The 50,403-nt window shown below is 71.1% G+C and carries 44 protein-coding genes and 1 pseudogene (1 of these 45 only partly in view); 17 read left to right on the forward strand and 28 right to left on the reverse strand.

Annotated features, from left to right (window positions below; all coding sequences use genetic code 11):
• Positions 1–505, forward strand: the end of a protein-coding gene (locus tag ABD817_RS16575) for an ROK family transcriptional regulator (protein WP_344918827.1). The gene continues 698 nt to the left of window position 1, outside the view; the window shows 505 of its 1,203 coding nt (coding positions 699–1,203); the start codon falls outside the window, past its left edge; it ends in the stop codon at positions 503–505.
• 112 nt (positions 506–617) lie between these two features.
• Here ABD817_RS16575 and ABD817_RS16580 read toward each other — a convergent pair whose 3' ends face one another.
• The 6 genes from ABD817_RS16580 to ABD817_RS16605 all read right to left on the reverse strand — a co-directional run bounded on the left by ABD817_RS16580 (position 618) and on the right by ABD817_RS16605 (position 8,436).
• A complete protein-coding gene (locus ABD817_RS16580; RefSeq protein WP_344918828.1) occupies positions 618–1,859 on the reverse strand; it encodes an MFS transporter in 1,242 nt (413 codons plus the stop codon).
• A gap of 88 nt (positions 1,860–1,947) precedes the next feature.
• A complete protein-coding gene (locus ABD817_RS16585; protein WP_344918829.1) occupies positions 1,948–2,817 on the reverse strand; it encodes a phytanoyl-CoA dioxygenase family protein in 870 nt (289 codons plus the stop codon).
• The gene (locus tag ABD817_RS16590; protein ID WP_344918830.1) at positions 2,817–3,890 is read right to left on the reverse strand and encodes an acyl-CoA synthetase family protein; all 1,074 of its coding nucleotides are present in this window, start codon (positions 3,888–3,890) and stop codon (positions 2,817–2,819) included. The genes ABD817_RS16585 and ABD817_RS16590 overlap by 1 nt, the downstream gene beginning before the upstream one ends.
• Positions 3,891–3,934: 44 nt before the next feature.
• Entirely contained in the window at positions 3,935–5,149 is a 1,215-nt protein-coding gene (locus tag ABD817_RS16595) for a hypothetical protein (protein ID WP_344918831.1), read from the reverse strand.
• Positions 5,146–7,227: a DegT/DnrJ/EryC1/StrS family aminotransferase gene (locus tag ABD817_RS16600; protein ID WP_344918832.1), complete on the reverse strand. Its 2,082-nt coding sequence runs from the start codon at positions 7,225–7,227 to the stop codon at positions 5,146–5,148. The genes ABD817_RS16595 and ABD817_RS16600 overlap by 4 nt, the downstream gene beginning before the upstream one ends.
• Positions 7,228–7,242: 15 nt before the next feature.
• Positions 7,243–8,436 (reverse strand): radical SAM protein, encoded by a 1,194-nt coding sequence (locus ABD817_RS16605; RefSeq protein WP_344918833.1) that lies wholly within the window; start codon positions 8,434–8,436, stop codon positions 7,243–7,245.
• Positions 8,437–8,747: 311 nt separating this feature from the next.
• Between ABD817_RS16605 and ABD817_RS16610 the strand changes: the two genes are divergently transcribed.
• The 7 genes from ABD817_RS16610 to ABD817_RS16640 all read left to right on the forward strand — a co-directional run bounded on the left by ABD817_RS16610 (position 8,748) and on the right by ABD817_RS16640 (position 18,190).
• Positions 8,748–9,932, forward strand: a complete 1,185-nt coding sequence (locus tag ABD817_RS16610; protein WP_344918834.1) for a galactosyltransferase-related protein — start codon at positions 8,748–8,750, stop codon at positions 9,930–9,932.
• On the forward strand, positions 9,929–11,932 hold the full coding sequence (locus ABD817_RS16615) for a N,N-dimethylformamidase beta subunit family domain-containing protein (protein WP_344918835.1): 2,004 nt from the start codon (positions 9,929–9,931) through the stop codon (positions 11,930–11,932). Before ABD817_RS16610 ends, ABD817_RS16615 begins: the two co-directional genes overlap by 4 nt.
• A gap of 1 nt (position 11,933) precedes the next feature.
• The gene (locus ABD817_RS16620) at positions 11,934–12,944 is read left to right on the forward strand and encodes a zinc-dependent alcohol dehydrogenase (RefSeq protein WP_344918836.1); all 1,011 of its coding nucleotides are present in this window, start codon (positions 11,934–11,936) and stop codon (positions 12,942–12,944) included.
• Positions 12,941–13,930 (forward strand): Gfo/Idh/MocA family protein, encoded by a 990-nt coding sequence (locus ABD817_RS16625; RefSeq protein ID WP_344918837.1) that lies wholly within the window; start codon positions 12,941–12,943, stop codon positions 13,928–13,930. Before ABD817_RS16620 ends, ABD817_RS16625 begins: the two co-directional genes overlap by 4 nt.
• Positions 13,927–14,523, forward strand: coding sequence for a DUF1349 domain-containing protein (locus ABD817_RS16630; RefSeq protein ID WP_344918838.1), 597 nt, complete (start codon positions 13,927–13,929; stop codon positions 14,521–14,523). The genes ABD817_RS16625 and ABD817_RS16630 overlap by 4 nt, the downstream gene beginning before the upstream one ends.
• Before the next feature lie 199 nt (positions 14,524–14,722).
• A complete protein-coding gene (locus tag ABD817_RS16635; protein WP_344918839.1) occupies positions 14,723–16,222 on the forward strand; it encodes an ROK family transcriptional regulator in 1,500 nt (499 codons plus the stop codon).
• A 165-nt stretch (positions 16,223–16,387) separates the two neighbouring features.
• Positions 16,388–18,190, forward strand: a complete 1,803-nt coding sequence (locus ABD817_RS16640) for a glycoside hydrolase family 99 protein (protein ID WP_344918840.1) — start codon at positions 16,388–16,390, stop codon at positions 18,188–18,190.
• 137 nt (positions 18,191–18,327) lie between these two features.
• On the opposite strand, the gene ABD817_RS16645 is transcribed toward ABD817_RS16640, so the two are convergent.
• Together ABD817_RS16645 and ABD817_RS16650 are read right to left on the reverse strand one after the other, a co-directional pair.
• Positions 18,328–19,833: a S1 family peptidase gene (locus ABD817_RS16645; RefSeq protein WP_344918841.1), complete on the reverse strand. Its 1,506-nt coding sequence runs from the start codon at positions 19,831–19,833 to the stop codon at positions 18,328–18,330.
• Between the two features lie 110 nt (positions 19,834–19,943).
• Complete coding sequence (locus tag ABD817_RS16650) at positions 19,944–21,569, reverse strand: alpha-lytic protease prodomain-containing protein (RefSeq protein WP_344918842.1); 1,626 nt, start codon at positions 21,567–21,569, stop codon at positions 19,944–19,946.
• 430 nt (positions 21,570–21,999) lie between these two features.
• On the opposite strand from ABD817_RS16650, the gene ABD817_RS16655 reads away from it, so the two are divergent.
• Entirely contained in the window at positions 22,000–23,511 is a 1,512-nt protein-coding gene (locus ABD817_RS16655; protein WP_344918843.1) for a S1 family peptidase, read from the forward strand.
• Positions 23,512–23,570: 59 nt separating this feature from the next.
• On the opposite strand, the gene ABD817_RS16660 is transcribed toward ABD817_RS16655, so the two are convergent.
• Together ABD817_RS16660 and ABD817_RS16665 are read right to left on the reverse strand one after the other, a co-directional pair.
• Positions 23,571–24,713, reverse strand: coding sequence for an AI-2E family transporter (locus ABD817_RS16660; RefSeq protein ID WP_344918844.1), 1,143 nt, complete (start codon positions 24,711–24,713; stop codon positions 23,571–23,573).
• Positions 24,714–24,858: 145 nt separating this feature from the next.
• On the reverse strand, positions 24,859–26,190 hold the full coding sequence (locus ABD817_RS16665; RefSeq protein ID WP_344918845.1) for a glycosyltransferase family 4 protein: 1,332 nt from the start codon (positions 26,188–26,190) through the stop codon (positions 24,859–24,861).
• A 320-nt stretch (positions 26,191–26,510) separates the two neighbouring features.
• On the opposite strand from ABD817_RS16665, the gene ABD817_RS16670 reads away from it, so the two are divergent.
• Entirely contained in the window at positions 26,511–26,942 is a 432-nt protein-coding gene (locus tag ABD817_RS16670; RefSeq protein WP_344918846.1) for an Rrf2 family transcriptional regulator, read from the forward strand.
• Positions 26,943–27,019: 77 nt separating this feature from the next.
• On the forward strand, positions 27,020–27,751 hold the full coding sequence (locus ABD817_RS16675) for an NIPSNAP family protein (RefSeq protein WP_344918847.1): 732 nt from the start codon (positions 27,020–27,022) through the stop codon (positions 27,749–27,751).
• Positions 27,752–27,935: 184 nt separating this feature from the next.
• On the opposite strand, the gene egtD is transcribed toward ABD817_RS16675, so the two are convergent.
• From egtD to ABD817_RS16725, 10 genes are all read right to left on the reverse strand, one after another.
• Complete coding sequence (gene egtD, locus ABD817_RS16680) at positions 27,936–28,916, reverse strand: L-histidine N(alpha)-methyltransferase (RefSeq protein ID WP_344918848.1); 981 nt, start codon at positions 28,914–28,916, stop codon at positions 27,936–27,938.
• Positions 28,917–29,002: 86 nt separating this feature from the next.
• Complete coding sequence (gene egtC / locus ABD817_RS16685; RefSeq protein ID WP_344918849.1) at positions 29,003–29,719, reverse strand: ergothioneine biosynthesis protein EgtC; 717 nt, start codon at positions 29,717–29,719, stop codon at positions 29,003–29,005.
• Positions 29,720–31,105: an ergothioneine biosynthesis protein EgtB gene (egtB, locus tag ABD817_RS16690; protein ID WP_344918850.1), complete on the reverse strand. Its 1,386-nt coding sequence runs from the start codon at positions 31,103–31,105 to the stop codon at positions 29,720–29,722. It abuts the gene before it with no gap.
• A 106-nt stretch (positions 31,106–31,211) separates the two neighbouring features.
• A complete protein-coding gene (locus ABD817_RS16695) occupies positions 31,212–32,459 on the reverse strand; it encodes a glutamate-cysteine ligase family protein (RefSeq protein WP_344918851.1) in 1,248 nt (415 codons plus the stop codon).
• Between the two features lie 298 nt (positions 32,460–32,757).
• On the reverse strand, positions 32,758–33,102 hold the full coding sequence (locus ABD817_RS16700; RefSeq protein ID WP_344918852.1) for a zf-HC2 domain-containing protein: 345 nt from the start codon (positions 33,100–33,102) through the stop codon (positions 32,758–32,760).
• Between the two features lie 60 nt (positions 33,103–33,162).
• Entirely contained in the window at positions 33,163–33,813 is a 651-nt protein-coding gene (locus tag ABD817_RS16705) for an RNA polymerase sigma factor (RefSeq protein WP_344918853.1), read from the reverse strand.
• Positions 33,814–34,090: 277 nt separating this feature from the next.
• The gene (locus tag ABD817_RS16710) at positions 34,091–35,986 is read right to left on the reverse strand and encodes a DUF2264 domain-containing protein (RefSeq protein ID WP_344918854.1); all 1,896 of its coding nucleotides are present in this window, start codon (positions 35,984–35,986) and stop codon (positions 34,091–34,093) included.
• A 44-nt stretch (positions 35,987–36,030) separates the two neighbouring features.
• Positions 36,031–36,879, reverse strand: coding sequence for a carbohydrate ABC transporter permease (locus ABD817_RS16715; RefSeq protein WP_344918855.1), 849 nt, complete (start codon positions 36,877–36,879; stop codon positions 36,031–36,033).
• Positions 36,876–37,844 (reverse strand): carbohydrate ABC transporter permease, encoded by a 969-nt coding sequence (locus ABD817_RS16720; RefSeq protein WP_344918856.1) that lies wholly within the window; start codon positions 37,842–37,844, stop codon positions 36,876–36,878. The genes ABD817_RS16715 and ABD817_RS16720 overlap by 4 nt, the downstream gene beginning before the upstream one ends.
• An 18-nt stretch (positions 37,845–37,862) precedes the next feature.
• Positions 37,863–39,080, reverse strand: a complete 1,218-nt coding sequence (locus ABD817_RS16725; RefSeq protein ID WP_344918857.1) for an ABC transporter substrate-binding protein — start codon at positions 39,078–39,080, stop codon at positions 37,863–37,865.
• Positions 39,081–39,282: 202 nt separating this feature from the next.
• Here ABD817_RS16725 and ABD817_RS16730 point away from each other — a divergent pair, with 202 nt between their 5' ends.
• The 3 genes from ABD817_RS16730 to ABD817_RS16740 all read left to right on the forward strand — a co-directional run bounded on the left by ABD817_RS16730 (position 39,283) and on the right by ABD817_RS16740 (position 41,868).
• A complete protein-coding gene (locus ABD817_RS16730; RefSeq protein ID WP_344918858.1) occupies positions 39,283–40,584 on the forward strand; it encodes an ROK family protein in 1,302 nt (433 codons plus the stop codon).
• Positions 40,585–40,827: 243 nt separating this feature from the next.
• Positions 40,828–41,298 (forward strand): winged helix-turn-helix domain-containing protein, encoded by a 471-nt coding sequence (locus ABD817_RS16735; RefSeq protein ID WP_344918859.1) that lies wholly within the window; start codon positions 40,828–40,830, stop codon positions 41,296–41,298.
• Between the two features lie 318 nt (positions 41,299–41,616).
• Positions 41,617–41,868: a hypothetical protein gene (locus ABD817_RS16740; RefSeq protein ID WP_344918861.1), complete on the forward strand. Its 252-nt coding sequence runs from the start codon at positions 41,617–41,619 to the stop codon at positions 41,866–41,868.
• Between the two features lie 215 nt (positions 41,869–42,083).
• Here the strand turns inward: ABD817_RS16740 and ABD817_RS16745 are convergent, their stop codons facing one another.
• Genes ABD817_RS16745 through ABD817_RS16755 form a run of 3 tightly spaced genes read right to left on the reverse strand, consistent with a single transcriptional unit; the run spans position 42,084 to position 43,170 of the window.
• Entirely contained in the window at positions 42,084–42,350 is a 267-nt protein-coding gene (locus tag ABD817_RS16745; protein WP_344918862.1) for a hypothetical protein, read from the reverse strand.
• 60 nt (positions 42,351–42,410) lie between these two features.
• Positions 42,411–42,800: a hypothetical protein gene (locus ABD817_RS16750; RefSeq protein ID WP_344918863.1), complete on the reverse strand. Its 390-nt coding sequence runs from the start codon at positions 42,798–42,800 to the stop codon at positions 42,411–42,413.
• Positions 42,801–42,804: 4 nt separating this feature from the next.
• The gene (locus ABD817_RS16755) at positions 42,805–43,170 is read right to left on the reverse strand and encodes a hypothetical protein (protein WP_344918864.1); all 366 of its coding nucleotides are present in this window, start codon (positions 43,168–43,170) and stop codon (positions 42,805–42,807) included.
• A 114-nt stretch (positions 43,171–43,284) separates the two neighbouring features.
• Here ABD817_RS16755 and ABD817_RS16760 point away from each other — a divergent pair, with 114 nt between their 5' ends.
• A complete protein-coding gene (locus tag ABD817_RS16760) occupies positions 43,285–43,632 on the forward strand; it encodes a hypothetical protein (RefSeq protein ID WP_344918865.1) in 348 nt (115 codons plus the stop codon).
• A 254-nt stretch (positions 43,633–43,886) separates the two neighbouring features.
• Here the strand turns inward: ABD817_RS16760 and ABD817_RS16765 are convergent, their stop codons facing one another.
• Together ABD817_RS16765 and ABD817_RS16770 are read right to left on the reverse strand one after the other, a co-directional pair.
• Positions 43,887–44,081, reverse strand: a complete 195-nt coding sequence (locus ABD817_RS16765; RefSeq protein WP_329083190.1) for a CsbD family protein — start codon at positions 44,079–44,081, stop codon at positions 43,887–43,889.
• A gap of 85 nt (positions 44,082–44,166) precedes the next feature.
• Positions 44,167–44,892 carry a DUF2470 domain-containing protein gene (locus tag ABD817_RS16770; RefSeq protein ID WP_344918866.1) on the reverse strand — a complete coding sequence of 242 codons (726 nt, stop codon included), beginning with the start codon at positions 44,890–44,892 and terminating at the stop codon, positions 44,167–44,169.
• A gap of 87 nt (positions 44,893–44,979) precedes the next feature.
• Here ABD817_RS16770 and rpsD point away from each other — a divergent pair, with 87 nt between their 5' ends.
• Entirely contained in the window at positions 44,980–45,594 is a 615-nt protein-coding gene (rpsD, locus tag ABD817_RS16775; protein WP_344918867.1) for a 30S ribosomal protein S4, read from the forward strand.
• 8 nt (positions 45,595–45,602) lie between these two features.
• On the opposite strand, the gene ABD817_RS16780 is transcribed toward rpsD, so the two are convergent.
• Entirely contained in the window at positions 45,603–46,472 is an 870-nt protein-coding gene (locus ABD817_RS16780) for an ion transporter (RefSeq protein ID WP_344918868.1), read from the reverse strand.
• An 821-nt stretch (positions 46,473–47,293) separates the two neighbouring features.
• On the opposite strand from ABD817_RS16780, the gene ABD817_RS16785 reads away from it, so the two are divergent.
• Positions 47,294–49,090, forward strand: a complete 1,797-nt coding sequence (locus ABD817_RS16785) for a carboxylesterase/lipase family protein (RefSeq protein WP_344918869.1) — start codon at positions 47,294–47,296, stop codon at positions 49,088–49,090.
• A gap of 234 nt (positions 49,091–49,324) precedes the next feature.
• Here ABD817_RS16785 and ABD817_RS16790 read toward each other — a convergent pair.
• Both ABD817_RS16790 and ABD817_RS16795 read right to left on the reverse strand, forming a co-directional pair.
• A pseudogene (locus ABD817_RS16790) lies at positions 49,325–49,528 on the reverse strand (transposase); the annotation flags it as partial.
• Between the two features lie 604 nt (positions 49,529–50,132).
• The coding region (locus ABD817_RS16795; protein ID WP_344918870.1) for a hypothetical protein at positions 50,133–50,403 on the reverse strand (271 nt) is incomplete at its 5' end.

Below are 50,403 nucleotides of genomic sequence, written 5' to 3' on the forward strand. Positions count from 1 at the left end.
CGCGGGGGAGATCGGGCACATCCCGGTCCGCGACGGCGGGGGAGTCCTCTGCCGCTGCGGCAACATCGACTGCGTCGACTCCATCGCGAGCGGCACCGCGATCCTGCGCCAGCTCCGCGCCAGGGGGTACGAGGTCAAGACCCTCGCCGACGTGGTGAGCCTGGTCAGGGCGGGGGACGCGGAGACCATGACCGTGGTCCGCAACGCCGCCCGGATGCTCGGCGAGGTCGTCGCCAGCGCGGTCAACCTGCTCAACCCCTCGGTGGTCGTCCTCGGTGGCGACGTCGCGGAGACCTTCCAGCCGATGGTCTCCGGGGTCCGCGAGGTCATCCACCGTCGCTCGACGGCCCTGGCCACCCGCAACCTGCGGATAGAGCGCAGCCGGCTCGGCCCGAGCGCCGGGATCATCGGCTGCGCCCACATGGTCCTGGACAACATCCTGTCGCCCGAGGCCGTCGACTCCGCGGGCTGGCAGTCGCTGCGCTCCGTCCGCTCCCTCGTCTGAGCCGCTCCCCGCTCTGAGTCACTCTCGCGTCCGAGCGTCCGAGTCTGTTCCGCGCCTGAGCCGGGTCCCCGGTACGTCGCGGAGCGGGCCTGCCTCCCGCCCTCCCGCGCCGCTACGCCTCCCGCGGGGTCTCCTTCCGGTCGGCGGTGCCCGTGGCCCTGGCGTTGAGGACCACCAGCGCCAGCAGGACGAGCAGCCCGGCGAACGTCACGGCCAGGCCCACGAGTTCGGCGAACCAGCCGACCAGGACGGGGCCGAGCAGCAGCCCCGAGTAGGTCAGCGTGGTGAACCTGGCCAGCGCCGCGGCCGCGCCGAGGCCCTCGGCGCCGCCGTGTCCCACCGCGCTGAAGATGAGGGGGAGCAGCACCGAGAGGCCGACTCCCACCACCGCGAAGCCCGCGACCGCGACGACGATACCCGGGCTGAGCACGACCATCGCCAGGCCGCACAGGGCGATGCCGCCGCTCACCCTGACCAGGGCGGGGGCGCCGTACCGCTCGTGCAGGCGGTCCCCGACGAGGCGGCCGGCGGTCTGGCACAGGTTGAAGAACGTGTAGCCCAGCGAGGCCACGGCGAGGGTGGCGCCACGGTCCTCCAGGAGGAAGACACCGCTCCAGTTGCCGACCGCGCCCTCGACGATCAGGATGACCGCGCCCATCGCGCCGAACATCAGCACCCGGGGGGTCCAGCCGTCCCGCCACTTCACCCGGACCTTCTTCTCGCCCTCCCGGCTCGCGTGCCGGTCGGCCGAGGCCGGCAGCATCCACAGCCCGGTGACCAGCGCGAGGAGGGCCACGGCCACGCCCAGCCACAGGAAGTGCGTCATGGGGGAGAGACCGGCCTGGATGGCGAGGCCGCCCAGCACGGAGGCGGCCATCGCGCCGATGCTCCAGGCGGCGTGGCAGCGGTTCATCACGGACCGCCCGTGGGCGCGCTCGACCGCGATGGCGTGGGCGTTCATGGAGACGTCGAGAAGCCCGTCGATCGCACCGAAGATCATCAGCGCGACGGCGAGCTGGATCGGATCACCGGCCAGCGCGAGGCCGACCAGGGACAGCGGCAGCGCCACCCCGGACACCCGGGCGATCGGCGCGCTGCCGTACCGGGCCACCAGGCCACCGGCGAGCTGCATGGCGACCAGCGCCGAGACGGAGGGGACGACGAGCAGGAGACCGAGCTGCCCGACGGAGAGCTCGTGCTCCACCTTCAGCGAGGGGACCCTGATCAGGAAGCTGGCGTACGAGAGCCCCACGATCAGGAACGCGGACATCGCGGCCAGGCGGGTCCGGGTCGCGGCCCGTGACATCACCGCCCCGGGCGGCGTCCCGGGCGGCTCGTCCGAGGGGGAGTCCACGCCGGGCGTATCCCCCGGAGGCCCTGGAGCTCCCGGATCTCCCGCTGCTCCGGGAGGCCGTCCCCCCGACGCGGGCTCGGTGGTGTTCTCAGGCGCCGTCATCGCCGGCCCACTCCCTCGTCCATCGGGGGTCCATCCTGTCCTCCGCGCGGATGAACCGCACGTCGGCGGAGACGCGCATGACGTCGGTCACGGTGTCGAGGGAGGCGTGCACCACGTGCGGGCTGTGCACGGTCAGGTCCCCCGCCTCGTAGTCGCTCCACAGCCAGCGCCGGCCGACGACGCGGGCCGTCAGCTGGAGGTCGTGGCTGATCGGCCGGGAGTCGTGGGCCCGGTCGGTCGCGAGCCGCGCCGCGTCGAACCGTTCGGGGGACTCCCGGTGCGAGCCCTCCAGATAGACCAGGCCCCCGGTCTCCAACGGGCAGTCGCCGACCGGTATCCACATCGTCAGGACGCGGTCGCTGCCCTGGGACATGTACGCGTGGTCGGTGTGGGCGCGGGAGGCCCGCAGCGAGCCCGCGTAGAAGTGGCGCAGGATGCCCCGGGGCAGGATCCGGACGGGACCGCCGAGCAGGGTCGCGGCCAGCTCCGTCAGGGCCGGTTGCCGGGCGAAGGAGGTGAACCGTTCCGTACGCACGAAGTCGTAGGCCGGGTGGTCCTTCACCCCGTGCGAGGGCAGCCCCTCCGGCGGGCGGCCGGAGAAGACACCCTCCTCGGGGGTGGTCCCCGGCTTGAGCAGGCCCTCGGGAAACGCCGACAGGTAGGCCCCGCGCAGCGAGAGGACCGCCTCGCGGTCGAGGAACCCGCGCAGCAGTACCAGCCCGTCGTCCTGGAACCGCCGTCTGAGCGCCTCGGGGTCGCCGAGCAGCGCGCCGCTGTCGGGAAGCGGGGCGAACAAGTCGTCGGTGAACGGGATGGGCACGCCGTTGGAGGAGACGGCTCGCCGGTCTCCGGGCATCAGTAGACCCCCTCGGTGATCTGGTCGGCGTCCTCCGCCTCGTAGGGCCCCACCCGCGCCACCCCGGGCCACGGGAACCAGGGGTGCGGCGGGGCGGAGATCGCGCTGTCCCGTTCCAGGAGGTTGGGCAGGAAGAGGTCCTCCAGGAGGGTCACCACCCTGATCCGGCCCCGCTCGCCCTCGGCGACCTCCCGCCACACGTCGTCGGGCCGGACGACGTGCATGACCGCGAAGGGCGGCGGCAGGTGGTAGCTGTGCGGCTCGCCGGGGGAGGGGGCGTCACCCTGGAGGGCGTGCCCGGCGAGGGTGTTGCCGTAGGTGTCGATCCACTGGACCCCGTCCAGATACTCCTCGCGCAGATAGCGCGCCTCCTCGGGGGAGCAGGAGATGCCGCCGGTGCACACGGCGCGGACGCCGTACTCCGCGAGGGGTTTGTCCAGCGCCGGGGCGAGCGACAGGAGCAGCTTGGCGGTCGTGAAGAGCAGGCTGATCCGCTCGTCCCGCAGGATGTCCGCCGTCTGCGCGACGAGGTGGCCGACGTAGGCGTCGGCACCCCCGGCGGCGTCGCCGGACGCGCGCACCAGGTGCTTGACCCAGCGCGGGTCGAAGTCCACGGAGAAGACGGCCGCCCCCCAGCTGTCGCCGAGCAGCTTCACGAAGTGCCCGTAGGCGTGCGGGCCGCTGGGCGTCATGGCCAGGATGTCGCCGCCGAGCAGGCCGCGGGCCTCCAGCATCACGCGGTACATCCGCACGTCGTAGATGGCGCGGGTCACGTCGACGACCCGGTACGGCGGCCCGGACGTCCCGCCGGTCTCCACGACGCGGAACGGCCGCCCGGCGAAGCCCCGGGGCACGAGGTCGCGGGCGCTCACCCCCCGCAGGTCGGTCTTGTCGAACAGGCCGAACAGGCGCAGGGAGGCGTAGTCGGTGACGTCGCGGATCGGGTCGAAGGGCAGGCGGCTCCTGCGCGCCAGCCAGAACGGTGAGCCGCTCTCCTCGCCGAAGTGCCAGCTCATCATGCGTACCGTCCACTCGTCGAGGGACTCGCGCATGGGGGGGATCTGCTCTCGCATGGCGTCCAGCAGGGAGCCGGTGGGCGGGAGGTGAGTGCTCGGGTTCAGGACGAGGCTCCTTCGGGGACTTCGGGAACTTCGGGGACGGTCGCGAAGCGGGCCGGGTGCACGAAGCGGGACCCGGCGGCGACGCCGCGCGCTCCGGCCTCGTCGGTGGAGACGACGACGGCGAGGGGGAAGGGCAGCTCGCAGCCGACGAGGGGGTGGCCGACGTCGTCGACGTGGACGAGGGTGGGCGCGAGGAACGTCATCCCGCCCGACCTGACCAGGAGGGGCCGCCGGGTGAGGACGCGCCCGCCGGGAGCGAGCCGCTCGGAGACGAACGCGGCCATCCGCGCGGCGTCGGCCTCGGCCCACGACGCCTGCGGCCGGCGCGGGTCCGGCGGGTCGAGGGAGATGCCGTCGAGCACGGCCGCGACCTTCAGGGCGTCGGCCTCGGCCGCCCGCAGGCAGACCACCGTGGACGCGCTGGTGCAGAAGCGGCCCGCGTCCCGCGCGATCCTGTCGGCGAGGTCCTCGGGGTCCACCGGCTCCCGCGCGCCCACGATCACGCAGGCCCGGCCTGGCCCGCGCAGGTCGAGGGACGGCGTGGCCAGGGCCGGTTCGGCGGCGAGGCCGTCGCCGCCGTAGACGATCTGCCGGTCGGTCGCCCGGATCATCGCGGGCAGGGTCCGGGGCGCGCTCGGGTAGTAGCCCAGCGTCTCGGGCGGCCAGCCCACGCTCAGCAGGGCCCCCACCAGGCGGGCCGACGACAGCGGCTCGCGCCTGCTGGGGCGGATCCAGACCGCCGCGCCGGACAGCGCCGCCTCCAGCACCCCCTCCAGGCAGGTGAAGGTGTTGGCGGGCAGGGAGACCAGGGTGAGCCCGCCGGACTCGTCCGCGGCCTCCTTCGCGAGCTCCTCCAGCCGCTCGCCGAGCATCGCCGACCAGCGTCGCACGAGGGCGGGAGGAAGGCCCGCCGTGGCGCGCATCGCCTCCTCGAAGTCCCCGGCGTCCTGGACACCCAGGGCCTCGACGGGCACGCGGCCGTGCCGGAACAGCGCGACGGCCTCGCGGAGCAGCTCCAGGCGCCGGTCACGCGGCGGCACGGTCGTCGCGGCACGGCGTGCCCGCAGGCGCGCGCCGTCGTCGCGGACGAGGATCTCCGGGGCCAGGGAGAGCAGCGGGCCCCCGGGGACGGGCACGGTGTCCAGCGACCGGTACCACCGTCCCGCGCGCAGCAGCGGCAGGACCGTCTCGCCGGTCACGAGACCGGTCACGACAGCGCGTCCCGCAGCGCGCGGACGACCCGTTCCTGCTGGGCGCGCGTCATGCCGGGGAAGAGCGGCAGGCAGATGTGGCGGGAGGTGAACGCCTCGGCATGCGGGAAGGACCGCTCCGCGAAGCGCCGGGCGAAGTAGGGCTGGCGGTGGAGCGGGACGTCGTACACCTCGCCCGCCAGCCGTACCCCCTCGGCGCGGAGCCGCTGTTTGAGCGCCGCGCGGTCGACGCCCTCCGGGAGGAGGGCGAGATACTTGTAGTGGTTCGACGCGCACCCGGCCGGCACGGCGGGGCGGGTCAGGGCGGGCACACCGGCGAGGCTCTCGTCGTACCATTCGGCCAGTGCCGTACGCTCGGCCAGCACCTCCGCCAGCCGGGCCAGATGGGTCAGGCCCACCGCCGCGTGCAGCTCGCTCATCCGCCAGTTGCTGCCGAGGTCGTCGTGGAGGTTCTCCTCGAAGGACCGCTTACCGTGGTCGCGCAGGTGCGCGGCCCGCCTCAGGTCGGCCCCGTCGGCGCTGAGCAGGCCGCCCTCGCCACTGGTGATGATCTTGGTGGGGTAGAGGGAGAAGGCGGCGAGCCGGCCGAAGGTGCCCGCCTGGCGCCCGTGCAGCGAGGAGCCGAGGGCGTGGGCGGCGTCCTCGACGACGGCGACGCCCCGCCGGTCGCACTCGGCCAGCACCTCGGCCAGCGAGCCGGATACGACCCCGGCGATGTGCACGGGCACGACCGCGGCCACATCCTCGTGGGCGGCCAGGGCGGCGCGCAGCCCCTCGGGGTCCATGCCGAGACCGTCCGGCTCCATGTCGACGAAGTCGACCCGGGCACCGGCGCGGACGGCGCTGGCCGCGGTCGCGAAGAAGGTGTTGGCCGGGACCAGGACGGTGCGCCCCTCGACCCCGACGATCCGCAGGGCGATCTCCAGGGCCGAGGAGCCCGAGCTCACCGCCGCGGTGCCGCGCCCGATCTCCCGGCTCGCGAGCGCCTCCAGCCGGGTGCCGCGCGGTCCGAGCGTCAGCGCCCCGGAGGCGAGGGCGTCGTCGACCAGGTCCAGGATGTCCAGGCGGGCCCGGACGTCGAAACCCACCCTGGCGGCGGGCACATCCGGCGTAGCGGCGGCGGGCTCGGCCAGGGAGCGGGTGAAGAAGTCCGCCGCCTCGGCCAGGCCGGTGCTGTGGCCCATGGGCAGCGGCAGGATCTCGGCCGTGTCGTGGCCGCTCACGATCCGCTCACCGGCGGTCTTGGCGTCGCCGGGATCGAGGCGGCCGTCGGCCGTGCCGTACTGGATCTGCAGGGGAGCCGGGGCGAGCGCCGCGTACAGGTCGGGCAGGTCGGCGTGGCGCAGGATGGACGGCAGGGCGACGTACTGGTTCCAGGCCAGCGACCGGCCGATCATCGTCTCGTACGTGCCCAGGTGGCTCGCGGCGCACAGCGGGAGCGGCTCCTCCCGCAGCAGCGCGGCGTGCAGGGCCACCGCCGCGCCCATGCTGTGCCCGAACAGGCCGACCCTCCCGGGGGCCACGTCCGGATGCGCGCGGAGCCAGTCGAGCGCGGCTCCCGCGTCCTCCGCCAGCGCGCCGAGGAGACTGCCGCCGCGCAGCCGCAGCGTGCCGTCCAGTACGTCGCCCGGGTCGCGTCCGCCCAGCGTGGCGGGCTCGGCCCACCGGTCGAGGCCGTGGTCGAGGGTGAGGGTGAGGAAGCCTGCCCCGGTCAGGTGGGCGGCGACGTCGCGGCCGGGGTGGTCGGGGGGCAGGAGCCCGGTGACCCGTTCCAGGGTCGCGTTGCGTCCCGCGCAGACCAGTACGGCGGGCCACGGCCCCGGGCCCGGCGGGGTCAGCATGACCGCGCGCAGCTCGCGACGCCCCTCGTGCTCGAAGAGGTAGTGGTCCACCCTCGGCTCCGCGCCCTCCTGCCCGCGGGTGGAGCGCACGCGAAGGGACACCCGCCGGACTGCGGCCAGTCTGGCCACCGCTCTGCGCACCTGGACGTTGCGGACGGCCTGGTCCGGCGCGGGAGAGCCGGGGACGGGATCGACCGGGGAGTGGCCGAGGTGGTGGAACCGGTCGATCGACGTCAACGCGAGCCTCGGATCTCAGACGAAGTCGGCGTGGAGCGCGTGCGGGACCTCGACGCGGTAGGTGTTGAGCGCGTCGTCCAGCTTGATCCGCCCCTTGCGCAGCCATTCGAGCAGCTCGTTCTGCGGCCGGTAGAAGCAGGATTTGCACAGGTCGGTCCTGAGCGGGTTGCTCGACTCCCACTCGGCCCTGGCGCCACCCTCCAGGACTTTCAGGTAGCCGTCCTCGAGCACGTTGCCGATACGGTAGCGGCTGTTCAGGTGCACCTGGGGGCAGGGGTAGAGATGACCGTCCGCGCCGACGGCCGTGACGAAACGGCTGTAGTGGCAGTGGTCGAAGTCGCCCTCGACGGACTCCACCTGGTCCATCGGCCCCCGGTCGAGCTTGGGCACCGAGACCTCGAACTCCTCCGACGACAGCGTGGAGACGTCGTCGAGCGAGGCGGAGACCTCCGCCATGACCTGCTCGATCGTCTCGTGGCCCATCGAGCTGTAGAACTCCGGCTCGAACCGGACGTAATGGGCCCCCGAGTCGCGCGCTATCCGGGCGGCCTGCGAGATCTCCCGGTAGTTCTGCATGGTGATCACGAAGTTGAACCCGATGCGGAAATCCGGGTCGACGGCGTTGTCGCGCAATCTGCGGACGGAGCCGAGGAAGGACGTGAACGTCCGCTCGCGGTCCCGGGTGATGTCGTTGAAGGTCGCCTCGGTGCCCGCGTTGAGGCCGATGCGCACCCAGGTGTGGGTGTTGACCACGCAGTCGGCGATGTCGTCCCGGTGCAGGCGGGAACCGTTGGTGATCAGGCCGATGCGCAGCCCGGCCGCGTGCCCGGAATTGCAGATCTCCGTGTAGCCGCGGTGAATCGTGCATTCCCCGCTGCCACAGAACGTGACGGCCCGGCCGCCGGATTCGGCGAACTCCCGCATGAGCCTGACGCTCTTGTCGGTGGGAATGGCGTCCTTGAAGGAGAAGAGATCGTAGAAATTCTCCTCGTTCGGCGAGTGGAAGTTGCAGAAATTGCAGCGCATATTGCAGGCGCCCATGATGCCGACCCGCATATGGACGGGCCGGAAGCTCTCCCCGTTGACGAACTTCCTGAGAAGGTCCTCGTGGGCGAGGACCTTGTCGGGGGCGTGTGCCTGGTCAAGGGTGACCTCCGCCAGACCGTCCCCGTTGGTGGGCCTCGCCGACCTGTAGCTCTCGTCCGACATTTTTTCATCCCTCGTTCGCGACCAGGTGAGGATTCGATGAAACCGGCTCTTGTATGCCAAAGCCGGCGCGCTGGTGGACGTCGTTTCGATGCGTGTTCGGGTAAGCCGGACTCAGGCCGAAGGGTGTGGCATTCCGGCCCGTGGGAGCGTTCTCCGGGGAGATTAAAACACATCCTAAAGCGGGTCAAGTCCCCTTGTGAGGCATTTTTGGGCACGGTACGGTACATCGGGTTCGGCATTCGCGCGGCCGGAGGGAATTCGTGCAGGTGGAGGGAAACGGCATGACAGAAACCCCATTAGCGTCGCCCCAAATGCCGGGCTCCTTGCCGGACACACGGACGCTCGGGTCCAGGCTGGCCGCCTACGCCTTCCTCGCCAACGATCCGTCGGTCCCCCTGGTGGCCGCCGACTGGTGGGAGATCAGCGGCCCGCACTACAGCGCGGTGGCCGACGCCCTCGCCCACTTCGTGGCCGGGGAGCCCGCCGCGGAGGACCTGCGCCGTTTCGCCGCCTCCCCCGGGGACCGAGGGCTGGAGACCGCCCTGGCCGACGCGCTCGTCCCCCTCCTGGAGCGCTCACCCGCCGACCGCGCGCGCCTCGTGGAACTGATCGCCGCGGCCGACGCGCACGTGCTGGTGGACTACCACAACGGCACGCTGGCCGACCGCTCCGCCGCCGAGGTGTCGGTGGCCGACGTCTCGGCCTGGACGCGGCCGGGCGCGCCGGGAACGCGGGGCACGCGGGCCGTGATCGTGATCCCCTTCCGGGACCGCGTCGGCGGCGCCCGTACCCGCAACCTGCTGGCCTGCCTGGCCGCCCTGCGCGACCAGGACGGTCACGGCGGCGAGGTGAGCGTCACCGTGGTCGAGTCCGACTCGGCGCCCACCTGGCGCGACACCGTCGAACCGCTGGCGGACCACTACGTGTTCGCGCGGCACGACGGGCGTTTCAACAAGTCCTGGGCGGTCAACGTCGGGGTTCGCGAGACCCCGGGCGAGCCCGAGCTGGTCTGCGTGCTGGACACCGACATCCTGGTGGACCGCCGGTTCCTGAGCCGGAACCTGGACCGGATGGCGGGCGAGCCCGAGCTCTCGGCCTTCCTGCCCTACCGCCGCATGTTCTGCCTCGACCCCGAGTCCTCCGCCGCCGCCATCCGGCACCGCTGCGAGCGCGGCGAGGCCGACGTGCCGCTCGACGCCGTACGCTCCCTGGTGCTGAAGGAGCCGCCCGGGGCCTGCCTCTGGACCAGAAGCACGATCTTCGACGCGATCGGCGGGTTCGACGAGCGCTACCAGGGCTGGGGCGGCGAGGACGACGACGTGGTGGCGCGGCTGGAGCTGGCCGGGCGGTTCACCCGGTTCGACGACCCGCTGCTGCACCTGGCCCACCCGCGTCCGGAGATGACCCTGGACGGGGTGCCGTTCAACGCGCACATCGACCCGCTGAGCTGGACCGTCGCCGGCGGGTACGGCGACCTGCGAGGTCCCAGGGGATGACCTCGGCCGTTCGCGCCTACGCGGCGCGCACGTCGGTGCCGCAGGGCGGATCGTTGCGCTTCCGCCTGGCGACCGACGACCCGATGACCGATATTCCTGATGTGACCGATACGACCGGCGGCCCGGTGTCCGACGGTGAGCGTGGCGCGGCCGGCTGCCGGGCCCGGGTGCGCGACGCGGTGACCGGCGAGGTCAGGGCCGAACTGGACGCCTCCGGGCCCTGGTGGACCCTGGAGGTCCCCGGCGACTGGCCCAGCTCGCTCTACGCCGTGGCGTTCACCCCCGGCACCCCCGGAACCCCTGACACCCCCGCCACCCCCGACGCCACCGGCACCCCCGACGAGGAGACCTACTTCGTCGTCAGGCCCCGCGAACCTCGGACCGGCGGGGCGATCCTGGTGTCGGTGCCCTTCCTCACCTGGCAGGCGTACAACAGGGCCGGAGTGCCCGGGGAGGGCCTGTATCCCACCGAGAGCCCCGAACGGGCCGGCCGGGTCACCTTCGACCGCCCCGGCGGCGGACCGGCGGGCAACTGGGAGGACCCCTTCTACCGCTGGCTGAGCCGCAGCGGCCTCCGGGCCGACTACTGCTCCAACCTGGACCTGCACGAGGATCCGGACACGCTGCTGCGCGACCGCCGCCTGCTCGTGATCCCCGGGCACGACGAGTACTGGACCCGGGAGATGCGTGACGCCGCGGAGTCCTTCGTGACGGCCGGGGGGAACATCGCCTTCTTCGGCGGCAACACGTGCTGGTGGCAGGTCCGGCTGGAGGACGACGGCCGGACCATGGTGTGCCACCGCGACGCCCTGCTCGACCCGATGTCCGCGACCGACCCGAGCCTGGTCACCGTGGAGTGGTCGGGGTCCCCCGTCCGCCGGCCGGAGAACAGCCTGACCGGCGTGAGCTTCCGGCGCGGCGCGGGCTGCTGGGAGGACATGGACGCCATGAAGTCCGAGGCGTACACGGTGCGCTTCGCCGGGCACTGGGTGTTCGAGGGCACGGGGCTGCGCGACGGCGACACCTTCGGCAGGGGCGCGGTCGGCTACGAGACCGACGCCGCGGAGTACGCGGAGATCGACGGCGTCCCCCTGGCGACCGGCGCCGACGGCACCCCCGCCGACTTCGCCATCCTCGCCACCGCCGACCTGCGCCACTGGCGGGCCCTGGGACAAGGCGGCCACGCCACCATGGGCATCATGCGCCGGGGGGCGGGCACCGTCTTCAACGCGGCCACGATCGGCTGGGGCGACGCCCTCGACGACCCGGTCGTCGACCGCGTCACCCGCAACGTGCTCGCCCGGCTCGCCGGCGCCCCCGGCTGGTGGGAGCCGATGGGCGGCGGAACGCCCGCGCTCGCGCTCGCCGCCTGCGAGCGGCGGCTCTTCGCCGTCGGCGAGGACGGCGACCTCTGGACGCGGCCGTACCGCACCCAGAACCTGAGGTGGCGGCGGATCGAGCCCGCGCCCGGCCTGGTGGCGCTGGCCGCGCCGCGCGAGGCGACGCCCGGCTCGCCCGTCCTCCTGTACGGCCTGCGCGCCGACGGGCGCGTCGTCGCCCGCGAGCCGGTGACCGGGCCCGCGCCCTGGACGGACCTGTACGACGCCCCGCCGGGGGCGGTCGGGATCGCCCCCGTCGACCAGACCATGTTCGCCGCCGGTGCCGGAGGCGAGCTGTGGTGGCGCCCGCTCGCCGCCGGGCGGTCCGGGCCGTGGACCCGCGCGGGCGACGACGGGCCGAGGTTCGCCGCCCTCGCCCACGTGGGGGGACGACTGATCGGGCTGACCCGCGATGGGGAACTGCGGGTCAGGACGCCGGGCGGCGACGGATGGGCCCCCTGGGGCGCCACCCCCGGGCTGGCCACGCTGACCGGCACCGAGGGCAGGCTCGTCGGTGCCACGCCGGGCGGCGACCTGTTCTGGCGCGAACTGGTCCACGGCGGGACAGCGGGACTTTACGGCGGGACCACGGGACATCCGCAGACCGGAAACGAGGAGTGACGTGCGCCGGATCGAACTCGTCGGCCGACACCGCATCCGCCTGGACGGCGACGCGCCGGTCCCGCACATCGGACCGGGCGACGTGCTCGTCCGGGTGGGGGCCTGCACCGTCTGCAACCGCAGTGACCTGGCCTACTATCACTACTACGGCCTGCGCGACCACTGCGCGACCGGCTGTTTCGGCCACGAGGTCGCCGGCACCGTCGAGGCCGTGGGAGAGCGGGTGACCCGCGTCGAGCCGGGGCGGCGGGTGTTCGTCCGCACCCCGCTCACCTCGGGGTTCGCCGAGTACGCGGCGGCGAGGGAGGTCAGCGTGGGCGTCCTTCCCGACGACGTGCCCTTCGAGCAGGGCGCGATCCTGCAGCTGCTGCCCCTCGCCGTGCACGCGACCCGGGGGGTGCGGCTCGGCGACCGGGTGGCCATCCTGGGGCAGGGGCCGGTCGGGCTGATGGCGCTGCAGGTCGCACGGCTGCGCGGCGCGGCCGAGATCGCCGTCGCCGACCTGGACCCCTGGCGCCTGGAGCGCTCGACGCTCCTCGGCGCGGACCGGACCTCGCTGGTGAAGTCGCCGCAGGCCGTGCCGGAGGAGCTGGGGACGGAGTTCGACGTCGCCATCGAGGCGGTCGGCACCCCGCACACCGCCAACGCCTGCGTCGACCTGGTCCGGCAGAACGGTCTCGTCGTCTTCCTCGGCACCCACCACATCGACACCCACGTCACCTTCGACATGGTCAAGTGGGAGAAGAAGGGGCTGCGGGTGCACAGCTCCGCCGAACCGACCGACACCGCGAGGGCCGAGGCGATGCGGGTGGCCGAGCGGCTGGCCGCCACCTTCACCGGGCGCCTGCGCCTCGACGCGATCCTCACCGCCGTCTACCCGCTGGAACGGCTCCAGGACGCCCTCGACCGGCTCTCCGAGAGCCCCACCCTGCACCCGGCCGGAAGCACCGCGCCGTTCCAGACCCCGCCCCCGGAAACCCTGAAGATCGCTATATCTCCGGACCGGGAGTGAAATGGGGGATCGCCGGATACGGCGACATCGTCCGCAGGAAGGCCCTGCCCGCCCTGCTCTCCCTGGGGGAGAGCGTCACCTGCGTGTGGGGCAGGGACGCCGCGCGGGCTCGGGCGACCTGCGAGGAGTTCGGGGGCTTCCCCGGCGCCTTCGGCACGTCCGACTACACCGAGCTGCTCGACGTGGCCGAGGTCGTCTACGTCGCCACCCCGGTCGCGGCCCATCTGCCCCTCGCGGTCGCGGCGGCGCGGGCGGGCCTGCCGGTCCTCGTGGAGAAGCCGCTCGGCGGGGCGGCGCCCGAGCCGGCCGCCCACGCGGGGGACACCCGCCCCCGCGAGACGGTCTCCGAGCTGGCCACCGCCCACGCGGGCGTCGCCTACTACCGCAGGCTCGCGCCCGCGCTCGGGCGGGTGCGCGAGATCCTGTACGGGCGTGTCGTGCACCGCGCGGTCGTGGAGTTCCGGAGCCACTTCGACCCGGGGCCGGACGACCCCAGGCTCTGGCGTACCGACCCCGCGATCTCCGGCGGGGGAGTGCTCGCCGACGTGGGCAGTCACCGCCTCGACCTGCTCTGCTGGCTGCTGGGAGAGCCGATCGTCACCGGCGCGCGGACGGGCCTGCCCTTCGACCTGGGCGGGGAGCGTGTCGCCCGGGTGGGGCTGGCCTGGCCGTCGGGAAGCGTGGCCGACCTGGAGGCGGCGTGGGTGCCCGGCGCCCGCCACGACCGGTTCCACCTGTCCTTCGACGGCGGCCACCTGGAGCTCGACCCCCTCGACTCGGGGACCGTGCGCGGGATCGTCGACGGGGTCGCCGTCGAGGAGTTCCTTCCCCCGCCGGAGAACCCGCACCTCCCCCTCATGGCCGACTTCGCCCGTAGCGTCAGGGACGGGACCGATCCGGTCTGCACCGTCCGCGACGCCGCCGCCGTCGACCGTCTCATCGCGACCGCCTACGCGCTCGCAACGCCTCTGGAGGAACACCCGTGAACGAGCCCGTCTCCCTGCCCGCCTTCCCCGCGCCGCTGCGCTGGCTGAACCGGCCCGAGGAGTGGAGCGCCGACGGCGACGCGCTCTCCATCGGCGCGGGAGCGGGCACCGACCTCTTCTCCGACCCCGGGGAGCCGAACCGCTACGCCAACGCCCCCGCTCTCATCGGCCGCCTGGACGGCGACTTCACCCTCAGCGCGCGGGTCAGGATCGACCTGCTGTCCACCTACGACGCGGCCGTCCTGCTGCTGTACGCCGACGACGACCGGTGGGCCAAGTTCTGCCTGGAGCTCTCCCCGCAGGGCAGGCCCACGATCGTCTCGGTGGTCACCCGAGGGGTGTCCGACGACTGCAACTCCGTGACCATGGACGGCCGGGACATCCGGCTGCGGATCTCCCGCATCGGCTCCGCCTTCGCCTTCCACGTCGCCGACGAGTCCGGTTTCTGGAACCTCATCAGGTACTTCGCGCTCGACGGTGACCCGGAGGTCGGCTTCCTCGCCCAGAGCCCCACCGGCGACGGCTGCACCGTGCGCTTCGAGGACATCGAGTACTCGCCCAAGCGCCTGTCCGAACTGCGCGGCGGCGAGTAACACGCCCCTTCCGGACGGCCCGGCGAATGAGGCCCGGTCCGGCTGAGAGCGCTCGGAGGCGGGCCGCCTCATCGCCGCCCGCCGGGCCGCCCACGGTGACACGGCGGCCGGCGCGGTAGCCGCCGCCGTGCGCGCCGGGCCGCGACCCTCGGCGGAACCGGCGCTTTTCGTCGGCGCGGGGAGGGTGTTGGATGAGTGCATGGGTGAAGTGGGCGGGGAAGGCGAGCCGGTGCGGGCGGCGGATTCGGAGAGCCCGTCCACCTCACCGTGGAGCGCGCCGTCGCGCCCGCCCCTCGCCCGCGACCCGGGATGGCGTCCCGGTCGTGGCGCGCCGGGCGGAGCGCCCGCTCCCGGCCTGAGCGGTCCGGGTGCGCGGCAGAGCCCCGGAGGCGGTTCCGAGCGCCGCTCGCGCGCAGGGCGCCCGGCGCAGGCCGAGCCGCTGCTGGGCAGGCTCCGGCCGCAGGCCGGGGCGCGCCCGGCGCTTCGTGCCTTCAACCAGCTCGCCCTCGGCTCCTACAACGAGAAGCTGGTGATCGAGAGCATCCGGCGGGCCGTGTCCACGAGCAGGGTGGAGATCGCCGAGCGCACCGGCCTCACGCCGCAGGCGGTGTCGCGGATCACCCGTAACCTGCTGACCTCGGGTCTGCTGACCGAGGACGCCCGCCGGCTGGGAGGCGCGGGCAAGCCGAGGGTGCCGCTGCGGCTGCGTCCCGACGCGGGTTCGGCCATCGGCGTCCACCTCGACCCGAAGATGATCACCGTGGTCGCCGTCGACCTGTGCGGCGACCTGCTCGACCAGCGGCACCTGCTCCTGCCCGAGGAGCCCGACCCGCAATGGTGCCTGGCGCAGATGACCCGGCTCGCCCTGGAGTCGGCCGAGGCCGCCCGCCCCGCCTCCGAGGCCCTGCTGGGGGTGGGGGTCGCCGTGCCGGGCCCGCTCGACACCCGCGCCGGACTGCTGCTCGACCCGCCGCTGTTCCGGGACTGGAAGCACGTGGAGCTCAAGGCCGAGCTGGCCGCCCGGCTGGACGTCACCGTCGTCGTCGAGAAGGACTCCACGGCGGCGGCGATCGGTGAGCGCTGGCTGGGCGCGGCCGACCGCGCCGACGACTTCGTCTACCTCTACCTGGGCGCCGGTGTCGGCAGCGGCGCCTTCCTCAACGGCGACGTCTACCGGGGACGCACGGGCAACGCGGGCGAGGTCGGCCAGCTGTGCGCGATCGCGACCGGCTGGCTCACCCCGGAGGGTGGCCCCACACTCGTCCCCGAGTGCGCCCCCACCTCCACGGTGGTGGGTCGTGCCAGGGCCGCGGGCATGGTGATCCCGCCGGGTGACGCCGCTTATGAGTGGGTCTGCGCGGCCGCGGCGGACGGCGACCGGCGGGCGGTCACGGTGATCGAGGAGGTGGCCCGCGTGATCGGCCTGGGCGCCGCCGGGCTCATCGACCTGCTGGACGTCGAGCTGCTCATCATCGGCGGTCCCGCCGTCCTGCCCACCGTGGCCGACATCTACCACCGGCAGATCGCCGCCGCCGTGAACGGGTTCCCGATGGCCAGGCACCTGCGCGAGGTGGAGGTCGCCCAGTCGCACCTCAACCGGGCCGCGGCGGCGGTGGGGGCAGCCTCCAGCGTGTTCCACGAGGTGTTCACGCCCAGCCTGGGCTCACGGACGCGAACGGCGCATCCGGACGCCGTGTGACCGATCCGGATGTCGTGTGACCACTCCGGACGTCGTGTGACCGCGCCCGCCGACGGCGGGGGAACTTTACAGGGACGGTGACGGGGTTTCGCCATGGATTGACATAGTCAATCCAATGGATTTACATATCCGTAACCTTCCTCACCCCCCATCAAAGGCGAATTTGTGAACAACCGTCACAAACCCCTACTGAGGGCGGCGCTCGCCGTCTCCCTCCTCGCGACCGCCCTGGGCTGGTCGGCCACCACCCCGGCCCTCGGCGCCCAGGCCGCCCCGCCCACCGTGAAGAACAAGGTCTACGCGGGCTACCAGGGCTGGTTCAACGCCGCGGGCGACGGCTCGCCGCTCAACAACTGGCGGCACTGGTCCCGAGGGACACAGCCGTCACCGGGCAACCAGACCTTCGAGCTCTACCCGGACATGAGCAAGTACCCCGCCTCGGCCAGGTACCAGACCGGGTACGCGGCGCTCGGCAACGGCCAGCCCGCGACGCTCTTCTCCTCCTACCCGACGGCCGTGGTCGACCAGCACTTCCAGTGGATGAGCCAGCACGGCATCGACGGCGCCGCGATCCAGCGCTTCGGCAGCGACGTCTCCACCCCCGGCTCGGCCAACGCCCAGGTCCGCAACACGATCACCTCCAGGGCCAGGGACGCCGCCGAGAAGTACGGCCGAGGGTTCTACGTCGAGTACGACGTCAGCGGCCTGACCGACGCCAACGTGGAGCAGGTCCTCACCCGGGACTGGACCGACGTGGTCACAGGCCAGCTCCACCTCACCGACTCCCCGGCGTACGCCAGGGAGAACGGCAAGCCCGTGGTCGAGATCTGGGGCTTCGGCTTCCCCGACCGGCCCGGCACGGCCGCCCAGGCCGAGCGCATCGTGCGCTGGTTCAAGGACCGCGGCCTGTACGTCATCGGCGGCGTGCCGCGCGAGTGGCGCACGGGCGGGGGCAGCAAGCCCGGCTTCGCTCCGGTGTACCGGGCGTTCGACATGATCTCGCCGTGGATGGTGGGATACGTCGGCGACACGAACGGCCTGCTCACGGGCGACCGTGACGCGCTGAACGCGACCGGCCAGGCGTACCAGCCGGTCATCTACCCGGGCTTCGCCTGGTCCAACTGGAACGGCGGCGCGCGCAACATGATCCCGCGCCGGTCCGGCGACTTCATGTGGGAGCAGGCCACCAGCGTGCGCCGGGCGGGGGTGCCGCAGGCGTTCATCGCGATGTTCGACGAGTACGACGAGGGCACGGCCCTCGCGCCGGGCGCCGAGGACTCCTCGCAGGTGCCGACCAACCAGTACTTCCTGACCACCAGCGCCGACGGCAAGTACGTGTCGTCGGACTTCTACCTGCGCCTGGCGGGCAGGGCCACCCGCATGATCACCGGTCTCGACCCGCTGGTGACCACGGTGCCCATCCCGCTCAGCGCCGGTCCGGTCTTCTTCCGCACCAGCGTGGAGCAGGGGACCGACGCCCAGCCGACGTGGACGAACACGCCGGGCGGCGGCGGCACCACCAACGTCACCGGCCAGTCGCTCGCGGTCGCGACCAACGAGGACAACCAGATCGGCTCGTCCGCCCTGCGCATCCGGGGCACCGCCTCCTCCGCCGCCGCCTCGCACGCCTACTTCCAGGTGTTCGACGTGAACATCCCGGTGACCGCCCCGACCAAGCTGCAGTACTCCTTCCTGCCGAAGGACGCGGGCGGCCGTAACGTCTCGGTGGACTTCGTGATGACGGACGGCACCACGCTCCGCGACAGCGCCGCCGTCACGACCACCGGTGCCGACATGCACCCGGGTACGGCCAAGGGCACGGTCGGCTCGTGGACGCGGATCCAGAGCGACTTCGGTTCCGCGCTGAACGGCAAGACCATCGACAAGATCCTCGTCGGCTACGACCGCAGCGGCACGGCCGGCGCCTTCACCGCCTACATCGACGACCTCACCATCACCAACTCCTGACCCCCGACCCCGGCCGGGGTACGGTGCCCGCCGCGGCGCCGTACCCCGGCCGGGCCATGTCACGTGCGCCGGCCTGCTGGAACGCGGACGGGGTCGCCGGGCTCGGCGCGGTGGCGAGTGGACGGAGTGAGGCCGGATTACGGCGTCCTGTATCCCATCTTGTAGGTGCCGTAGCCGTTGGAGGAGACCACCTGGTAGCGGTAGAAACCGGCCGGGCCGGTGTAGTTGATCTGCTCGTCCGGATTCGGGGTGTCGGAGGTCATGACGGTGGTCCAGACTCGGTTCTCCCACCGTTGGAGGCGGAGGTCGAAGTCGACGCCGTCGTTGGCGTCCAGACAGCCGAGGTGAGAGCCGGCGACGGTCGTCTGGTAGTAGCGGCCGTTCGGCTGGTAGGCGCTCTGACCCTCGGTGAGGGTGCCGACGACCTGCTTCGGCTGGGCGGCGCAGATGCCGGGCTCCGGTGAGATGGCGCCGCTGTCGGTCAGCAGGGTCAGACCATAGGTGGTGAGGATCTCGCCGATCGGCTGGAAGTAGGTGACGCCGCCGGTGTCGCAGTCGCCCGAACCGCCGGAGGTGACTCCTTGCGCCTGGTCCACGGCGATGAAGGAGCCGCCCGAGTCGCCGGGTTCGGCGCAGACGCTGGTACGCGTCAGTTCGAAGACCGTGCCCCGGGCATAGGTGACGCTCGCGTTGCGCTGCCGGATGATGCCGCAGTGCCAGTCGGTGGTGGAGCCGGACCGGCAGACCGAGGCCCCCTCGATGGCCTCCCTGGAGCCCGCGACACTCACGGTTCCGCCACTGGCGTTGTTCACCACCGGCCTGAGTGTCCAGTCCGCGTTCACCGCGACCCAGGAGTAGTCGTTGAGCGGAAAGCTCGCCGCCTGGAAGATGCCCTGGGCGGCCCGGTTGGCGCCGGTCGTGGCATCACCGGTCTTTCCGCAGTGACCGGCACTGACAAAACCCCGCTGAGTCCCGCTGGTCACCGAGAAACCGACCGAACAACGACTCGTGGGACCGACGTAGTAGGCGTCACCACCTCGTATGTCACCGAGGGGCCGGGGGCGCTCGGCGGACTCCACCGCGCGCACGACGCTGGTGTCTAAATCCGACGCCTGGATGAGATCCTCGGTCTGCAGGGGGACGGGCGTGAGGACGACGACCCTGTTGTTCCGCACGTCGATGAAGCGCACGTTCCCCCCGTGCACATGGTTGGGCAGCGTGAGGTCGGTACGGTTCATGATCTTGTCGAGCTCCGAGAACGACCGCTTGACGAGCTCGCCCTGGGCGCCCGCGGCGATGATCTGAGGGATGTCGGAGGAATCGGTGGTGGCCACCACCAGGGTCTGCGCGACGGTTCCGGTGAACCAGGAGCCGCCGAAGTGCGCGCCGATCTGGCTGCGGAGCCTCGCCTCGATCGGTGCCAGGCGGGCCTCGTTGAGCAGGCGGATCTGGGCTTGCTCGCTGGTGAGTTTGAGGTCGCGCTGGAGTGCGGAGAGCATGTCGGGCGGCGGTTTCCAGCCGGGTGGAGCGGCCGGGGGGCTCGGCGTCTGCGTCTGCGGCTTGGCGGCGACCGTGGTGGCCGTCAGGGTGATGGCGGTGACCGCCAGGATGCACCCCGTGGTAACGGCACGTCTGCAGGACATGGATCTTTCTCCTCGACCTCGGCTTCCCGGGCGTGAGGGGAGGACGCCACGCATCACAGGTTGGTCATGCGATGTGGGTGACGCCACCACCCTAATTCAGCGGTCGCCGTTCAAGGCCGCGAAGACCGTACGCCGCGCGGTAGGGATTCCGAGCCGGATCCATCGGACCCGGACTGCTTCACCTCCGTGTACCCCAGGGTGTAGGGGCCGGCCCCGCTGAAGGCGAGCACCAGGTAACGGTAGTCACCGGGTGCGCCCTTGTACCTGAGCTCTTCGAAGGGATTGGAACTGTCGGCGGAGGCGACGGTGACCCAGTCGGAACCGCTCTGTTTTTGCAGGTAGAGGTCGAAGTCACTGCCGGGGGTGCTCTCCAGGCAGCCGTAGTGGTCGGCGTCGACGGCCGTGTGGTAGTACCTGCTGTGGGGCTGGTAGACGAACCGGGGGCTTTTCAGCGTGCCGTTGATGATGGTGCGGTAAGCCTGGCAGGTGCCCGCCGTCGCGATGGGTTCCACGTCGTTGACCATCAGGGTCAGGTCGTAGGCCGACAGGATCTCGTGGATCGGCTGGACGTAGGTGAATCCGGCCAGATCGCAGTCACCGGAACCTCCGGAGATGACTCCCTGGGCCTGGTTGATGGAGATGAGGGAGCCGCCGGAGTTGCCGGGGATGCCACAGGCGGTGGTACGGGTCAGATGCTTGACGACGCCCTGGGGGTAGGTGATGTCGGCGTCGTGCTGCTGGATGGTGCCGCAGTGCCAGTTGATGACGGCGCCGGACCCGGACAGGCAGGCCGAAGCGCCCAGGATGGCCTTTTTGGCTCCGTAGACGTGCACGGTGCTGCCGGTGTTGTTACCCACCAGTGGCCGGGGTTTCCAGTCGTCGTTGACTTCGACCCAGGAGAAGTCCTGGCCGGGGAAGGTGGAGGCTTGGACGGTGCCTTGGGGGCGTCGGTCGTAGCCGGTGGTGGTGCTGCCGGGTGTGCCGCAGTGTCCGGCGCTGATGAATCCTTTTCGGGTGTCCTTGGTCACCGAGAATCCGACCGAGCAGCGGGTGGTGGTGCCGATGTAGTAGGCCTGGCCGCCGACCAGGTCGGTTTCCGCAGGGGTTTTCCGGTGGGCGCGCAGTAGCCGGGGGTGTTCGGTCGAGGCGGTCACCTGTACCGCGTCCGGTTCGACCTCGGCGGTCCTGACGGCCTCCAGAGCCGCCTTGGGATTGTCCGTCAGAATCACGACCTTGTTGACCCGCACGCCGACGTAGCGCACGCTGCTCAGCTTCGCCAAGGCGGGCAGGGTCTGGCTGAGTTTCTCCTTCACCTCCTTGAGATCGGCCAGCGACCGGCTGACCAGCAGGGGCTGGGCGCCCAGCGCGGAGATCTGGGAGAGGTCGGCGGAATCGGTGGTGGCCACGACCAGGGTCTGCGCGCGAGGCGGCAGGAGCCAGGAGCCGCCGAAGTGGTCGCCGATCCGTCTGCGCAGGCTCGCCTCGATCGGGGTCAGGCGGGCCTCGTTGAGCAGGCGCGTCTCGGCCTCCTCCTCGGTGAGACCGACATCGCGTGCGATCGCCTCCAGCATGCCCGGCGGGGGTTTCCCGGCGAGAGCGCTGGGGGTCCGTGCCGTCGGGGTGAGAGCGCTGAGGGTTCGTGCCGTCGGGCGGGTGGCGACCGCCGGGGTGGCCGTCAGGGCGAGAGCGGTGATCGCCAGGACACATCCCGGGACGACGACATGTCTACGGGCCATGACTCTCCTTGACCTCGGCCTTTCAGGCGTGAGGGGGAGATCGTGTCGCATCGTCGGGCACGGGATACGAGCACCGTCACTTTAACGCACCTGTTATCGGTCACCATCTCTGAAGCCCTACGCCACGCAGAGATCGTTCCCAGTCGGGCGGCATCGGGCGGCTCGTCCCCGTCGACGGGCCCTCGCGGGACAAGGCGCGCATCCTGGCAGGCGTGTTGACGGCTTTGACGGTGACGGCCCCGGCGTCACGTGTCGGGCGGTCGTGCGCTCGTGCGCTCGTGCCGGGGAACCCGGTCGCGCACCCTGGCAGGCGTGTTGACGGCCTTGACGGTGACGGCTGAACTAGGGTGGCGATGCCCGGCATCACATGTCCGGCGGTAACGCGGAGTGCTCTCCCCTCATGCCTGGAAGGCCGAGGTCAAGGAGAGTCATGGCCCGTAGACATGTCGTCGTCCCGGGATGTGTCCTGGCGATCACCGCTCTCGCCCTGACGGCCACCCCGGCGGTCGCCACCCACCCGGCAGCACGAACCCTCGGGAAACCCCCGCCGGGCATGCTGGAGGCGATCGCACGCGATGTCGGTCTCACCGAGGAGGAGGCCGAGACGCGCCTGCTCAACGAGGCCCGCCTGACCCCGATCGAGGCGAGCCTGCGCGGAGAGATCGGTGACCACTTCGGCGGCTCCTGGTTCGCCGGAGACGTCGCGCAGACCCTGGTCGTGGCGACCGTCGATTCCACCGAAGTCCCCGTGATCGCCGCGCTGGGTGCCCGGCCACTGCTGGTCGACCGGTCGCTGAGCGAGCTCAGAGCGGTCAGGGCGGCGGTGGACGCGGCCCTGGCCGGAGGCCGCGGCGCCGCCGCGAGCGTGCGTTACGTCGACGTACGCACCAACAGGGTCGTCGTCCTGACGGACAATCCCAAGGCGGCTCTGGAGGCCGTCAGGACCGCCGAGGTCGAACCGGACGCGGTACAGGTGACCGCCTCGACCGAACACCCCCGGCTACTGCGCGCCCACCGGAAAACCCCTGCGGAAACCGACCTGGTCGGCGGCCAGGCCTACTACATCGGCACCACCACCCGCTGCTCGGTCGGATTCTCGGTGACCAAGGACACCCGAAAAGGATTCATCAGCGCCGGACACTGCGGCACACCCGGCAGCACCACCACCGGCTACGACCGACGCCCCCAAGGCACCGTCCAAGCCGCCACCTTCCCCGGCCAGGACTTCTCCTGGGTCGAAGTCAACGACGACTGGAAACCCCGGCCACTGGTGAGCAACGGCAGCGGTGGCACCGTACAGGTCAGCGGCTTCAGGATCGCCGTCGAGGGGTCCTCGGTCTGTCACTCCGGGTCCGCCTCCGGCTGGCACTGCGGCACCATCGCACAGCACGACGCCAGCGTCACCTATCCCCAGGGCACCGTCTACGGGCTGACCCGCACCACCGTCTGCGCCGAACCCGGAGATTCGGGCGGATCCTTCATCTCCGTCGAGCAGGCCCAGGGGATCACCTCCGGTGGCTCCGGCGACTGCGCCTCGGGCGGGGTCACCTACTTCCAGCCGATCCTCGAAATTCTCACGGCCTACGGCCTGGCCTTCTCCGTCGGAGAGACCTCCCTGCCGGGTCCGGGCACGTGTACCAGCTATCCGCGCGTCTTCACCGGCACGCTGGAGAGCCGGAGGTCCGCCTACTGGCCACAGGAACGCGGCTTCGTGACGACCGTCACCGGCACCTACTCCGCCTGCCTGTCCGACGAACCGAGCCGCGACCACGACCTCTACCTGGAGAAGTGGGACGGCGGGGCCTGGGTCGCCGTCGCCGCCTCCGAACGTCCGGGCTCCTACGAGGAGATCACCTACTTCGGCCCGCCGGGACGATACCGCTATCGGGTGTTCGCCAGCGCGGGCTCGGGCCCGTACATCCTCGGGCACGAGGAACCGTGACGGTCGGACCGTACGAGAGAACGAGGTGGGCGCCGGGGCCAGGCCGGGCGGCCCGTACGTCAGGTGGGCTTCGGCGCGGGGACGGTCGCGACGTTCTCCGGCTTGTCGTTCTCCGGCTTTTTGGTCTCCGGCTCCCGGGGCGGGTCGCCGAGCTGTTCGCGGAGGTAGTTCCACAGTACGGCGATCAGGGCGGCGACCGGTACGGCGAGCAGGCTGCCCACGATGCCCGCCAGGCTGCCGCCCAGCGTCACCGCCAGCAGGATCACCGCCGCGTGCAGGCCGAGGCCGCGGCTCTGCACCATGGGCTGGAACACGTTCCCCTCGAGCTGCTGCACGGCGACGATGATGGCGAGCACGATCAGCGCGTCCGTCGGGCCGTTGGACACCAGCGCGATGAGGACCGCGACGAAGCCCGCGAACAGGGCGCCGATGATGGGGATGAACGCCGAGACGAAGGTCAGGACGGCCAGGGGGAGAACCAGCGGCACGCCCACGATCCACAGGCCGAGGCCGATGAAGACGGCGTCGAGCAGGCCCACGAAGGCCTGGGAGCGTACGAACGAGCCGAGGGTGTCCCAGCCGCGTCTGGCCACGACCGGCACGTCCGTGGCGAGGCGGCCGGGGAGCTGGCGGGTCAGCCAGGGCAGGAAGCGCGGGCCGTCCTTGAGGAAGAAGAACATGAGGAAGAGCGCCAGGACGGTGGTGACCAGGCCGTTGACCACGGTGCCCACCCCGGTGACGGCGGCGGTGACGATGCTGCCGACGCTGTCCCGGATGCGGGTGGCCGCGGTGTCGAACGCGGTGCTGACCTGGTCGTCGCCGATGTTCAGCGGCGGCCCGGCCGCCCAGTCGCGCAGGTGCTGGATGCCGGTGCCCACGCCGGTGGCCAGTTCGCCGGCCTGGGACGCCACCGGGACGGCGATCAGCACCATGGTGCCGGCGGCTACCAGGAGGAAGAGCACGGTCACGGCCGAGGCGGCCAGGGTGGGATGCCAGCCGTGCCGGCGCAGGAAGCGGGTCACGGGCCAGGTCAGTGTGGTGAGGAGCAGGGCGATCACGAGCGGCCAGATGACAGACCACATCCGGCCCAGGATCCACAAACCCACCGCGGTCATCAGCACGACGAGCAGCATCTCCAGGGAGATGCGGGCCGCGGTGCGCAGCGCGGTGCGGGTTTTCTTGGCATTCAGGGTGGCAGGCACGAGAACACCCTAGACAGATGGGTGCCCTGCGAGAATCCCTCACCCCTGTGGGGGCATGGCGCCCGTACACCGTCATGGACCTCTGGCCGGACGTCCGGCCGCGTCTACCGGCGCACCGGTCCGGTGATCCCCTCCGATAAGGCGGTCACTCGCGAAGAAGCTCTGGGGAGACCGCCTCGGGCACCGGCTCCCCGCCAGGGGGCGGTACGGCGGGCACCGGTTTGACGTAGGTACCGTTGCGGCGGGCCAGCAGCTCCTCCAGAAGGGCGTCCCACCTGGCGCCGACGGACTTCACGTCGTAGGTGACGGCGGTCGCCAGAGCACCCTCGGCCAGCCGGTGACGCAGCTCCTCGTCCTCGATGACGCGGATGAGGGCGGCGGCGAGGTTGGCGTTGGTGCGCGGCTTGACCAGCAGCCCGTCGACCTCGTCGGTGATCATCTCCTTGGGGCCGTGCGGGCTGTTGAAGCTGACGATCGCCAGCCCCTTGGCCATCGCCTCCAGGATCGTCATGGGGAAGCCCTCGTGGCGGGAGCTGAGCGCGAAGATCGAGGCTCTCTCCAGCTCGGCGCCGACGTCGGCGGTGGGGCCCGGCAGCTCGACCCTGCCCTCCAGCCCCGCCTCGGCGATCTGGGCGCGCAGGTTGTCCTCCTGCGGGCCCGCGCCGAAGATGCGCAGGGTCCAGTCGGGGTGGGCGGCGGCCACGCTCTCCCACGCGGTGATCAGGCGGTGGAAGCCCTTGAGCCTGGTCATGCGGCCGACGGCGACCACGACCTTGTGCTCCAGCCTGGAGATCCCGCCGGTCATGGGCGGTACGGCGTTGGGGATCCTGGCCAGCTTCCCGGGTTTGCGCCGCAGCGTCTCGCGGTAGTCGCGCATGTCGGCCCTGGTGAGGGTGACCAGCGCGTCGAAGTTGCGGTAGCGACGCTTGACGAGCTCCTGCATCTCCTGCGGCTGTCCCCGCAGGGCCACATGCTCCTGGCCGATGGTGATGACACCCGGCGGGGCCAGCTGAGCCAGCACCAGGTTGAGGCCGGGCCTGGTGGCCATGATGACGCCGGTGTCGACCGAGCGGATCCATCGGGCCAGTCGCAGGTCGGTCCACACGTTGAAACGGTGGTAGGCGGCCTCCTGCGGCGGGATGAGCTTGCTCGGCATCTTCGACAGCCGGCCGCGCAGACCGGTCCGCGGGACCAGCCTGTCGTCGAGGAAGCGGAACCTCACTCTCGGGTCGACGGGGAAGAACGGCTCCTCCGCCTCCTTGAGAATGGAGACGATCTCCACGTCGTGCCCGGTCGAGGCCAGGTAGCCGGCCAGGTTGAAGACCGTTCTAATGGTGCCGCCCATACCGTACGCGTGCAGGAGCAGGATTTTGATCTGGTGTGTGGACGGGGGTGGCGCGGCCCGTTCGCGCCTTCGGTCGTGGGCTTTGAAAAGCTGGTAAACGACCGCCTTGCCCTTGCCTGCCAGTGCACGCACCCGTAGGGGTCCCCTTCTCGCTTGTTTCCGGACTCACGCGCCTGTCAGTCCCCGTGGCGCATTCCTCCGCTTTCATCTGCTAGACGCTTCGAGGGGGTGAAACGTTGCAAAAAATACTTGAGCGCGGGCGGGTCCCGGATTGCGCGCGCGCCCACCACAACCTGGCGACGGCTCCGGCGTCGGCCGCGTCCAGCGCTGGGAGACACCCCGTTCCCGTGGCCTGAGAGGAGTCGGCGAGCGGGCGGGAGAGACGCTCCGGAATGGGCGCCCGGTTGACATTCCCTCCGGCTGTAATAGAGGCTGTTACAGCAGGAGGGACGATGGCAGCGAACAGCCGGCTCACGATCGCCGTGCACATTCTGACGTGGTTGTCCCTCGCGCATCGGCGCGGAGCGGAGGTGCTCACCTCCGACCAGGTCGCCGCCAGCGTCAACACGAATCCGGTGATAATCCGGCGCAGTCTCGGTGACCTGCGGCGGGCGGGCCTGGTGGCCGTGCGTCACGGCGCGGGGGCGGGGTGGTGCCTGGCCCGCGCGCCGGAGGAGATCATGCTGCTCGACGTGTACGACGCCGTCGAGCGGGAGCCGTTGTTCGGCATGCACCACACCGAGCCCAACCTCGAATGCCCGGTCGGCAAGGGGATCCGGCCCGCGCTGGGTGATGTGTACGGCAGGGCCGAGCTGGCCCTGCGCGCGGAGTTGGGGCGCACGTCGATAGCCGACGTGCTGCGCGAGACCTTGCTGGTGAGCTAGCGGCCCCTGGGCCCGGCGGCCTTCGGCGCGCCCTTTGTTGTAACAAAATTTGTTCCAGTGAACAGAAGGAGATCCTCGTGGACGGCGCACGATGCCCGGTCGTCGAGCTGAGGCAGTACACGCTGCACCCTGGTCAACGCGACGCGCTGATCAGCCTTTTCGATCGGGAGTTCGTCGAGTCACAGGAGGCGGTCGGCATGACGGTCCTGGGACAGTTCCGCGACCTGGACGACCCGGACCGGTTTGTCTGGCTGCGGGGATTCGACGACATGCGGCATCGCGCCGAGGCGCTCGGCAGCTTCTACGGCGGGCCGGTCTGGAAGGCGCACCGCGAGCAGGCCAACGCCACGATGATCGACTCGGACGACGTACTACTGCTGAGGCCCGTTACGGCGCGGACCGGCTTCCCGGCCCCCGCCGCCGCCCGGCCGCCGATCGGCGAGACGACCCCACCTCCGTCGGTCGTGCTCGTGACGATCTACTACGGCGACGGCCCGTTCGACAAGACGTTCGTGGAGTTCTTCGACCGGCAGATATGCCCCGCTTTGACGGAGGCGGGCGCCACGCCGCTGGCCTGCCTGCGGTCCGAACACGCGGTGAACACCTTCCCGGCGCTGCCGGTGCGGACCGGCGAGAACGTCTTCGTGTGGTTCGCCCGATTCGCTGACGAGCGGCACCTCATCGAGCACCTGGACCGTCTGGAGCACTCGGATCGGTGGCGCGACAAGGTGCTGCCCACCTTGTCGGCGATGCTGGCCAGAGCCCCGCAGCGGTTGCGGCTGGCTCCCACCGCGAGATCCCTGCTGTGATCTCATCCAGGCCGTGAGAGCACTCCAAGGGTGCTTTGATCCGGTGTCCGTCGGGTGACCGGCCCGGGGCGGGCGGGGAAGGTACGCGGGGTCACCGGCCCCGGCTCGCCGGCGCGGATCACCGTGATGCCCGCCGGGCCGCCGCCCGGCGTCACCGTTGAACGTCGCGGACGCGTCGCGGCGATCACGGGTGGGCCAGGACGAGGGTGAAGTCGCCGGTCGGGTCGGTGTACTGGCGGATCATCCCGAAACCGGCCGCGAGGAGCTCCCGCCGCAGTCCTTCGGGGCGGAACTTGGCGCTGATCTCGGTCCGCATCTCCTCCCCGGCCGCGTAGGAGACCCGCAGGCCGAGGTCGCCGATCCGCACGCGCATGGCGCGGCTCGCGCGCAGCCGCATCTCGATCCACTCGTGCCGCTCGTCGTACAGCGCGACGTGCTCGAAGGCGTCCGGCTCGAAGTCGGCGTCCAGCTCCCTGTTGATCACGTGCAGGACGTTCCGGTTGAAGGCGGCGGTCACCCCGCTCACGTCGTCGTACGCCGCGACCATCCGGCCGGTGTCCTTGATCAGGTCCGCGCCGAGCAGGAAGGTGTCGCCGGGGCGGAGCGTGGCGCGTAGTTCCTTCAGGAACACCTCGCGCGCCGCCGGGGTCAGGTTGCCGACGGTCCCGCCGAGGAAGGCCACCATCCGCCGTCCCGTACGGGGCAGCAGGGCCAGGTGCGCCTCGAAGTCGGCGCAGATCGCGCGGACGGTCAGGCCCCGGTAGCGGGAGGCGAGCCGATGCGCGGCCTCGCCCAGGGTGGCCGCGTCGACGTCCACCGGCGTGTAGGCGCGCAGCGTCCCCCTCGCGGCGAGGGCGTCCAGCAGCAGGACGGTCTTCTCGCTGCTCCCGGAACCGAGCTCGACCAGGGTGTCCGCGCCACCGCGTACGGCGATGTCCAGGGCCTCCCTGCGCAGGATGGCCAGTTCGCGGCGGGTGGGATAGTACTCGGGCAGCCGGGTGATGCGGGAGAACAGCTCGCTGCCCGCCTCGTCGTAGAACCACTTGGGCGGTAGCCACTTCGGCGTCGACGCCAGCCCGGCGCGGACGTCGTGTTCGAGTGCCTGGCGAAGATGGTCGCGGCCGAGGTGGTTGACCAGGCTGATGGCTGTCTGGCTGACGGACACGGGGCCTCCTGGGTGTGTGGGCCACGATCCCGCTCGCCGGTCCGTGGCCGGGTGCTGTGCTTTCCCGTGGTCTCGCCCACGCCCGGTCACAGGGGCTGGACGCGCACCCCGTCGGGTGAGGCGAGGACCAGGGTGTGGTCCGGCACGGCGAGCCAGCCGGGCCGGTCGTCCAGCGGCTCGCTCGCCACGAGCACGCCGTCGCGCGGGTGGCCGTCGAGGCGGAGGAAGAGCGTGTCGCCCCAGGCGGTCGCGGCGATCGACATCCCGTCGCAGGCGAGCAGGTTCAGGCGGGCGCGGGGATCCTTCAGCCCGGCGCGGGTGACGACCTCCGCCAGGGCCTCGCCGAGCGGATCACCCGCCCGCCGCCGGGCGAACACCGCGGCGGCGAGCCACGCGGAGTCGCAGGAGCTCTCCGCGTCGTCGGCGAGCTCCCTGACCGCCTCCCGCGCGACGCGGCCGTTGTGGCTGAGCAGCCACGTCCCGTCGGTGAAGGGCGCGGTCGCGGTCTCCTCGATCGGCATCCCGGCACTGGCCGACCGTACGGCGGCCAGCAGGCAGCCGGAGCGAGCCGTCCGCGCGAGGCCCGCCAGGTTGGCGTCCGTCCAGGCGGGAATCGTCCGGCGGTAGCGGACCGGTTCCGCGTGGGCGGCGTCGTACCAGCCCATGCCGAAGCCGTCGGCGTTGATCGTGCCGTGGCGCTGCAGGCGCGGGGAGTGGGACTGCCGGAGCAGGCCGTGGATCGGCTCGTGGATCAGCGAGGCGAGGGTGCGGGGAGCGCCCAGCCAGGACGCGTGGCGGCACATCTACCCGCGCTCCGGGGGGTGTTCCGCCGGGCGTTCCGGGGAGCGCCGCGCGGAGCGCCCGGGGGAGCGCCGGGGGGAGTGCTCGGAAGAGTGCTCGGGGGACGCCGAGCGGGCGCACCGGAAGCCGGAGAAGATCTGCCTGCGCTCCGGGCGGTCCCAGTTCCTGAACGTGGTGCGGACCACGGAGGGGTCGGACGCCCAGGATCCGCCGCGCAGTACCCGGTAGCGGGAGCCGAAGAACACCTCGCTGTACTCGCGGTAGGGGAAGCTGCGGAAGCCGGGGTGGGGCAGGAACCACGAACCGGTCCACTCCCACACGTCCCCGATCATCTGTTCGGCGCCGCAGGGACTCGCTCCCGAGGGGAAGGCGCCGAGCGGCGCGGGCCGTGCCGCCCGGTGCCCGAGGTTCGCCGTGCCGGGCCCCGGGGTGTCCTCGCCCCAGGGGTACGTGCGCGCCCGCCCGGCCTCGGCGTCCCAGCCACAGGCCTTCTCCCACTCGGCCTCGGTGGGCAGCCGCCTCCCCGCCCACCGGGCGTAGGCGTCGGCCTCGTACCAGCACACGTGTTGCACGGGCTCGTCCATGGGCACGGGCTCGGTCCTGCCGAAACGGGTACGCCACCACGTGTCGCCGTCCCTGGTCCAGAACAGCGGGGCGAAGGCGCGGCTGCGCTGCAGCCAGCGCAGGCCGTCCGGGGCCCACCAGCGGGGGTCGTCGTAGCCGCCGTCCTCGATGAAGTCCGCGTAGGCGCGGTTGCCGACGGGCAGCCTGTCGATCCAGTAGCCGGGCAGGTCGAGCCGGTGGGCGGGGCGTTCGTTGTCGTAGGCCCACGGCTGGGTGTCGGTGCCCATCATGAAGGGGCCCGCGGGGACGAACACCTCGCCGGAGCCCGGCGGGCCGCCGGGCGGCAGGTCGCCGTCGCGGACCAGGTCCGGCCGCCCCGACAGCTGCAGGGTGGCGAGCATCGTCTCGTCGTGCTGGTGCTCGTGCTGGATCACCAGGCCGAAGACGAAGCCGTACCGCCGCAGGGGGTCGGGGTCGTGCGGGTCGACCGTGTCCAGGACGTCCAGCACCCGGCCGCGTACGCCCTCGATGTAGCGGCGCGCCTCCACCGGCTCCAGGATGGGCAGGGACGGGCGGTCCGCGCGGGGATGCTTGAACGCGTCGTACAGGTCGTCGATCTCCGGGCGGAGCGGAGTGATCCCGCCGACCTGCCGCAGCACCCACAGCTCCTCGTAGTTGCCCACGTGGGCCAGATCCCACACCAGCGGTGACATCAGCGGCGAGTGCTGCCTGACCAGCAGGTCGTCCTCGGCGTCGGTGTAGGCCATGGAGCGGTTCCGCGCGGCGGTCAGCTCGGCGGCGATCCGTTCCTTGAAGTCGCTCATCAGATACCTCCAGCGTGGAGACCCCGGGCTCTTCCGGCTCGGGCTCCCGATCCGGTCTCGGACGAGTCCCGGGCCGGATCGCTCCCGGCCCGGTTCCGGGAAGAGCTCAGATCCGTCCTTCCTCGGCCAGCCAGTCCGGCAGGCGCCCTCCGGGTCCTCTCACCAGATCCAGCAGATCGGCGGCCGGGGTCCGGCCGCGTGTCACGTGGCGGTCGGCGAACGCGGCCACCTCGCAGACCAGGGCCGAAGTCGCCCCCAGCCGGGGCAGCGCCGCGAGGGCCGCACGGAAACAGGCTTCGGCGGCCTTCCGCAGCCGGGGATCCGCCAGGCCGTGGCGCGCCGCCCGCGACCACATCCCCGCGCACGGTCCGGCCGCGGCCAGCGCCGCGTCGGCCGCGCGGTCGTCCGTCACCAGGGCGTGGGTCACCGCCGCGCACACCGGCCAGCGCGCCGGGTGCTGGGCGTCGAGATAGCGGATCTCCAGCCAGCCGCGCGGCCGTACGGGAGGGAAGAGCGTCGTGGCGTGGTAGCTCAGGTCCGCCAGGGTCGGCGGCTCCGGCCGGGCCAGCCGGTCGCGGAAGGTCGAGCCGTCGAGGACCGGGCGGTAGGACTCCGCGCCGTCCCCGTTCCCGTTTCCGGTGGTGTCGCGGGTGGCCATGAGACGGGCGTCGAGCAGGTAGTCCGCCCACGCGGCCCCGGGGTCGCCGCCCGCCGGGACGGCGGCCGTCCGCGTGCGGTCCAGCCGCTCCCACACCGCCTGGCGCCCCGACATCCACCCGCACGGCCGGCCCTCGCTGAGCGGCGAGTTCGCGAAGGCGGCCACGAGGACGGGCCCCAGCAGGTGGGCGCGTTCCCATCGCACCTCGGGCCGGTCGCCCAGGTCCAGGTTGACCTGGATCGACGCCGTCGAGCACATCATCAGCGCCCCGTACGGCGTGCCGAGGAACCGGGCCATCATCTCGTACCTGGGCAGGCGCAGCTGTCGCCTGGCCGGCCGCAGCGGGTCGAGGCCCACCCCGCCCAGCGCCAGACCGGCGTCCCGCAACGCCAGGCGCACCGCGGTCACGTCGGCGGAGAGAAGGGCGATCGCGCCCGGCAGCGAGCCGGGCGGCCCCGAGAGTTCCAGCTGGCCCCCCGGTTCGAAGGTCACCAGGCTCCCGCCGGACAGTGGAGGCAGGGCGTCGGAGATCCTGGCCAGCGGGACCTGGCGGGCGGGATCCACGCGGTCGAAGACCAGGAACTCCAGTTCGATTCCCACCCGGTCCCCGGGGGAGCCGAGGAAGCAACGTCGCGCGAAGGTCTCCACATCCGAGGCGTTCCGGATCAGCATGTCCTCGGTCGCCAGACCGGTCATCCCCGTCCCCTTTCGCCTGATATTTCGAGATGTGTACGGATTTATAGAGCCGGGAGGCGCTCAGGCGTTACAGAGGGCACGGAGACGACGGGATGTCCCCCACGGCGGGCCGAGGTGGCGTCCGGGGAGGCGGCGGGGTGGTGAGGCACGGGGCGGGGTGACGTCCGGGAAGGCGGCGCGATGTCCTCGCGGCGGGCCGGGGGCGGCGTCCCGGGAGGGGGATGGCGTCCGGGACGGCGACGGGGCGGTGAGGTGCGGGCCGGGAGGCGACGGCGGGGGTGGTGGGGTCTCTAGCGGCTCAGGTGCGCCGCCGGGCGCGGAAGGCGGCCAGCAGCCGGGCGCGCGTGCTCTCCGGCAGACTTCCCGGCCGCCTTCTCGGCCGCGCCGGGCCGGAGGCGGCACCGGTGGCCTCGGCACTTTCAGTGGTCTCGGTGGTCTCGGCGGCTTTGGCGGTTTCGGCGGCCTCGGCGGTCCGGAGACGGCCGAGGGCCTCGACGGTGGCACGGAACTGGCCGAGATAGCGTTCGCAGCCCTCGCAGCCGCCCAGGTGCTCCTCGAACCGGTGCCGGGTGGGCTCGTCGAGCGCGCCCTCCAGGAAGGCGGTGACGAGTTCCACCGCCTCCTCGCAGCTGAACCGCTTCACAATCCTGACCACCTCACCGTCCCGACAGCCGTACCTGTCACGCCACCCGCGCCACCCGCGCTACGCGGGCCGTCTCGCCGTCTCGAAGTAATCCTCCAGGCGCCCGCGCACCGCGGTGCGGGCGCGGTGCAGCAGGACGCGCTGGTTGGCGGCGGAGATCTCCAGGATCTCGCAGACCTCCTCGGAGGTGCATCCCTCGACGTCGCGGAGTGTGATCACGATGCGCTGCCTGATCGGCAGTTCGGCCAGGGCGGCGGCGATCCGGCCGCGCACCTCGGCGGCGAGCACCTCGCCCTCCGGGGTCGGCCAGGCGGCGGGAAAATCCTTCCATTGTCCTGGAAAGAGGTCGCCCGCCCCCTGGAAACACGAGCGGTCGACGGTCTGCCTCTCCCGCTCGAACGCGCTGCTCCAGGGCACCGTGCGGTTCTCGCGCACGCCTCGTTTCCTGGCCGTGTTGACCAGGATCCGGTAGACCCAGGTCTTGACCGACGAGCGGCCCTCGAAGCCCTCGATGCCCCGGATCACCGCCAGCCAGGTGTCCTGCACGACCTCCTCCGCCGAGTCGTTGGTGGACACGTGCGCGCGGGCCAGCCACAGCATCCCCCGCGACCAGGTGTCCAGCAGCGCCGTGAACATCGCCTCGTCTCCGGCGCGCAGGGCCGCGACGACGACATCGTCCGAGGGCAACGTGCCGTCTGTGAAGGACTCCACGCTCGCCTCCTCCCGGTGGGGCATCTGGAAGATCCGGGACGCGCGGTCGGCGCGCGGCGCTCGCGGGTCGTTGTGGCGAGTCGTAGCGAGTCGTGGCGAGGCGGCGCTCCGTCCGGCGTCCCGGTCGTGGCACCCTCTCGGTCGAGGGTGCCGCCGGGGGGAAATGGTGGCTCTGGGAGGAAATTCCCGTTCTGACCTGTTTCGACACCTTTTCGTACGTCGCGTCGGCCCGTGCGATCCACCGGTGGGCCGCGGCCGCGAGATCACCGTCGGCCGGTCAGCCGGTCCCGAAGGGGTGACCGCCGGGAAGGAGCGCCAGGACGCCTTCCAGGCCGGGCGGCTCCGGCCAGTCCACCGGCCCTCCACCGCCGGAAAGCCGGGAACCGGGATGATCGGGACCGGCGCGACCGGGACCGACGCGACCGGGACCGGCATGATCGGGACCAGGACGACCGGGACCAGGACGACCGGGACCGGGATGATCGGGACCGGAGAGGCCGAGGACCGCGCAGGCCAGCCAGTACTCGCCCGGCTCGTGCTCGCCGCGCAGCGTGGGGATGACCGTACGCGGGACGACGACGTTCGTCCCCGGCAGGGGACGGACCAGCTCCCCGGTCCTTCCCGCTCCGGAGGCCCCGCCGAGGTCCTCGATGACGCACAGCCCGGCCGGGGAGTCGAGGCGGGCGTGGCCGGGCCCCTCGGCGACGCGGTGCGCGACGGGGTCGCGGTCGACCGCGAACGCCCCCTCGGCCGACAGCAGCCCCCGCCCCGACCGTACGCGGTGCACCCGCACGTGCCACGGGGAGCGGGCGAGCAGCCAGGTGTCGATCTCCACGTCCGGCCACGGCGCCCACCGGGCGTGCAGCAGGCCGTCACGGGCGGAGAAGTCCCCGGGCACCTCGCAGGGCCGCCAGTGCGCCCCGTCGTCGCTCAGGGCGAGGGTGCTGTCGAAGGCCCCCTGCTCCAGCCCCCACGAGCCGGCGGGCACGCTGAACCCGAAGGACGTCGAGTAGGCGAACTTGGCGTACTTCGCCGCGCCGTGCCGCACCCACGTGTGGTGCTGCCCCGCGCTCAGCATGACGACCTGCCGTCCCTCCTCGCACCGCATCAGCGCGACCCCGGCCTGCGGCTGGACGCTGGTCTCGGGGAGCTCCCGCGCGGGTTCCTCGCCCGCCGCCCAGAAGGGGTGGTCGGCGGCGAGGGCGAGCGGCAGGAACGCCTTCAGCGCCCAGTACGGGGAGCCGGGGGCGTTGTACTGCTCGGCGAGGGCGGGCTGGGCGTAGCCGTACCCCAGGGTGAGCAGGCCCGAGGAGTCGCGGACCGGCCGCCGCAGCCACCAGCGCAGGTGCCGCAGCAGGTGGCCCCGCACCTCTCCCCACGGCAGGGCCTCGACCTCGGCGAAGCCAAGGGCGCCCCAGAAGGCCCCCTGCGCGAAGCGGTAGGTCAAGCTCCGGCCGAAGGGCACGGCGGCCCCGTCCGAGGTGAACCAGTGCTGGAAGTCGAGCGCGAACGCCGCCGCCCGCTCGCGCAGGCGCTCCGCCCGGCCCGGGTCGCGGTCACCGGCCAGGGCGGCGTAGACCAGGCCGTAGAAGTGCATCGCGAAGGGGACGTAGTAGTCGCGCTGCGCGGTGGGGCCGTCACCGTACCAGCCGCCGCCCAGGGCGAAGGACTCCAGGCGCTCCAGCCGGGCGAGGTTGGGCGCGGGGTCGAAGCGCACCCCGACCCGGTCCAGCCCGAGCCCCACCAGCACCGGGAAGAACCGCCAGTTGTTGTCGACGGTCTCGCGGGTCATCGCGTGGAGCAGCCAGGCCGCGAGGTTGTCCCGCTCCGTGCCGCTCAGCGGGTCCCACACGGCCTCGGGGGCGAGGGCGAGCGCCAGGCCGATCGCGGCGGTCTCCACCAGCCGCTGGTCGACGTCGGTCGCCGCCCCCCAGAACTCCCCGTGCCCGGGGTCGGTCCCGGCGGCCAGGCCCCGCCGCCACAGCTCCCAGTGCCCGAAGGACCCCCCTCCGGCCGCCAGCGGCGCCAGCCCCCACAGGGGGCGGGCGAACGCCTCCAGCTCGGCGGCCTCGTCGCCGTAGTGGGCCGCGTTGGCCCCGAGCCGCAGGCGCGCCCGCCCGGGGCTGAAACGGGGAACCAGCGGCTCGACCAGCTCGGTCACGAGCCGTCGCATGTCCTCGCGGTCGCGCGGCGCCCCGCCCGCGACCGGCGGAGGGGTCAACTCTTGAGCCCGGTGAACGCGATCCCCTGCATGATGCGGCGCTGGAAGATCAGCAGGACCACGATGACCGGGATCACCGCCAGAGCGGCGCCCGCCATGATGTAGTACGCCCGCCCGGACTCGCTGCTGGCCAGCTGCTGCAGGGCCAGCGGCAGCGTGTAGAGCTCGGGGTCGTTGAGCACCACCAGCGGCCAGACCAGGTCGTTCCAGTGGAAGATGAAGCTGGTGATCGTCACGACCGCCAGCACCGGCTTCGACAGCGGGATGATGATGCGCCAGAAGATCTGCATCCGTCCCGCGCCGTCGATCCGCGCCGCCTCCTCCAGTTCGGAGGGCAGCGACATGAAGAACTGGCGCAGCAGGAAGATGTCCAGCACCGAGGCCACGTTGGGCAGGATCAGGCCCCACCCGGAGTCGAACATGCCGAGCGCCTGGGTGACGTGGATGCGCGGCACCAGCAGGGTGATCGTGGGGACCATCATGCCCGCGAGCAGGACGACGAACAGCTTGTCCCTGCCGGGAAAGGGGATCCTGGCGAAGGCGTAGGCGGCGAGCGCGTCCACGAGGAGCTTGGCGGGCACCAGGATCAGGCAGACCCAGACGCTGTTGATGAACGCCTGGCCCAGCCCGCTGACCTGCAGAACGTGCTCGTAGTTCTCCAGGGTGGGGGAGAACTCGCCGGTCTTGCGGTCGAGCGGCAGCAGGCTGGGCACCTTGGTGTAGACGTCCGAGCCGTGCTTGAACGAGGTCGCCAGCATCCACAGGAACGGGACGACCGACACCAGGGCCAGCAGCACCAGCGCGATGTAGATGGGCGCGAGCCGTACTTTCCTCGCGGCCTTCACGACGCCTCCTGCTTGACGAACTTGAACTGCAACGCAGTAATGATCATGATGAAGACGAACAGGATGAACGACATCGCGCAGGCCGCGCCCATCGCGTCGTAGCGGAACGCGAACAGGTACAGGTGCAGGACGTAGGTCAGGCCCGACTGCTCGGGGCCGCCGGTGACGCTCCTGTTGCCGCCGCCCGAGAAGATCACGTACACCAGGCCGAAGACCTGGAGCGCCGCGATCACCCCGGTGACCAGCAGGTAGAAGGTGGTGGGCCGCAGCATCGGCACCACGATCTTCCGGAACCGCTGGACGGGTCCCGCGCCGTCGATGATCGCCGCCTCGCGGATCGAGTCGGGGATGCCCTTCAACCCGGCGAGATAGATGATCATCGAGATGCCGCACTGCCAGGCGGCGATGAACGACAGCGCCGGGATGACCAGGTCGGGGGTGTTGAGCCAGTTCTGCGGTGGGATGCCGACCAGCCCGATCATGGTGTTGACCAGGCCGTACTGCGGGTCGTAGAGCCACCGCCAGATGGCGCCCACGGCCGCCTCGGCGGTCACGACCGGGAGGAACAACAGCAGCCGGAACATGTTGGAACCCCGGCGGATCGCGTTGATCAGCAGCGCCTGGACGAGCGCGGTGCCCAGCGTCAGCGGTACGGCGATCACCGTGTACAGCAGGGTGACCTGGATCGACTTCCAGAAGTGCGGATACTTCACGTCGTCGAACAGCAGGTCGGTGTAGTTGGCCAGGCCCACCCAGTTCGGTGCCGTCCGGAGGTTCCAGTCGGTGAAGCTGTAGTAGAGGGCGGCCAGTGCGGGGTAGAGCAGGAAGATGACGAAGTAGATCACCGCGGGGGCGATCAGAAGCCACCCGATGACGTGGTCGCGTCGCCCGAAACCCGGGCGACGGTGTCGCCGCCCGGGAGGAGGCGTCACGGCGGGCTTGTCAGCCAGCACCGGAGATGCCACGTTTGCCTCGCTTTCGCGTTATCCGTTCCACTTGAGCAGCGCGCGCGTCTTGTCCGCGGCCTCGGTCAGTGCCTGCTGGGAGGTGACCTTGCCGCTCAGCGCAGCCTCAAGGGCGGGTGCGATGATCTCGTCGTTGATCTGGATCCACTCCGGCAGGGCGGGCCTGGCCTGGGCGACCTTGAGCTGCTCCAGGAACGCCGCCTGGTCGGGCCCGAACGTGGCCGCGTCACGCTCGGCCGCCTCGATGTTGGTCGGGAAGCCGCCCAGCGCCTGTGCGAGCGTGGTGTTGTTCTGGGCGTTCGTCAGGTAGGTCAGCCACTTCCACGCCAGCTCGGGGTTCTTGCCCTTGCTGAAGACCACCGCGTTCTCGCCGCCGATGTTGCCGGAGGGCTCGGTCTTGTACGGCAGCGGGGCGGTGGTGAAGTCCAGGTCGGGGAAGTCGGCCTTGATGGTGGCCACGTCCCACGGACCGGAGATCATCATTCCGGCAAGACCGTTCTCGAAGGGCTTGTCCGAGTCGGTGATCTGCCGGGGCGACGAGGGCAGCAGGTCGACCCAGAGCTGGAGCGCGTCGACCCCGGGCTGCTGGTCGAACAGGATCTTCTTGTTCTTCTCGTCGACGAGGGAGCCTCCGGCGCCGCCGAGGAAGCCCGGCCACATCCAGCCGCCGTAGCCGTCACCCTTCGGCACCACCATGCCCGCGATCTTCGGGTCGGCCTGGTGGATCTTCGCGGCCGTCGCCTTGAGCTCGTCCCAGGTCTTGGGAGGCGTCGGCACCAGCTTCTTGTTGTAGAAGAGCGCCACCGCGGTGTGGTCGAGCGGCAGCCCGTAGAGCTTGTCGTTCACCTTGTTGGTGTTGAGGGCGCCCTCGTAGTAGATCTTCTCGTCGACCGTACCGGCGGGCACCTCCTTGATGGTGCCGTCCAGCGCGAATCTGGCGACCAGCGGCTGGTCCAGGATGCCGACGTCGGGGACGGTCCCGGCGGCGACGGCGCTGCCCAGCTTGGTGTTGTAGTCGTCCTTGGGGATCTTGACGATCTTGACGGTGACGTTGTTGGCCTTCTCGAAGTCGGTACGCAGCTTCTCGACGACCTCCCCCGCCTGGGGGGTGCGGTCCTGGAACATCCAGTAGGTCAGTGTCGTGGCCTCCGAGGCCGTCCCGTTGTCGCCGCCGCAGGCGACGATTCCGGCGAGCAGTGCCATACCGGCCGCAGCCCCTGTGACTCTCCTGATCATTTCTTCCTCCTGATAGGGGGTGCAACGGACGATAATGTAAGATGTGAAAAAAGTTCAGTCCCCTTAAGAAACGCTTTGGTAACACGGAGGAAAGACGGACGTAGGTCACCCGTGGGGCAGGGGCCATCCGAAGGGCCGGGGGCGGGCGAATATCTTCAGATCTTCAACTACCATGTGCCGTGACATGGGGAGGTAGGCCATCGTGAGGCCCGAGCGCAGGACGGTCCGCGACGTGCGCAAGGGCAACCGGGCCATGCTGCTGCGAACGCTCTACTTCAGCGGTCCCCTCACCCGCAACGAGCTGACCAGGCTCACCGGCCTCAGCGCCGCCACGGTCAGCAGTATGACGGGCGACCTCCTCGCCGAGAACATCGTGGTCGAGGCCGGCCAGGCCGAGTCCGACGGCGGACGCCCCCGCGCCATCCTCCGCGTCAATCCCGGGTACGGCTACGTGATCGGCGTCGACGTCGCCGAGACCCACGTGCGCGTCGAGCTGTTCGACCTCGAAATGCGCGAGAGGGCCAGGGTCGAGTACGCCCTGCGCCCCGCCAGGCACCAGATCGAGCTCGTGGTGCGCCACATCCTCGCCGGGATCGAGGTCGTCCTCGACGACGCGGGCGTCCCCGCAGGCCAGGCCCTCGGCGTCGGCGTGGGCGTCCCCGGCATCGTCGAGGGCGGACCCGACGCGCTCATCCACACCAGGACCTTCGGGTGGGACGGCGTGCCCCTGGGAGCGCTCCTACGCGCGGGTACCGCGCTCCCGCTGTTCGTCGAGAACGGCGCCAAGGCGCTGGGCCGCGCCGAGCTGTGGCCGGCCCCCCGCCGTGGCGGCGACCCGGGCCGCGACGGCAGGGGGCGCGACGGTGAGGAGCGCGGGATCGGCCCGGGGTACGGCTCCGGCGGCGCGGGGCGCGGCCTCGCGGGCGCGGTGCCCGGCTCCGGCGGATCCGGTGACGCGGTGATCGTGCTGATCGGCTCCGGCGTCGGGGCCGCCATCGTCTCCGACAGCGTGACCTTCCGTGGCGTGAGCAGCAGCGCGGGGGAGTGGGGCCACACCAAGATCGTGGTGAACGGCCGGGTCTGCCGGTGCGGCGCACGCGGCTGCCTGGAGGCCTACATCGGGGCCGAGGGCATCCTCGACCGTGCCGGGGTGCCCACGCGGACGGCCGACTGGCAGGCCGAGCTGGCCGCGCTGGTGGAGTCCAGGTCGTCGGTGATCACCCAGACCGTCACCTACCTGGGCGTCGGCCTGTCCAACCTGATCAACCTCATCAACCCCGAGCGGATCGTCATCGGCGGCTGGCTCGGGCTCCTGCTCGGCCGGCACCTGCTCGACGACATCCGCGCCGCCTCGGCCGCGAACTCCCTGTCCCAGCCGTACGCGGCGACCTCCATCGTCCTGGGCCGCCTCGGTCCCGACGCCGTCGCCCACGGGGCCGCCACCCTCGTCCTGGAGGAGTTCCTGAACGCCCACCCCTCCGCCCGGATCCCCGCGCCCCGCTGACCGGGGAGAAACCCCGCCCGGCTTCCCCGCGAACGTCCTGGCGGGATCGGCCGGGGTCGGGGGCGGGGCGGGCCGCAGGTCATCGGCGGCCTCTCCCGTGAGCCAGGGGGTTCGGCGGGCGCCGCCGTCGCGTCCCCGGAACTTCGGGCCGGGCCCGTCTCGCCGGTCCCGGCCGGGAAGCGCGGGGGTGACACGGGCTGGGTGCCTGTTAGATCCTATTTGCCCAGGTGAGAGCCTTAAAGTATGAGATATTCAGACAGGGGTGGTGGGCTGTCCGCGCAGGAGCGGGCCAGGCGCGAAAAGCTGCGGTTCCGGGCCGCGGACATGTTCGCGGGGGAGATCGCACCGGCGCGGGTGGCCCGGCTGCTGGGAATCACCCGGAAGTCCGCCTACGAGTGGTACGCGCTCTGGAAGCGGGGCGGCAGGGCGGCACTGGTCTCCAAGGGCGCCGGTAGCGGCCGTAAGCTCACCGACGAGCAGCTGGAGCGGCTGGAGACGGCCCTGGAGGAGGGGGCCGCCGCCCACGGCTGGGACGACGGCCACTGGACCACCGCACGCGTCGCCGTACTGATCGCGGAGAGGTTCCAGGTGTCCTACACCCCCCGCGGGGTGGCCTATCTGCTGGACCGGCTGGGCTGGACCGGCCGCTTCCGGCTGCCGATGCGCCGGACAGCGCGGCAGACGACGCAGCGGACGGCGCGGCGGACGGGGTGACGGGCGGGGTGCCAGACAGTGTGACGGGCTGGGTGACGAACGGGGTGATGGGCGGGGCGCGACAGAGCGTGATGGGCGGGCGGCAGACGGGGCACGGATGCCCGGAAGGCCCTTGATCTCCGTTTCGGTGTAACCTCCACCTTTCCTTCCCGGAATGATCCCGGACCAAGGCTTTGTCTTTTCTGGGGCGAACGTCGTTATGTCGCTGAACTAGCGTCTTACCTGACGTCGATTCAGCATATTTCCTGGAACCTGGTCGGCGCTCTGTACGTCCTGGCGGCATGCCGGGCTCAATCATCAGACACGGAGTGATTTCTCATGTTCAAGCAGGCTCTCGTCGCCGGCACCCTGGCGGCTTCCACCCTGATCGTCGGCATGGCGGTGTCGGCCCAGCCCGCCGGCGCGAGCGCGGCGACCCAGCAGGTCTCGGTGGTCACCGGCCGCGACATCTACGACCCCTTCAATCCTTTCGGGTTCTACCCTCGCTATGCGCCCTTCGGTTTCTACAACAATTACGTGCCCTTTGGCTTCCAGTCGTTCTACCGCCCGGTTGTCTTCCAGCACTGGTAAACCCGGAAACGGTAGAAGACGGTAATGACCGAGGCACGACGGCGCCGGGCGTGGTCACCACGCCCGGCGCCGTTCGCCGTCACGGCGCCGGTGGTGTCACCACCGTTCGCCGGGGTCCGGCCGGTCGTCGCCGTCCGTATGATGTCCGGCCGAACGGCTTGAAGACCGGGAGCGCCACGTTGAGCGGGTGGAGGGCGAGCGCGACGCTCGGCGACTCAGCCCGCTTCCGTCGTCGTGCCCGGAGCGGCACGTGACTGCCGGCGCACCGCCAGGGCGATGTCCACGATCGCGATCACGGCCAGCACGGCCATCGCGACGGTGAGCCAGGTGATCCCGGCCACGAGACCGAGCACCCCGAGGCCGATCACCGCTATCAGGGCGAACGAGCCCAGGCGGATGTGGGCGACATCGCGCGGGGTGGCCGCGACCATGGGCTTCCCGCTCGCGGACGTCTCCTCCGGCATCTGTCCTTCGGCCGTCATGTTTCCCTCCTTGGTTGGAACGCACTCTTTACCCGGATGCCCCTCCGTCATGTGTCCGGCTCACGTCTCAGGTGGCCGCCCGAGGGCTTTCACCAGTCCTTCGGGATCGGAGACCGTCAGGGTTGCGCCCGGGTGGGTCAGGAAACCGCCGGGTGCCAGAGCGGGCACCGGGATGTGGAACCGGACGCACACGCCCCGCCTGGTGTTGGTGCCGAACGTCACCCCGCGGTCGGCAAGCGACAGGTGCGGTCCGATGGCCCTCCACGGCGCGTACGGGCCGGTCACGGTGGTGCCCGCGACATTGGACAGGGGCGTGCGCAGCGACCACGGGCCGAAGCGGACCGAGAACCCGCCCTCGCGCACCTCGGCGAAGGCCCTGCCGGGACTCACCCCGACCAGCAGCAGCGGTATCCGCCAGACCGGGTCGAAGCCGAACGCGAAACGCGTCACCCCGTCAGGACTCCCACGGGGCGGTCTCGCCCATCTTGGCGTAGTACCTGGCCAGGTGGGCCTTGATCCGGCCGAGGTCCTCCTTCGGCACCTTGACCCCGCCCCGAGCCCCCTGCATGATCCCTCCCGCGGCCCGTATGGCGTGCGGCACCACCTTGAGCCTGCCGTCGATCACGTCGGCGATGGGAAGCTTGTAGCTCCCGAAGTTGTCCGGATCGTCGCCGTCGTACCAGACGTGGGCTTCCCGGTACCGGGCGTTGGGTTCCTCTTCGGCGTTCGACCACGAGCGGACGCGCTTCTCGGCCGCTTCGCCGTCCCAGGCCCTGTCGTGCTCGGCCAGTGGCAGATCCTGGAACCGGGTGACCGTCATGATCTCGCTCCCTTCGTCGAGGGTTTTCCTACCCGGCTCACCGGCCCCATGCCTGTCCGGCGACATATTTGAGCTTTGTCAGGGGAGGGGGTCGGCATGACGGACACTCCTGAGGTGAGCGAAGACACGGCCGAGCGTGACATTCCGGAGAAGGATCCGCCGCCCGCGGGCCCGCGAGGCGTCGACGGCGAGACCCGGGTCGTGGCGGAACGGTCGGGGTCGGACACGACCTTTCCCGAGCGGCCGCTTCTGGCGGACCCCGACGACGCGCGCCGCACCCCGGAGGAGGAAAGTCCCGAGGGCGCGGGCGAGGCCAAGACCCAGGCCGAGGCCGACGGCGCGACCGGCACCGAGGCCGGTGAGGATGGCGGGACCGATGGGACCGCCGAGGGCGATGAGGAGAGCGGGGAGGACACGTCAGGCAACGGAACACCGGAACCGGAGGTCGGCCCGGCCTCCTGAGTCCCGGTTTCCCGGGTCCCAGCCTCCTGGGGCCCGGCTTTCTGAGTCCTGGCTTCCCAGGTACTGGCCTCCTGGGTACTGATCTCCCTGTATTCCGGTATCCGGCCTCCGGAGAACCGGCTCTCTCGCGAATCGTGGACCTGTCCGGTCCGGGATCCGCTCCAGTTCGAGATCTTCTCCGGTGAGGTGGAAGCCATACGCGGCGGTGGGGGTCCCGGAGAACCGGGACCCCCACCGCCGCGTATGGTCTCAGGTCAGCTCTTGAAGGCGTCCTTGACCTTCTTCGCGCCGTCCTTCAACTTCTCCCCGGCCTGCTTGAGGTGGCTGTCGGCCTGGTCGGTCCTGCCTTCGGCCTCGAGTCGCTCGTTGCCGGTGGCGCGTCCCGCGCCTTCCTTGACCTTGCCCCCGAGCTCTTCGGCCTTGTTGGCAAACTTGTCGTCGGCACCCATGGTGCAGTCCTCCCGTTGTGGAGTCTTGTCCTGCGGTAGGTCCCCTCTCCCCGGGAGCAGGGAGTAAACATGCTCGCCCGTTCCGTCAGTGGTGGCAGAGCAGGCAGCGTACGGCGTGTTCGAGGGATTCCGCGTCGGTGATGGGCGAGGGCCAGGGCAGCCGGATCAGGGTCGGGTCGTCGACGCCGCAGCGGATGGTCGCGCCGAAGCGGTCGAGCTCCCAGAGCCAGGCCTCCGGCACCGGCGCGGCGAGCAGCGAGCCCAGCGCGGTCTCCAGCTGCCTGCGGTGGGAGTCGTTGATGTGGTGGAGCATGCGCTCGGCATCGCCCATCAGGGGGTCGGGGGCGGCACCGAGATACTCCTCGGCGTCCAGCACGCCCGACTCCGGTCCGGTGAGATAAATCACCCTGCCGACGTCGACGCGGACCAGCCGGGGGCCGTCCATCCCCTCCAGCACCTCGAACAGAGCCTCGTCGGGGCAGCGCTCGGCGATCGCCACCGCCGTCTCCCGCACCTCGGCCCGGGGCACCGCCTGCACCCAGCCCTGCACCTTGAGCAGGCCGCGCGAGAGTTCGTGCTCTCCCAGTGAGCGGTTCGACGTCAGATCCACGGTCACCACGGGCTCGTCCCGCGTGTCATAGAGCGGGTCACCCGGCAGGACGAGCAGCACGGGGCGGCCGGTGCCGTCCACGCCGCCCTTGGCGGGCGTCGCGGGGCCGGTGGCTCCGGAGATGGACACGTGGGTGGGAGCGGCGGTGGCGGCGAGAGTGCGGACCCGCTCGGGGATCGGCGGAGCGGTGACGGGCTGCATGAACCGGCTCTCCTTGAGGTCGGGAGATACTGCTGTGTAAGATTAGCCTTGCCTAACTAAGGTAAACCTAATCACAGAGGAGTGAGCATGCGCTACACCGGCCCGAAGGTGCGTCTGTCTCGGAGGGCGGGCGTGCCGCTGACCCGAAAGGCCGTCCGATACTTCGAGGAGCGCCCCTATCCGCCGGGTGAGCACGGTCGCAAGACCAACCGGCGGCAGACCGGTGACTACGGGCTGCGGTTGATGGAGAAGCAGAAGCTCCGCTGGTACTACGACGTCTCCGAGCGCCAGATGCGCCGCTACTGGGACCTGGCGTTGCGCGGCACCGGGCGTGCGGGCGCGGAGCTGGTGGTGCTGCTGGAGACGCGTCTCGCCTCCCTGGTCCTGCGCTCCGGCCTCGCTCCGTCCATCTACGCGGCCCGTCAGTACGTCGCCCACGGCCACATCACCGTGGACGGCCGCAAGGTCGACATTCCCAGTTACCTGGTCAAGCCGGGTCAGGTCGTCGCGGTGCGCGAGAAGTCACGCCGGATGCAGCCCTTCGTCGCCGCCTCCGAGGGCGTGTACGCGGACGACCGGATCGCCGCCTACCTCGACGTCAACCACGCCGACCTCCGGTTCACCCTGTTCAGCCGCCCGCTGCGCGAGCAGATCGTGGTCCCGGTGGACGAGCAGCTGGTGGTGGAGTTCTACTCGCGCTGACCTGGCACCTATCCGCGGCGCCGGCCCGCTGCCCTCCGGGTGGCGGGCTTTCTCGCGCCGTCGTTCGCGGCCGGGATCGGAACGCCGTCCGGCGTCACCGGGACCCGGTCCCGCAGCTCCCGCACCTCGGCCCGGAGCGTGGCCAGCTCGGTGAGTACCGCCCTGCCCAGCTCCTCGGTCGCCTGTACGGACTCCTCGGTGTGCTCCTCCTCCATCGCGCTGACCACCACCGCGATGAACAGGTTCAGCACCACGAAGGTGCACACCAGCATGAACGCCACGAAGAACACCCACGCCGAGGGGTGCTGGGCCATCACCTCGCGGGTGATGTCGGACCAGGCGTCCCCGGTCATCATCTGGAACAGGGTGAACAGCGAGGTGGGCAGGTCGCCGAAGTACTCCGGGGCGGTGACGTGGTAGAGCTTCGTGCCCATCACCGCCGTGACGTAGAGGACCAGCGCCAGCAGCAGCACGATCGAGCTCATCCCCGGCATCGCGGTGAGCAGCGCGGTCACCACCCGGCGCAGGCTCGGCACCACGGAGATCAGCCGCAGCGCCCGCAGGATCCGCAGCGCCCGCAGCACCGAGAGCCCGCCCGCCGTGGGCAGCAGCGAGACCGCCACGATCACCGCGTCGAAGAGGTTCCACGGGTTGCGGAAGAACCGCCAGCCGTAGGCGTACAGCTTGACGGTCAGTTCGGCGACGAAGACGTAGAGCGCCAGGTGGTCGACGACGGTGAGCAGCGTGCCGTACCGCTCGACGACCGTGACCGAGGTCTCCAGCCCAAGTGTGGCCGCGTTGACCACGATGACGGCGATGATGAACTGCTGGAAACGGTGCGTTTCGAGCAGGGCGCGGAGACGCTCGCGCGAGGGCACGGGGGCTCCTGGGGGTCGGAGGGGCTGAGACAGCCAAGATCATAACGGATCGGTGAAGTTCCGGATCTGTTACGTGGGTCGCGGGACATTACGGTCATTCGCTCTTCGCCGTACGGGGACGTCGCGGGTCCCGGAACCGCGTGCCGCGCGCGTCACCTCACCGCCCCGCGGCGGCGGCGCCCGCTCGCGGAACGCGCCGCGGGTTAGGTCCTGTTCCCCGGATCTCCTGGCAGTGGGCGCCGGACCGGTGCCGCCGGTGCGCGGGCCGTGGCGGTCCGGCGCGTGCGGAGTGGCGGCGGCTGGAGCCGCCGGCCTCGCGGACGGTGCCGGCCGTCCTACTTCCCGTGTCCCATGTACGCCCTCGTTCTCACCGGGCCGAACGGTTTCCGCGTCGCCGTGGCGGTGTTGCCGCCGACCACTTCGTAGCAGGAGGCGCCGCCCGGGAGCTGCGGATCGACGCCGGTGCCGCCGGGACAGTTGGTGTCGTCCAGCGGGCTGCCGAACAGCTCGCGGGGTGATTTCGCGTTGAGCGTCGGCGAACTTCTTCATCGGGGCCGGGTTCCAGCGGTCGTCGTAGTACAGCGCGTGCGGCTGGTGACGGCCAAGCCGAGGTAGTCGGCCAGGTGGCGGGCAGGGACAGTCTTGCCGGATCCGCCGCAGCCGATGATGGCGATTCCGTCCATGGACGGCGACGGTAGCCGGGGCGGTTCCCGTTGGGTGGAGGCGAGCCGTTTAGGAGACCGGCAGACGGCGAGTGATCTGTGCGACTCGGCGGTGTGAATCCTTGAGTATGTGGCGGGAACACGGTGTTGACTTCACCCGTGCTTCCGCTGATTCCGGTGGCCGGGATCGCCTCCGGCCTACTTTGGTTAAACCGCAGCCCCTGGTGGGGATGGGCCCTGGTCGCGGCCATGTTGGCTGGGCTCGGCCTGACCGCGCGGTGGTGGCGGCCGAAGCGGCTGGTACTTCAGGCCGGGGCGTGGCTGCTGGCGGGAATTCTGGTCGCCGCCACGGCAGTCCTCGCCTACCCGCCGGCACAGACCCGCTTGGCCGGCGGCGAGGAACCGCGGCGGACCGCGGCGGTCAGCACCCGGGAAGGTCCTGTCACGGGCGTTTCCAATGACGATCGAACGGTCGAGATCTTCGCCGGCATCCCGTACGCGCGGCCGCCGGTCGGCGATCTGCGGTGGCGCGCCCCGCAGCCCCCATTGCGGCGCAGCGAGGTGTTCGCCGCCGACCGGTTCTCCGCCGTTCCGGTGCAGAACTCGTCTTCCTTCCGAAGCCGGGCTCTCGCGCAGATCGTGGACGTCCCGCTGGAGGACACCTTCCTCAACCCCTATCCCACCAGTGAGGACAGTCTTTCTCTCAACATCTGGCGAAGCACCAAAAGCGCCGCCACGAACCGGCCTGTCCTGGTCTACATCCCGGGCGGCGGTTTCGCGACCGGCTCCGGGGCCTTGCCGCTCTATGACGGCGAGGCCCTCGCGGCACGGGGGGACATCCTCACGGTCACCGTGAACTTCCGGCTGGGTGTGCTCGGCTTCCTGTCCCACCCCGACCTCGCGGCGGAATCGACGCTGAACGCCTCGGGCAACTACGGAATCCTGGACCAACTGGCCGCACTGCGGTGGGTCCGGGAAAACATTGCGGAATTCGGCGGCGATCCCAGCCGTATCACGGTCGCGGGAGAGTCGGCCGGCGGCGAAAGCGTATGCATTCTGGGCGCCACGCCACTGGCCGAGGGACTGGTGCACGGCATCATCGCCGGCAGCGGCGCGTGCATGGGCACCAGCGGCGACACGGACAATGGGGACCAAGGCGACACCCGGGGCGTGGCCGAGCAGGCCGGACGGCGTCTTGCCGAGCGATTGGGCGGGGCGACGATCGAGCAGATGCGCGCGATGCCGGTGGAGCGGGTCGTCAAGGCGGCTGAAGCGCTCAGGTCACATTGGCGCCCGTCGGTCGACGGGCACGTCCTGGCCCGGCCACCCGCGGAGATCTACGCCGCGGGCGAACAGCTTGACGTGCCCATCCTGGTCGGCAGCAACGCCGACGAAGCCTCGCTCGCCCTGGCAAGCCCACCTGACACGGACGTCACCGTCTACGAGCGATGGGTGCGGGAGACGTACGGGCGAGAGGCCGACAGATTCCTGGCCCTGTATCCGGGCGGTACACCGGAGCAGGTGCTCCAATCACGCCTGCGCGCCGACACCGACCGCGTCATGACCCGCGGCATGCACCGCTGGGCGCGGCTGCAGACACAGACCGGCGAATCGGCGGCCTATCTCTACTTCTTCACACGCGTGCCGCCGGAAATCGGCCTCCAGAAGTTTGGGGCCTATCACGGGGCGGAGGTGATGTACGCGTACGACAACCTGAGCCGTGGCGGCAGTCCGGACTACGAGCCGGCGGATTACCGGCTGCGCGACGCCATGAGCGCGTACTGGATCAGTTTCGTACGCCATGGGGACCCGAACGCACCGGGTCTGCCCGGCTGGCCCACCGTGGAACAGGCGCCCGGCCGGGTGATGCGGTTCGGTGACGACACCGCAGTCGTACCGCATCCGCGGGCGGCAGCTGTCGACTTCTGGATGGCATACCAGGGACCGATCGCCTGACTCAGCTCACCTGACGCTAGAGGATTGACTCTCACGACACGGTCGGCCGGGGCGGCGCCGAGCATGGCGGTACTGACGACCCGGTACTCCGTCCAGGCGTCGCCGTGGCCGACCGTGGTGACGGCCCCGGACTCCTAAAGCTACGCCCAGCCGCAAAGTAGTGCTGTCGTCCCAGGTCAACAGGGTCGTCCAATGGCGGCCGACGGCTTCGATCCGCCGAGAAGCGCGGTCCGCGGTGCCGTCAGATGACCAGCGGCGAAAGCGCTGGTAGATGGTCTGCCAGGGGCCGTATCGTTCGGGGATGTCGCGCCAGTCGGCGCCGGTGCGGATCTTCCAGACGATGCCGTTGAGTACCTGACGGTGATCGCGCCATCGGCCACCGCGTTCGGGGGTGGCCAAAAGCAGCGGGGCGATGCGCGTCCAGGCGTCATCGGTCAGTTCATGGCGACGAACCACGTGCTCTATCCAGTCACACGATCGCTGTGGCGTCAGGCGAACGGGGTGACGGCCGGGGAGAGTGAGGGGCCGCAAGGCCTCTCACCTGGGGTTTGGGGCGAAGCTCCGATCAACCACGGCTTGAGCGTGATGCGCGCGCAGTGCGACGACCCCGCGAGGCCCAAGACGCCGGTCGCGCCATTCAACACTCAGTGATCCACAAAACAGGACCCAGTCCGTCCACGTACGGGGCGGCGGGGGATTCCACGTCGACCGGTGTCGTTTCACGGTCGGCGGGCGCACATGGACGATTTCGCCAAGCACGGGACGGCGAACGGCCCGACCCGGATGTTCGATGGGTCGGGCCGCTCGTCGCGAGGCGGATCTTCCGCGAGTCTGGCCGAAGCCTGCTCCACGGGGGGAGGAGCGTGTGGCTCGCGCTTACAGCGACAACTTTCTGACTTCCTGACCGCCGGTGGCCGTGTCAGTCACCTGTCGGTCCCCGTCAGTTGTCGATTCCCCGGACGACACCACTGCCGCCGACGCTGTCGCTGATCCTGCCGCCGATACCGAAGCCCCTGCCGGTGTCGGCGCCGGTGCGCTCGCTTCAGTAGTAGCGTTTGCGGTTGCTCGCGCACGTGAGGCCGAGTTCGCGCTTGTATGCGCGCCTGAGTTCGCGGCGGTATTCGCGTCTGCGGTCGCTCTTGCATGTGAGTCCGAGCTCACGCCTGAGCTCGCTCCTGTATTCGCGTTTGCGGTTGCTCGCGCACGTGAGGCCGAGTTCGCGCTTGTATGCGCGCCTGAGTTCGCGGCGGTATTCGCGTCTGCGGTCGCTCTTGCATGTGAGTCCGAGCTCACGCCTGAGCTCGCTCCTGTAT

The sequence above is a fragment of the Streptosporangium oxazolinicum genome (assembly GCF_039537505.1).
Classification (GTDB): domain Bacteria; phylum Actinomycetota; class Actinomycetes; order Streptosporangiales; family Streptosporangiaceae; genus Streptosporangium; species Streptosporangium oxazolinicum.

What these genes read in the sequence shown, in the direction of transcription:
- ABD817_RS16585 (WP_344918829.1), bottom strand. Translation starts at nt 2,817, where the DNA reads ATGCCCGGAGACCGGCGAGCCGTCTCCTCCAACGGCGTGCCCATCCCG.
- ABD817_RS16590 (WP_344918830.1), bottom strand. Translation starts at nt 3,890, where the DNA reads ATGCGAGAGCAGATCCCCCCCATGCGCGAGTCCCTCGACGAGTGGACG.
- ABD817_RS16605 (WP_344918833.1), bottom strand. Translation starts at nt 8,436, where the DNA reads ATGTCGGACGAGAGCTACAGGTCGGCGAGGCCCACCAACGGGGACGGT.
- ABD817_RS16610 (WP_344918834.1), top strand. Translation starts at nt 8,748, where the DNA reads ATGCCGGGCTCCTTGCCGGACACACGGACGCTCGGGTCCAGGCTGGCC.
- ABD817_RS16615 (WP_344918835.1), top strand. Translation starts at nt 9,929, where the DNA reads ATGACCTCGGCCGTTCGCGCCTACGCGGCGCGCACGTCGGTGCCGCAG.
- ABD817_RS16635 (WP_344918839.1), top strand. Translation starts at nt 14,723, where the DNA reads ATGGGTGAAGTGGGCGGGGAAGGCGAGCCGGTGCGGGCGGCGGATTCG.
- ABD817_RS16645 (WP_344918841.1), bottom strand. Translation starts at nt 19,833, where the DNA reads ATGTCCTGCAGACGTGCCGTTACCACGGGGTGCATCCTGGCGGTCACC.
- ABD817_RS16650 (WP_344918842.1), bottom strand. Translation starts at nt 21,569, where the DNA reads ATGGCCCGTAGACATGTCGTCGTCCCGGGATGTGTCCTGGCGATCACC.
- ABD817_RS16655 (WP_344918843.1), top strand. Translation starts at nt 22,000, where the DNA reads ATGGCCCGTAGACATGTCGTCGTCCCGGGATGTGTCCTGGCGATCACC.
- ABD817_RS16670 (WP_344918846.1), top strand. Translation starts at nt 26,511, where the DNA reads ATGGCAGCGAACAGCCGGCTCACGATCGCCGTGCACATTCTGACGTGG.
- egtC (WP_344918849.1), bottom strand. Translation starts at nt 29,719, where the DNA reads ATGTGCCGCCACGCGTCCTGGCTGGGCGCTCCCCGCACCCTCGCCTCG.
- egtB (WP_344918850.1), bottom strand. Translation starts at nt 31,105, where the DNA reads ATGAGCGACTTCAAGGAACGGATCGCCGCCGAGCTGACCGCCGCGCGG.
- ABD817_RS16695 (WP_344918851.1), bottom strand. Translation starts at nt 32,459, where the DNA reads ATGACCGGTCTGGCGACCGAGGACATGCTGATCCGGAACGCCTCGGAT.
- ABD817_RS16710 (WP_344918854.1), bottom strand. Translation starts at nt 35,986, where the DNA reads ATGCGACGGCTCGTGACCGAGCTGGTCGAGCCGCTGGTTCCCCGTTTC.
- ABD817_RS16725 (WP_344918857.1), bottom strand. Translation starts at nt 39,080, where the DNA reads ATGATCAGGAGAGTCACAGGGGCTGCGGCCGGTATGGCACTGCTCGCC.
- ABD817_RS16735 (WP_344918859.1), top strand. Translation starts at nt 40,828, where the DNA reads ATGAGATATTCAGACAGGGGTGGTGGGCTGTCCGCGCAGGAGCGGGCC.
- ABD817_RS16740 (WP_344918861.1), top strand. Translation starts at nt 41,617, where the DNA reads ATGTTCAAGCAGGCTCTCGTCGCCGGCACCCTGGCGGCTTCCACCCTG.
- ABD817_RS16745 (WP_344918862.1), bottom strand. Translation starts at nt 42,350, where the DNA reads ATGACGGCCGAAGGACAGATGCCGGAGGAGACGTCCGCGAGCGGGAAG.
- ABD817_RS16755 (WP_344918864.1), bottom strand. Translation starts at nt 43,170, where the DNA reads ATGACGGTCACCCGGTTCCAGGATCTGCCACTGGCCGAGCACGACAGG.
- ABD817_RS16765 (WP_329083190.1), bottom strand. Translation starts at nt 44,081, where the DNA reads ATGGGTGCCGACGACAAGTTTGCCAACAAGGCCGAAGAGCTCGGGGGC.
- ABD817_RS16770 (WP_344918866.1), bottom strand. Translation starts at nt 44,892, where the DNA reads ATGCAGCCCGTCACCGCTCCGCCGATCCCCGAGCGGGTCCGCACTCTC.
- rpsD (WP_344918867.1), top strand. Translation starts at nt 44,980, where the DNA reads ATGCGCTACACCGGCCCGAAGGTGCGTCTGTCTCGGAGGGCGGGCGTG.